At 37.1% G+C, this 44,359-nt stretch carries 49 protein-coding genes (1 of these 49 only partly in view); 9 read left to right on the forward strand and 40 right to left on the reverse strand.

All coding sequences use genetic code 11. From position 1 onward, the window contains the following. The 8 genes from ACTQ5J_RS10775 to ACTQ5J_RS10810 all read right to left on the reverse strand — a co-directional run. A protein-coding gene (locus ACTQ5J_RS10775) for a bifunctional 5,10-methylenetetrahydrofolate dehydrogenase/5,10-methenyltetrahydrofolate cyclohydrolase (protein ID WP_441752875.1) crosses the window boundary here: on the reverse strand, window positions 1–551 show its 5' portion. Its footprint begins 328 nt before the window's first position; 551 of the gene's 879 nt are visible here — the first part of the coding sequence; it begins with the start codon at window positions 549–551; its stop codon lies beyond the left edge, outside the window. A gap of 172 nt (window positions 552–723) precedes the next feature. Next, a complete protein-coding gene (locus ACTQ5J_RS10780; protein WP_441752877.1) occupies window positions 724–2,532 on the reverse strand; it encodes a DUF1002 domain-containing protein in 1,809 nt (602 codons plus the stop codon). A gap of 324 nt (window positions 2,533–2,856) precedes the next feature. After that, the gene (gene nusB, locus ACTQ5J_RS10785) at window positions 2,857–3,297 is read right to left on the reverse strand and encodes a transcription antitermination factor NusB (protein WP_441752879.1); all 441 of its coding nucleotides are present in this window, start codon (window positions 3,295–3,297) and stop codon (window positions 2,857–2,859) included. Then, window positions 3,290–3,715: an Asp23/Gls24 family envelope stress response protein gene (locus tag ACTQ5J_RS10790; protein ID WP_441752880.1), complete on the reverse strand. Its 426-nt coding sequence runs from the start codon at window positions 3,713–3,715 to the stop codon at window positions 3,290–3,292. The genes nusB and ACTQ5J_RS10790 overlap by 8 nt, the downstream gene beginning before the upstream one ends. A 65-nt stretch (window positions 3,716–3,780) precedes the next feature. Then, entirely contained in the window at window positions 3,781–4,842 is a 1,062-nt protein-coding gene (locus ACTQ5J_RS10795; protein ID WP_441752882.1) for a M24 family metallopeptidase, read from the reverse strand. Window positions 4,843–4,971: 129 nt separating this feature from the next. Then, window positions 4,972–5,925, reverse strand: coding sequence for a 2-keto-3-deoxygluconate permease (locus ACTQ5J_RS10800; protein WP_441752884.1), 954 nt, complete (start codon window positions 5,923–5,925; stop codon window positions 4,972–4,974). Window positions 5,926–6,163: 238 nt separating this feature from the next. Continuing rightward, a complete protein-coding gene (gene rnjA, locus ACTQ5J_RS10805) occupies window positions 6,164–7,879 on the reverse strand; it encodes a ribonuclease J1 (protein ID WP_441752885.1) in 1,716 nt (571 codons plus the stop codon). 2 nt (window positions 7,880–7,881) lie between these two features. Next, on the reverse strand, window positions 7,882–8,097 hold the full coding sequence (locus ACTQ5J_RS10810) for a DNA-directed RNA polymerase subunit epsilon (RefSeq protein WP_441752887.1): 216 nt from the start codon (window positions 8,095–8,097) through the stop codon (window positions 7,882–7,884). Between the two features lie 299 nt (window positions 8,098–8,396). On the opposite strand from ACTQ5J_RS10810, the gene comGA reads away from it, so the two are divergent. The 7 genes from comGA to ACTQ5J_RS10845 are packed head-to-tail and all read left to right on the forward strand — an operon-like array spanning window position 8,397 to window position 12,787. Continuing rightward, window positions 8,397–9,383 (forward strand): competence type IV pilus ATPase ComGA, encoded by a 987-nt coding sequence (gene comGA, locus ACTQ5J_RS10815; protein WP_441752889.1) that lies wholly within the window; start codon window positions 8,397–8,399, stop codon window positions 9,381–9,383. Beyond that, window positions 9,337–10,407, forward strand: coding sequence for a competence type IV pilus assembly protein ComGB (gene comGB, locus ACTQ5J_RS10820; RefSeq protein ID WP_441752891.1), 1,071 nt, complete (start codon window positions 9,337–9,339; stop codon window positions 10,405–10,407). The genes comGA and comGB overlap by 47 nt, the downstream gene beginning before the upstream one ends. A 13-nt stretch (window positions 10,408–10,420) precedes the next feature. Continuing rightward, the gene (comGC, locus tag ACTQ5J_RS10825; RefSeq protein ID WP_441752893.1) at window positions 10,421–10,756 is read left to right on the forward strand and encodes a competence type IV pilus major pilin ComGC; all 336 of its coding nucleotides are present in this window, start codon (window positions 10,421–10,423) and stop codon (window positions 10,754–10,756) included. Between the two features lie 10 nt (window positions 10,757–10,766). After that, on the forward strand, window positions 10,767–11,204 hold the full coding sequence (gene comGD, locus ACTQ5J_RS10830; protein WP_441752895.1) for a competence type IV pilus minor pilin ComGD: 438 nt from the start codon (window positions 10,767–10,769) through the stop codon (window positions 11,202–11,204). After that, window positions 11,188–11,541 (forward strand): prepilin-type N-terminal cleavage/methylation domain-containing protein, encoded by a 354-nt coding sequence (locus tag ACTQ5J_RS10835; protein WP_441752897.1) that lies wholly within the window; start codon window positions 11,188–11,190, stop codon window positions 11,539–11,541. Before comGD ends, ACTQ5J_RS10835 begins: the two co-directional genes overlap by 17 nt. Next, complete coding sequence (locus ACTQ5J_RS10840) at window positions 11,501–11,953, forward strand: competence type IV pilus minor pilin ComGF (RefSeq protein WP_441752899.1); 453 nt, start codon at window positions 11,501–11,503, stop codon at window positions 11,951–11,953. Before ACTQ5J_RS10835 ends, ACTQ5J_RS10840 begins: the two co-directional genes overlap by 41 nt. An 18-nt stretch (window positions 11,954–11,971) precedes the next feature. Then, window positions 11,972–12,787, forward strand: coding sequence for a hypothetical protein (locus tag ACTQ5J_RS10845; RefSeq protein ID WP_441752901.1), 816 nt, complete (start codon window positions 11,972–11,974; stop codon window positions 12,785–12,787). A 122-nt stretch (window positions 12,788–12,909) separates the two neighbouring features. On the opposite strand, the gene ACTQ5J_RS10850 is transcribed toward ACTQ5J_RS10845, so the two are convergent. The 29 genes from ACTQ5J_RS10850 to ACTQ5J_RS10990 form a co-directional block, all read right to left on the reverse strand. Continuing rightward, entirely contained in the window at window positions 12,910–13,368 is a 459-nt protein-coding gene (locus tag ACTQ5J_RS10850; protein ID WP_441752958.1) for a carbohydrate ABC transporter permease, read from the reverse strand. A 318-nt stretch (window positions 13,369–13,686) separates the two neighbouring features. After that, on the reverse strand, window positions 13,687–13,851 hold the full coding sequence (locus tag ACTQ5J_RS10855; protein ID WP_441752903.1) for a hypothetical protein: 165 nt from the start codon (window positions 13,849–13,851) through the stop codon (window positions 13,687–13,689). 250 nt (window positions 13,852–14,101) lie between these two features. Further along, complete coding sequence (gene smpB / locus ACTQ5J_RS10860; protein ID WP_441752905.1) at window positions 14,102–14,569, reverse strand: SsrA-binding protein SmpB; 468 nt, start codon at window positions 14,567–14,569, stop codon at window positions 14,102–14,104. 21 nt (window positions 14,570–14,590) lie between these two features. After that, a complete protein-coding gene (rnr, locus tag ACTQ5J_RS10865; RefSeq protein ID WP_441752907.1) occupies window positions 14,591–16,978 on the reverse strand; it encodes a ribonuclease R in 2,388 nt (795 codons plus the stop codon). Window positions 16,979–17,023: 45 nt separating this feature from the next. Continuing rightward, complete coding sequence (locus tag ACTQ5J_RS10870; RefSeq protein ID WP_441752909.1) at window positions 17,024–17,779, reverse strand: alpha/beta hydrolase; 756 nt, start codon at window positions 17,777–17,779, stop codon at window positions 17,024–17,026. Between the two features lie 143 nt (window positions 17,780–17,922). Then, window positions 17,923–18,156: a preprotein translocase subunit SecG gene (gene secG, locus ACTQ5J_RS10875; RefSeq protein WP_441752911.1), complete on the reverse strand. Its 234-nt coding sequence runs from the start codon at window positions 18,154–18,156 to the stop codon at window positions 17,923–17,925. Window positions 18,157–18,523: 367 nt separating this feature from the next. Further along, entirely contained in the window at window positions 18,524–18,793 is a 270-nt protein-coding gene (locus tag ACTQ5J_RS10880; RefSeq protein WP_441752912.1) for a hypothetical protein, read from the reverse strand. A gap of 195 nt (window positions 18,794–18,988) precedes the next feature. After that, on the reverse strand, window positions 18,989–20,290 hold the full coding sequence (eno, locus tag ACTQ5J_RS10885; protein ID WP_441752913.1) for a phosphopyruvate hydratase: 1,302 nt from the start codon (window positions 20,288–20,290) through the stop codon (window positions 18,989–18,991). A gap of 130 nt (window positions 20,291–20,420) precedes the next feature. Then, window positions 20,421–21,950, reverse strand: coding sequence for a 2,3-bisphosphoglycerate-independent phosphoglycerate mutase (gene gpmI, locus ACTQ5J_RS10890; RefSeq protein ID WP_441752915.1), 1,530 nt, complete (start codon window positions 21,948–21,950; stop codon window positions 20,421–20,423). Continuing rightward, window positions 21,950–22,708, reverse strand: a complete 759-nt coding sequence (tpiA, locus tag ACTQ5J_RS10895; protein WP_441752916.1) for a triose-phosphate isomerase — start codon at window positions 22,706–22,708, stop codon at window positions 21,950–21,952. Before tpiA ends, gpmI begins: the two co-directional genes overlap by 1 nt. Before the next feature lie 22 nt (window positions 22,709–22,730). Then, the gene (locus ACTQ5J_RS10900; protein WP_441752917.1) at window positions 22,731–23,921 is read right to left on the reverse strand and encodes a phosphoglycerate kinase; all 1,191 of its coding nucleotides are present in this window, start codon (window positions 23,919–23,921) and stop codon (window positions 22,731–22,733) included. 110 nt (window positions 23,922–24,031) lie between these two features. Further along, window positions 24,032–25,033, reverse strand: coding sequence for a type I glyceraldehyde-3-phosphate dehydrogenase (gene gap / locus ACTQ5J_RS10905; protein ID WP_441752919.1), 1,002 nt, complete (start codon window positions 25,031–25,033; stop codon window positions 24,032–24,034). A gap of 30 nt (window positions 25,034–25,063) precedes the next feature. Continuing rightward, window positions 25,064–26,104 carry a sugar-binding transcriptional regulator gene (locus ACTQ5J_RS10910; protein ID WP_441752920.1) on the reverse strand — a complete coding sequence of 347 codons (1,041 nt, stop codon included), beginning with the start codon at window positions 26,102–26,104 and terminating at the stop codon, window positions 25,064–25,066. A 338-nt stretch (window positions 26,105–26,442) separates the two neighbouring features. Next, entirely contained in the window at window positions 26,443–27,036 is a 594-nt protein-coding gene (gene clpP / locus ACTQ5J_RS10915) for an ATP-dependent Clp endopeptidase proteolytic subunit ClpP (RefSeq protein ID WP_441752922.1), read from the reverse strand. A gap of 360 nt (window positions 27,037–27,396) precedes the next feature. Beyond that, window positions 27,397–27,576: a 50S ribosomal protein L32 gene (gene rpmF / locus ACTQ5J_RS10920; RefSeq protein ID WP_441752924.1), complete on the reverse strand. Its 180-nt coding sequence runs from the start codon at window positions 27,574–27,576 to the stop codon at window positions 27,397–27,399. A 43-nt stretch (window positions 27,577–27,619) separates the two neighbouring features. Further along, complete coding sequence (locus ACTQ5J_RS10925) at window positions 27,620–28,165, reverse strand: YceD family protein (protein ID WP_441752926.1); 546 nt, start codon at window positions 28,163–28,165, stop codon at window positions 27,620–27,622. Between the two features lie 102 nt (window positions 28,166–28,267). Next, window positions 28,268–29,491 carry a tRNA(Met) cytidine acetate ligase gene (locus tag ACTQ5J_RS10930; RefSeq protein WP_441752928.1) on the reverse strand — a complete coding sequence of 408 codons (1,224 nt, stop codon included), beginning with the start codon at window positions 29,489–29,491 and terminating at the stop codon, window positions 28,268–28,270. Window positions 29,492–29,521: 30 nt separating this feature from the next. Beyond that, window positions 29,522–30,271: a class I SAM-dependent DNA methyltransferase gene (locus ACTQ5J_RS10935; RefSeq protein WP_441752929.1), complete on the reverse strand. Its 750-nt coding sequence runs from the start codon at window positions 30,269–30,271 to the stop codon at window positions 29,522–29,524. Beyond that, window positions 30,268–30,633, reverse strand: a complete 366-nt coding sequence (gene rsfS / locus ACTQ5J_RS10940; RefSeq protein WP_441752930.1) for a ribosome silencing factor — start codon at window positions 30,631–30,633, stop codon at window positions 30,268–30,270. The genes ACTQ5J_RS10935 and rsfS overlap by 4 nt, the downstream gene beginning before the upstream one ends. A gap of 11 nt (window positions 30,634–30,644) precedes the next feature. Then, window positions 30,645–31,250 (reverse strand): bis(5'-nucleosyl)-tetraphosphatase (symmetrical) YqeK, encoded by a 606-nt coding sequence (gene yqeK, locus ACTQ5J_RS10945; RefSeq protein ID WP_441752932.1) that lies wholly within the window; start codon window positions 31,248–31,250, stop codon window positions 30,645–30,647. A 15-nt stretch (window positions 31,251–31,265) separates the two neighbouring features. Further along, window positions 31,266–31,940 (reverse strand): nicotinate-nucleotide adenylyltransferase, encoded by a 675-nt coding sequence (locus ACTQ5J_RS10950; protein ID WP_441752934.1) that lies wholly within the window; start codon window positions 31,938–31,940, stop codon window positions 31,266–31,268. Between the two features lie 13 nt (window positions 31,941–31,953). Beyond that, window positions 31,954–32,271, reverse strand: coding sequence for a ribosome assembly RNA-binding protein YhbY (gene yhbY, locus ACTQ5J_RS10955; protein ID WP_441752935.1), 318 nt, complete (start codon window positions 32,269–32,271; stop codon window positions 31,954–31,956). A 17-nt stretch (window positions 32,272–32,288) separates the two neighbouring features. After that, the gene (gene yqeH / locus ACTQ5J_RS10960; protein WP_441752937.1) at window positions 32,289–33,404 is read right to left on the reverse strand and encodes a ribosome biogenesis GTPase YqeH; all 1,116 of its coding nucleotides are present in this window, start codon (window positions 33,402–33,404) and stop codon (window positions 32,289–32,291) included. Further along, window positions 33,397–33,921, reverse strand: coding sequence for a YqeG family HAD IIIA-type phosphatase (locus ACTQ5J_RS10965; RefSeq protein WP_441752939.1), 525 nt, complete (start codon window positions 33,919–33,921; stop codon window positions 33,397–33,399). Before ACTQ5J_RS10965 ends, yqeH begins: the two co-directional genes overlap by 8 nt. A 233-nt stretch (window positions 33,922–34,154) precedes the next feature. Then, on the reverse strand, window positions 34,155–34,382 hold the full coding sequence (locus ACTQ5J_RS10970) for a YkuJ family protein (RefSeq protein WP_441752941.1): 228 nt from the start codon (window positions 34,380–34,382) through the stop codon (window positions 34,155–34,157). Between the two features lie 196 nt (window positions 34,383–34,578). Next, window positions 34,579–35,448 (reverse strand): NAD(P)-dependent oxidoreductase, encoded by an 870-nt coding sequence (locus ACTQ5J_RS10975; protein WP_441752943.1) that lies wholly within the window; start codon window positions 35,446–35,448, stop codon window positions 34,579–34,581. Next, the gene (locus tag ACTQ5J_RS10980) at window positions 35,441–36,661 is read right to left on the reverse strand and encodes a glycosyltransferase (protein ID WP_441752945.1); all 1,221 of its coding nucleotides are present in this window, start codon (window positions 36,659–36,661) and stop codon (window positions 35,441–35,443) included. The genes ACTQ5J_RS10975 and ACTQ5J_RS10980 overlap by 8 nt, the downstream gene beginning before the upstream one ends. Before the next feature lie 213 nt (window positions 36,662–36,874). Then, window positions 36,875–38,614, reverse strand: a complete 1,740-nt coding sequence (gene ptsP / locus ACTQ5J_RS10985) for a phosphoenolpyruvate--protein phosphotransferase (RefSeq protein WP_441752947.1) — start codon at window positions 38,612–38,614, stop codon at window positions 36,875–36,877. Beyond that, window positions 38,614–38,880, reverse strand: coding sequence for a phosphocarrier protein HPr (locus tag ACTQ5J_RS10990; protein ID WP_153833336.1), 267 nt, complete (start codon window positions 38,878–38,880; stop codon window positions 38,614–38,616). The genes ptsP and ACTQ5J_RS10990 overlap by 1 nt, the downstream gene beginning before the upstream one ends. A gap of 289 nt (window positions 38,881–39,169) precedes the next feature. On the opposite strand from ACTQ5J_RS10990, the gene ACTQ5J_RS10995 reads away from it, so the two are divergent. After that, window positions 39,170–39,445 (forward strand): DUF1827 family protein, encoded by a 276-nt coding sequence (locus tag ACTQ5J_RS10995; RefSeq protein ID WP_441752959.1) that lies wholly within the window; start codon window positions 39,170–39,172, stop codon window positions 39,443–39,445. A gap of 134 nt (window positions 39,446–39,579) precedes the next feature. Here ACTQ5J_RS10995 and ACTQ5J_RS11000 read toward each other — a convergent pair whose 3' ends face one another. The 3 genes from ACTQ5J_RS11000 to ACTQ5J_RS11010 all read right to left on the reverse strand — a co-directional run bounded on the left by ACTQ5J_RS11000 (window position 39,580) and on the right by ACTQ5J_RS11010 (window position 43,371). After that, a complete protein-coding gene (locus ACTQ5J_RS11000; RefSeq protein ID WP_441752949.1) occupies window positions 39,580–41,166 on the reverse strand; it encodes a peptide chain release factor 3 in 1,587 nt (528 codons plus the stop codon). Window positions 41,167–41,264: 98 nt separating this feature from the next. Then, a complete protein-coding gene (locus ACTQ5J_RS11005; RefSeq protein WP_441752951.1) occupies window positions 41,265–41,963 on the reverse strand; it encodes a DivIVA domain-containing protein in 699 nt (232 codons plus the stop codon). Window positions 41,964–42,309: 346 nt separating this feature from the next. Continuing rightward, a complete protein-coding gene (locus ACTQ5J_RS11010) occupies window positions 42,310–43,371 on the reverse strand; it encodes a M42 family metallopeptidase (RefSeq protein WP_441752952.1) in 1,062 nt (353 codons plus the stop codon). 92 nt (window positions 43,372–43,463) lie between these two features. Here ACTQ5J_RS11010 and ACTQ5J_RS11015 point away from each other — a divergent pair, with 92 nt between their 5' ends. Next, complete coding sequence (locus ACTQ5J_RS11015) at window positions 43,464–43,916, forward strand: GNAT family N-acetyltransferase (RefSeq protein WP_441752954.1); 453 nt, start codon at window positions 43,464–43,466, stop codon at window positions 43,914–43,916. Window positions 43,917–44,359: the final 443 nt, after the last annotated feature.

The raw sequence follows: 44,359 nt of genomic DNA on the forward strand, positions 1-44,359 counted from the left end.
ACAGTCCCGTTTAAATGGGTTAATAACAAAGATAATGGAAGACCTACAATCTGACTACGCCCTACAATTGTAATGTTCTTTCCTTCTGGATTAATTTGGTAATGCTCTAATAAATTGATAATACCTTTGGGAGTACAAGCCACTACAGTCGCATCGTTGCCAACTAATTTCCCAACATTGTAAGGATGGAAGCCATCGACGTCTTTACTAGGTAAAATTTCTTCTTTAACTTTTTTTTCACTTAGGTGTTTTGGTAATGGAAATTGAACAATCATTCCGGAAACCGCATCATCGTTATTCAACTTTTCTATTTGTTCTGACAGAGTCGCTTGAGTAATATCTTCTGGTAAAGTAATCCAGTCAAATTCCATTCCGATTTGAATCGCTTTACGTTGCTTTTGACCGACATACACTTTGCTTGCTTCATCTTCACCTACGGTTACTACGACAAGTTTAGGCACGACATTAACTTTAGCTAGCTTTGCCACCACTGTTTTATATTCAGTTGTTAACTCTTTTGAACGTAATTTACCATCAATAATTGTTGTCATAAACATCCTCCTTGAAATACACGTTAGTCCTATTTTAACATAGTTTCTATCATGAAACTATTCAACAACTCCCGTATTTATAACTGTTTATTCCATCATTCGCCATCTTATCAAAAGACAAGAAAAAGCCTAGTAATAGACTAGGCTTTTATCAAACATCTAATATAAAGGCTTATTCTGCGCCTTCTTCTGGTGTAGTTTCTTCTAACGTTGTGTTTTCTTCTGGTGTTTCTTCAGAAGGTGTTTCCTCACTTAAACTATCCTCTTCGCTTGATGGTTCTTGTGAAACCTCTGACTCAATCACTTCTTCTAGTGATTCTTCATTTGTTTCTCCAGTCGTTTCTTCGCCTATTTCCTCAGTTACTTCCTCTTCAGGAGCGATATAACCTGGAATCATAAAATCAGCTGGAATCTCTTGTTGGGCGTATTGATTCTCTACTTGAACACCATATACTGATGCAAAGTCAAAAGTAGCAGGTAAAGTTGTTGCTGTACCTAATATTTCATCATATTGAACAATACTGTTGTTTGTTAAATTAAATTCAACATCTGCCATCATTGTCATATGGCTCACAGCATCCCAACGAACAAAGAAGTTAATAAACTCATTCGCTTGAGTCATTTCTGCATAACTAAATACTTCTGGTGCTAAACCAGTTGCGTTTGCAATACGTTGGACAATCTCAGCTAAGATTGGATTTTGAGCACGTAAGCCGTCTGCAGAATTAAGTTGACTTAACCAGTGGTCTTTCAACGTCACATATTCAATACCAGCTGCTGCCGCTGCTGATTCACGTTCGGCATCAGTATTCGCTGCATATTGATAAGCTAAAGTTCTTAACTGGTTTAAGGCATCTAATTCTGTTGGTGTTAAGCTTGGTGTTAAAGCTTCAAAGATAAATGTGTGTGAATACAGAGTATCAATTGTTTCACCCGCTTCAACTAAATCATAGAAATGATTATAAAATGCTTGAATTGCTGGATGGTAGACTGTTTCATCACTAAAGTCTGCTCTTTCAGCTGCTAATAAATCAGTTGCAGCTACAGCTCCTTCTTGATTTGATAAAATTTGAGACCAAGATTGACCGGCAGTGTTCGCTTGTGTGTTTTGAAGTTGTTCAACAACATCCGTATCTTGTGCTTGATCAGTTGTTGCGAACTCTGATGCCCAGTTTGAAATTTGAGCGATTACTTCTGGTGAAACGTTAATTTCTGTATTATTTACAGTTGTAGAATTATCCACATTTGTACTATTATCCACATTGTTTACAGTATTATTGATTGTATTTTGAACAATTTGGATAATTTTTTCTTCAGATAATAGCTCTCCAGAATTTTCAGTGGTTTCAATAATAATCTGTTGTTTAATATCTGAAGAAATTTGATTCGCTTGATCATCCGTTAATTCTGTTTCTTCTTGAACTTGTTGGATGATTTGAATTTCCTTTTCAGCTACTTGAATTGACTGTTGGTTTAGTTTAACACCAGACTGTTCTAGTAATGCATAAACTCCGGCTAAAGCACCTTCACCCGTAACAGGGCTCACGGTACCAATTTTAACAAGTACGTTTTTAGCGCCAGCTGTGATTGCTGCGTTCTGATACGTTGCTGGGGTTACCAAAGTGATATTCTGTGGCGTAACGATTTGGACTTGTACACCATACCCCTCACTTTGAGACTCGATAAAAGCACTTGAATACACAACAGTTCCTGGACCAGATCCATCCTGTAAAAAGCGATTAATGACAGTTCCATCGACATAAACAGTGTTCGTTGGTGTAACATCAGACGCACCTAATAATTGAATCGTTTGTTGTTGTTGTTCGGCTGATAAAGATGCTCCTAAAGATAATAAACGTTGGCTTTCCGTTTGACTAATCGCTTGGACATAATTGCTTGAACCTACTAAACTCGGAACAGTTACGGGAGCAAGGGCTAACGACGCTAGAAGAGCCGCTCCAATCTTAAAACTTTTTTTCATATATTCCACTCCTATTGATAGCTTGATTTGAATTTTACAGTTCTCAAATATCATTATAACAAAATATTGAGAATTATTTATTACGTATTGATTGAAATCGTGTAACTAATTTTTAGATGAGTGCAGTAACACGAACCTCGTCATAGATACGAACTAAGAATTTATTTAGTAGCTTTGGGGTTTATTTAGTCAAACTATGACGACTAAATACATTGTAAGATGTTTACCGAATCTCGACAAGCTACTTTCTAATTCTTCATAATTAAACAAAGAAAAACCCAAAAAAAGAAGAATATTCTTCACATATTTTGGGTTTACTCTTTATTATGCGTGGTTATCTAATACTTTAGCAAGAACACCACTGATGAAATTACGTGATTTATCATCACTAAAGGATTTACTTAATTCAATCGCTTCATTGACCGCCACCGTATTGGGTACACGTGTGTTGTCCACGAATAAAATTTCATAAAATGCAATTCTTAAAATTGTTAAATCAATTTTCGCAATGCGAGAAATTGTCCAATCCGTTAAATAGTTGCTTATTTGTTGATCAAGTGTTTCTTGCTGAGCAAGCACACCTTCCACTATTTCACGTAAATAGGCATCGATTCTTCCTTGATAGCCCTCTTCAGGGTCATTACCTGCCAACAGAGCAAATTCCAACGCACTTTCAGTGGTTGTCTCTTCTTGTGGCTCAATTAATTGGAACAACGTCTGCACAGCTTTTTCACGGACAATATGTCTCGATAATTTATTATTCAAACACTTCACCATCTTCTAATTCAGTTTCTTCATCAAGATGCAAATAGTCGTGATTAGAAGTCGGTTCAGTTTCAATTGAGACTACATGAACGTTAACTTCTTGCACTACTAGATCAGTCATAAATAAGATTTGTTCTTTAACTTTTTCTTGAACTTTAATTGCCACATCTGGCACTGAAAATCCATAATTCAAACGAATCTCAGTATCAATTGCAATGGCATTGTTTTCACGACGTACTTTAACACCGATTCGATCGCGATTGCGCGTCATAAAGCCTCCGATTTCGTTCTGTACACTTGCGTGTAGTTTATGAACACCTTCAACTTCACTTGCAGCTTTAGCAGCAATACTTTCCAATACGCCTGTTGTAATATTGATTTCTCCTAAATTTAAAGAAACACCTGTTTGTTTAGACATGTTCTTCGCCTCCTTTTCATACAATTTAGTATCGTGTATATTTTAGCGGAAAATCCACCCAGTTACTATAGGATAATTAAATGTTTTGGACTTTTGTTCAGACTTTCAACCCCATCCACCTGCACAAGTAAGTCATTTTCGATCCGTACGCCACCTAATCCTGGGATATAAATTCCTGGTTCGTTAGTAATAACATTTCCAACTTGAACAGCTTCTTCGTTTTTAAATGAGATGGCTGGTAATTCATGAACATCTAAGCCAAGACCATGACCAGTACTATGTCCAAAATAGTCACCATAACCTTTTTCTGTAATGTAATCACGTGCTAAGGCATCGATTTCTTTACCCGTCATTCCCGCCTTTGCTCCGCGGTTTACGCGTTCATGTGCTTCTAAAACAATGTGATAAATCTTTTCTAATTCTGGATCCACACTTCCAATCGCAATTGTTCGAGTCATATCTGAACTATAACCCTTGTAATAACAACCCCAGTCTAAAGTAATCATATCACCATCTTCAATGACTTTATCTGACGCCACACCATGAGGCATAGATGAACGAACACCACTGGCAACAATTGTATCGAAAGACATTGCTGAAGCTCCTTTTCCTTTGAGGAAAGCTTCCAATTCATTAGCTACTTCAAGCTCTGTGACACCAGGTTTGATGAATTTAAGGATATGTTCAAAGGATTGATCCGTAATGTCACACGCTTCTTTAATCAATGCAATTTCAGAAGGCTCTTTAATTTCTCGGATTTTTTCTACTAATCCTTTTGTCTCCACAATTTCAGCAGAAAATAATTCTTTAATGTGTAAGTAAGTTGTGACGTTCATTTGATTGGCCTCAATCGCCAGTTTTTTTACATTATTCGCAATCAAAACATCATTCACTTCTGCCATGATTGGCTGCTTATGAATCCTAACGGTATAACCAACTGCTTGCTGCGCTGCTTGTTCGTTATAACGAAAATCAGTGATGAAATAAGCTTCATTTTGAGTGATGACTGCAACGCCTGCACTCCCTGTAAAATTTGCCAAATAACGTAAGTTAACAGTTTCTGTAACTAATAAGGCATCCACATTTAGTTCTGTTAGTTTATTTCTAACTTTATCAATTCTAGACATAATACATCCTTCTTTCTATTCATTCTCGACTAGTATACCAAATTTCAAGCTTTTTACGAAATATTTCAACAGCAAGCTTTGAAATTCATCAAAAAAAACAGCCCTTACTCTCGCTTGGGCTATTATGGATTAAAAGTTAGGTGTTTTTAAATCATGCACATGATTACGAGTGTTCAATTTTTTAGCTAGATAGGGTGTGATAATGCTTGTTAAAACGACACCAAAAGCAATTTGAGCTGTTGCTGATGCAACAAAAGGTTGAATGGATGGATTTGATTGAGCGATTAAAGTTGGTACTGAGACCGACATCCCAGCAATGGAACTAATCGCTAGAGAAGAAATTCCATCTTTTTTTAATAATTTCATTTCAACATAAAGTAGAATAGGTAACATCAATATATAGAAGATAATTGTGATAATGACACCTTGAACCCCAGATTGAACGGCATTAATTAAGTTGATATTTGCACCAAAACTCCAGCCCATGAATGGAGTTAAAACTGAAACACCTGGTGCCAGGAACTTTGCCATATTCTCATCTAAATTCCCAACTAGCATTCCTAGTAAGATTGGAATTAGAGTTGAAAGAATTGGCATCCAATCAATGGCAGTTGCTTGTGATAGTCCAAATATCAGCATCGGATAAGCTGGAACACATAATAAACCAACTAAGCCAAAAGCAGAGACATCATCTGGTGTTCCCATCTCATCCTCTAAAGCTAGATATAAAGATGGGTTGGTACTACAGATAGTTGCGATAAAGGCAACCGCACTGATTCCTAAAAATCCTGATTGACCAAATAATTGGATAAATACAATACTTGCTATCACACAAATAATTATTTTTGTTAATAAGAGAACTCCCTGTTTTTTTAACACTTTACCAATTCGGTGAATGTTTAGCCCGGCTCCTGAACAAAAACACGTCACACCAATAACATAGTTTAAACCATCCGTTGTGAACATCGCTTGAGTCATACCACCGATTCTAAATAAGTTAGGTGCGAAAGTATAAAAAATTGCACTTAACAGCATTGGAACTAGTAATAGTCCACCTGGAAACTTTTTCATAAAATTAAACACGGAACAACCTTCTTTCGTTTTATGGACTCATACTTTCTCATATTTATTTGTCATTGTGTATAGTCATTTCATATTAAATCATTCTTTTGTTTGAGCAATTGAGACAACATACTTTTCAGTCTTTTTGTAAATTAGTTTTGGCTGTATGTCATAAGGTCCCTATTCGGCCTGGAGTGTAACTATCTAGAGGGAAAAAGCACTCATTCTTGTAAGGATACAAAAAGGAGTGCTTCTATAATTAATCTACTTTAGCTGAGCGCTTGCGCACACCTTTGTTTACATCAAGTAAAACTGGTAGAATCATTGGATTTCGTTCTGTTTTTTCATAAATCAATGGTTGAATTTGTTCAAAAATCAAGTCACGAATGAGTCGCTCAGTGACATTATTTCCATTTTCGTTCAAGCCACGGTTAATGATCGAACGTAAATTGTTTTGTAAGTCGTGAATTAAATCACCGGACTCACGCATATAAATGAAGCCACGTGACATTATGTCTGGACCACTGACCAGTTGCTTGTTCTCGTAATCGATTGTCGCTGTTACAATTACTAAGCCTTCTTCTGAAAGACTTTTACGGTCACGTAATACAATGCTACCGATGTCGCCAATTCCGCTTCCGTCAACATAGATATCATTTGCAGGGAATCGTCCGGCTAATCGAGCAGTTTCAGCTGTTAAAGCTAATACTTGACCATTCTCCATGATATAACAGTTATCTCGTGGAATCCCTGTTCTTTGAGCTAATTCGGTATGAATACTTAACATACGGTATTCACCGTGGACTGGAATAAAGAATTTAGGTTTCATTAATCTTAACATTAATAATTGTTCTTGTTGACCACCGTGTCCTGACGTATGGATGTTATTAAATTTACCATGAATAACATTTGCTCCAGCTTCAGTTAATTGATTGATAACACGGTTGACACTAATCGTGTTACCAGGGATTGGTGAACTCGAAAAGATGACAGTATCTTCTGGTTGTAATTGGATTTGACGGTGTGAACCTGCTGCAATTCGGCTAAGGGCGGCCATAGGTTCACCTTGCGATCCAGTACACAGAATAATCATTTGATCTGCAGGATGTTGATTCAGATCGCGATTGTCGATAATAACTTCGTTATTTTCATCTTGAATATAACCTAATTCACGACCAGTTTTTATAGCATTCTCCATACTTCTACCGAATACAGCAACTTTACGCCCAGTATCTTTAGCAGTTTGAATCACTTGTTGGAGACGTGACACGTTTGATGCGAATGTAGCAAAAATTACACGGCCAGAGACCCGTTGGATAATGTTCTTAATTGATTGTCCAACGATTTGTTCTGACTTAGTAAAGGTTGGAATTTCTGAGTTTGTACTATCACTAAGTAAAGCGAGTACGCCCTCTTCACCAATACGAGCCATTCGGTGTAAGTCCGCTGGTTCACCTACTGGTGTAAAATCAAACTTAAAGTCACCTGTGAAGACAATGTTGCCTGGAGGAGTTTTTACAACCACCCCATATGCTTCTGGAATACTGTGAGTGGTACGATAGAAACTCACACTAGTTTTTCTAAAACGAATAACTGAATTTTCATCGATTTCAGTAATGTTCGCATCTCTCAACAAACCACGTTCATGTAATTTATTTCGAATTAAAGCACTAGCTAACTTGCCAGCATAAATCGGAACGTTAAATTGTTGAAGTAAGAATGGGATTCCCCCAATGTGGTCTTCGTGTCCGTGACTAATTATCAAAGCTTTCACTTTATGACGATTTTGTAAGATGTATTGATAATCAGGAATCACATAGTCGATTCCTAACAATTCATCTTCCGGAAACATAACACCACTATCTAATAAGATTATCTCATCTTGAAATTGAACGCCATACATGTTCTTTCCAATTTCATTTAAACCTCCAACAGCGAAGACTCCAGCCTCGTTGTTTTTTATATTAACAGACATGGTTAATACTCCACAACGTTAAAATCCGGATTATTTTCGCGCTCATATTCTAGGTGAGCACCTGAAACTTCTTGGACTAATTCAATATTGTATGGTGTATTGTTAGCCAATTTCTCTCTTGCTTCTATCAGACTATCCGCCTCTAAAAACATCGATTTTGTTTTCTCGCGATTTGGAATTTGTAATTTGCTTTCTTGGTATATAACTTTAAATATCATTTGTATATTTAACTCCTTTTATTTATTTTCAACTGAGTGTTGAGCGTTAGCCACTCTTAGCCTCTTTCATTTTAGCATACTTTATTTTTCAAGTATACCAACTGACACTTTTGAAAAGGTATTCATTAATTTAACGAAAACTTAAACAATTAAAAAGCATAAATTGACTTAAAATACGTATTTATATATGACGAGTCTTTTGTCAATATATTTTTGAAAGGGTGATGTACTAATGATTGAACAAGACGCTCAAGAGTTAATCAAAAGCTGCCGTTAATATTGGGGTTTCAGATATCCATTTGTTGCCCATCAACACTGATGTCTACTGTATCTATTTTCGAATTAATGGAAAGTTAGAAAAGTATCAAACACAGCCAATTGAGTGGGGAAAGCGTTTAATTAGCTATTTTAAATTTCTCGCCAATATGGATGTGGGTGAAAAACGAAAACCACAATCTGGTGCGAGTCATCTACAAGTGGATAGTAGTCCAGTCGAATTAAGATTTTCAACTATTACAAATGTTCTGCTTTTGGAATCGCTTGTTATTCGTGTCATTCGACAACAATTGAAAAGTAGTCATGCAATTCAAACTTACTTTCCACAAGATATCACACTCCTGCGCTCCTTATTAAAAAGAAAAAGTGGTCTCGTTTTATTTTCAGGGCCTGTCGGGTCTGGAAAAACTACTACCATTTATCAATTACTCAGAGAAAGAATGTCTCAAGAAACCGTCCAAATCATTACGATGGAAGATCCGGTTGAAATTTATGAAGCAAACTTCCTTCAAACGGAAGTCAATGAATTAGCGGGAATTTCCTATGATGTCTTAATTAAATCATCTTTACGTCACCACCCCGATATCTTAATGATTGGTGAGATTCGTGATGAAGAGACGGCTCGAATGGCAATTCGCGGTGCTTTAACAGGTCATTTGATGATTGCGACGATTCATGCTAAAGATACTTTAGGAGTCATTGCCCGTTTACAGGAATTACAAGTGACATCTGAACAACTCAAGCAAACTTTAATTGGTGTCGTTTCCCAACGACTTGTCCCGCGCTATTGTTACCAATGCCAAGGTGATTGTCGTCCACAATGTAGCCTGTCGCCCTTAGGTACAAAAAGAGCCGCTCTGTTAGAGATTATGTCTGGTCAAGTATTAAAGGAAGTCTTGACTTTCAACGAGGCGCCTCAACACTTGGTCAATTTAAATCAAAAACTTAGAAAGGCGTGGGCATGTGGCTACATCAACGAAAAAACCTATACTCAGTTCGAAGTTATTTAACCATAAACTCAAACGTCTAAACGCTAAACAACGCGCCTATTTGTTAATCACTTTAGCGGATATGCTTGAGGAAGGTTTTTCAATCAACCAAAGTTTGGTCTTCATGAAATTGTTAATGAAACCTCAAGCAGGCCAGATTGAGTCTATCATTATCCAGCTTCAGCAAGGCCAATCCTTCGAGAGGAGTATTCAAGAACTTGGTTATTCAGTCTCTACTGTTGCTCAATTATTCTACGCACAAAGGCAAGGGCGTTTCATAGAAGCCCTACGGGCCACAGCCATGCAGATGCAACAAGTACAGAATTACCAACAAAAGATTATCAAAGTCATCACATATCCCCTAATAATGGGTAGTTTTTTAATCGCCATGATGTTTGGCATGCGAATTTTATTGCTTCCTCACATCATGAGTTTTATCTCCCAAGAAACGTATGATAGCAATGTTCTAGTGCGTTTATTGGTAATGTTCTTTAATTATCTGCCACAGATTAGTTTGTTTTTACTTTCTAGTAATTTGATTATATATTTATGTATCGATTTCTATTTACTGCGTTTAGATTACTTAGATCGTTACCGATTACTACTCCGTTTTCCCTTTTTAAGTTACTGGGTAAGAAGTTACTGTTCCTATAAATTATCTAAAGAACTCGGATATTTTTTTGAAGGCGGTTATTCCTTATTACAAACAGTTGAAGTCTTAACTTTATATCCAATTGACCCTTTTCTTACAGAAATTGCTGAACGATTAAAATATGGTTTAGTACAAGGGGAGCCATTAGTTGAGATTATCAAAGACATGAATCTCTTTTCTATAGAATTGCCAATGGTTATTTATCAAGGAGAACTGACCAGTCAAACTGCTCAAAAATGTAAAGTTTATTCTGATAAACTCTTTCACGATTTAATGGAAGATGTTGCAAAGAAAATAGGTTACATCCAACCGTTCCTGTTTCTCGTCATTGCGATACTTATTCTAGGCATGTACTTAACGATTATGCTCCCTATGTTAACAATGGAATTTTAATACGGAGGTTCTTATGAAGAAAAATAATGTTCCAAAAAGAAAAAAAGGTTTTACATTAATTGAAATGCTGATTGTGTTAGTCGTGGTAGCATTATTAATGGCGATCATCATACCTAATGTCGCGGGCCAAAGAACAAGGATTGACAAACAAGCTACCCAAAACATCGCAGAGATCCTTGAAACTCAAGCCAACACTTACCTACTTGTTGAAGATGATGCAGAGGTCACTTTAGGTGAATTAATCAGTGAAGGCTACATTACAAGTAAGCAAGCCACAGAAGCTGGAAATTTACTAAATTTTACAGAAGATTCGGTGATCACATTGCCTATCGAAATTCCTAGCGAGTAATTAACTGCTTATGCGTACGCAAGCTAAGATGGGCTTTACTTTAGCAGAAGCTTTAGTAGTCTTGCTTGTTATTTCTTTCTGCATGAGTGTTTTAGCCTACATTCCGTCAAATGAAATGCTTGAAAAAATTGAATCTCGACTCTTTTTTAATCAAGTATTAGCTGGCTTAAACCTCGCACAGGAAGTAAGTATCTTGCAAGAAACCCAAGTCTATGTTCGTTTTTGGCAAACTTTACCTTTCGTTCAATTTCAAATTGTTGGTCATGATACTCCCATTCAAGAAGTCAGTATTCCAGATTGTTGGCGTATTGAACAATCTTTACAATTCACACATTTTCCAGATGGTCGCACCAATCAATTTGGTACCGTCGTTTTCGTCCACCGCGATGGCCACCGTGCCGAGTTGGTCTTTCAGTTAGGAAGTGGAAAGTATGAGTTACGTCAATAAAAAAGGCTTTACTTTTATAGAATCACTCGTTGGTTTGAGCCTCTTTAGCTTAATTCTAATGTTATATTTACCTGCTTTTTATCTAGAATTATCGAGAGTTTCAACTTTACAAAGAGAAACACAACACTGGCAAATATTCCATGAATTAGTCAGTTTAAGATTGGATCCAAAGGTTACTGACGAACAATTTGAACTCGCTAAACATTCCATAGCAACCAAACGTTCTTACATAGTCAACGCTTTCGATTGCCAAGCTCATCAATGCTTTATTCAATTTTCAGATGGAGAAGTCTATGATGTTATTCTCGAAGAAATTAGCCCGTCAGCCGCCTCTTAAGCCAATTTACACCCATAAGAATGCTTTTACTCTTCTCGAGGCATTACTCGCTCTGTTAGTCTTTGCCATCATCATGCATAGTCTATCGATGGCAGTTACTCATTATTATCAGATTGAAGAAACGTTTAGAACAGATAAAGGACTGGAGTTTCAGCTATTCACTAAAATTATTTCTTTAGAAATAGATAATTATCAATTTATTAGTGCATCACCAGAAACCATCATTTTGACTGATAAGACTAAGCAATTCACCATCATCCATTCTAATCAAAAAATATACAAAACACCCGGTCATCAACCTTATCTCTATGATGTGCAGCAATGGCATTTAAATTGGTCTGACCCGATATTAACCATAACAGTTGCTTTCACAAATCAACAACAATATACCACTCAATTAATAATTGACTAAAACTTAAGGGAGCTTCAAATGAGCAAAAGAGCCTTTATCGTCCGAAATTTATCCTCTTTATTTCCGAATCAAAAAGGCATTGTATTGCCCGTAGTTATGGTTTTTATGGTACTCAGTCAAACTGTCTATTGGGGTGTGTTACATTTGAATCAAATAAATAGTCAACAATATAAACAATTTCAGGCTTACTACCAAGCTGAAATTCAAAATAGTATGGTTGATCATTTGTTAATTGATGATGACTCAGTATTTGCTTTGACTTTAGAAAATCAATTGTTTGATCACTTACTAAAGCAACACGACTTAATGGTTAAAAATCTTGCTATCGAAAGCTGGTTGCTTGAAAAGCCGCAAGTTGGCCTTGCTCGCTTATCATCTGCTGTCGATAGAGAACGCCTTTTTCTCTATCGACAGCTAGTATATCTAGATCAAGAACAATTAGATTATTGCTTACTCTTTCAGGATATTGAATGCTTTGGCCAATTGAATTCCAATGGTACGTATGACCCGAAAAGTTTTAACCTGGCCTTTGTGAACACCGATACTTTTGATAGCTTACAGGCCCAATTAGTAGACGATGGCTTTGTTTTAAACCACACCTTAAAACGTAACTTTCTCGACGCTTTGGCCAATAGTGATTTTTCTGAGATAAATTTTAAATTTAATTTAGGGTATGTGTCAATTTTCCAACTAAGTGACTTGACCTATCAATATACAACACAACTTAAACACATTGATTATTCTGTTACTAAAAGAAAACCAATTCGTACCACTCAATACTTACTAATCTGGCAAGGATACATTTATGAGCGCGCCTCCCCCGTGAATAAATAAAAGCTTGTTCAAATAGTAGGGTCAATTTCTATTCTTTATGTTAAATATATTTTTTCATAAAAAAGGTGCGACTGGCTCCTAAGTCGCACCTTCATATTTTTTGATTTTTAATCCTAGTTTTTTTACCCTTTCGTACTGGCTGAAGTATTCATCCCTTCGATAAAATAGCGTTGCAAGTCGAAAAATAGAACTACCACAGGTATTAAGACGATTAAAGAACCAGCCATCATATAATTCCACTGTGTAGCAACTTGATCTTTAAACACTTTCAAACCAATCTGTAACGTGTAGAGTGATTCATCATTTAAGTATAATAGCCGCCCCATAAAATCATTCCATGCGCCATTAAAACTGAATACCGCAATCGTTGCTAATGCTGGTGTTGAAAGAGGCAAAATAATAGTAAACCAGATATAAAGATGTCCGGCACCATCTATTTTAGCAGCTTCATATAAGTCAGGTGAAATCCCTTGAAGACTAGCAAGATAAAGTAACATTGAGCCACCAACTCTCCATATGTTGATAAAGATTAGAGCTGACTTAGTCCAATCAGGATCAAATAGCCAGGCTGGACCAGTGATGCCAGACTAAGAAAGCGCAATATTTATTAACCCCGTTTGCGGACTCAACAATTGCATCCATAAGAAATAGACTCCTACTCCGGAAAGAATCGAAGGAAGGTAATATATCGTTCTAAAAATCGAATGCCTAGTATTTTTTGATTCATTAGTAAAGCTATGCCAACAGCACCAACTATTGTCAATGGAACAGAGATTGCCACATAAAAGAGTGTATTACCTAAGGAAATCCAAAAAAAGTGGCTCATTATTAAACATCCTACGATAATTATCAAAACCAATAAAGTCTATCTGTGATGTCATATCATAATTAGAAAAACTTCAAACAATGAAAATAATAAAGGTCTCAAAGTGAATACAACTAAACCAATTAACAATGGAGCAATAAAAAAGATAACCCTGCAGCCCTTCTCTTCTATAAGCCTTAGACAATTTTTTTCGTTCAGTATTTTTATTTCTTTTTCTAAAGGGTTTCTCATTAGCCATCTCAAAGCCTCCTTTATTTTAATTGAATCGAGTAAATGGTGGTCTCAATTGGATATCATATGGACTGATCAAGCGAAATACTCACCAAATTTAAAACAATTAAGTTTTAAATTAATATTGTGTTAAGAATAGTTACGATGATGTTCTACACTTACGTGTAAATTATTAAAAATTTATTTATAGTATATTTTGACAATTCATAAAGAAGCAGAGACATTGATTGTCTCTGCTTCTTTATTGGTTATTGTATTTAATATCTTCCTCTATCACGCATCGCACGATCAATGTCACGCTTTGCTTGTTGATCTTTGAGTGCATGACGTTTATCATGCTTGTCTTTACCTTTTGCTAAACCAAGTAAAACCTTAGCGCGTCCACGAACTAAATAAACTTTTAACGGAACGATTGTCATTCGGTTCAACTTGACCTGCGATTGAAGGTCTGAGATTTGCTTTTTATGCATCAGTAGCTTGCGGTCTCTCAATGGATCATGATTAAATATATTTCCAAAATCGTATGGACTGATGTGAACATTCTTCAACCAGGCTTCTCCCCTATAAATAGTGATATAACCATCTTGAATGTTAATTTTACCATCTCGAATTGCTTTAATTTCAGTACCTCTAAGCACTAAGCCAGCTTCATAAGTGTCAATGATATGATAGTCGTGTCGAGCTTTACGGTTTTGTGCCAAAGGCTTATCGTGGGTCTTAGCCATCGTTTTCACCTCGTCTACTCTCTATTTACTACGCTTGCGAATGGTGAATTTATTTTTCCCCTTCGACTGATTGCTTTTGGATTTTCCTCTTGAATTCTTACTATTAGAACGCCCTTTACCATCCGCCACATTTTTCAGACCTTGACGGTTAGTGTTTGATTGACGTTTGTTTTTATCTTGAGTTCTAGCATTTTTGGCTTGACGTTTTTGACGATTTAATGCATCAATGTCAAGGCCTTCAACAGGCTCTGCTTCTAGAATATCAAAATCAATTTGACGTTCTTCGATATTCACAGATGTTACTTGTATCTTAACCTTCTGGCCAATTCGGTAAACTTTACCTGTTCTTTCACCAATCAGTAATAAATGTTGTTGGTTAAAGTTATAATAATCATCTGTTAGATTAGATAAGCGAACCAAGCCTTCCACTGTATTGGGTAATTGAATAAAGATACCAAATGATGTAATTGAACTAATCATTCCTTCAAATTCTTCTCCAACTTTATCCAACATGAATTCAGCTTTCTTCAGCGCATCTGTTGCTCTTTCAGCATCAACTGCTCGTCTTTCCATTTGAGAACTATGAATAGCGATTTCAGGCAGTTTTGCTTCTAAACGTTCTGACTCTTTTGGTGTTGGACGGCCTTTTATGTATTGATGAATTAGACGATGAACAATCAAGTCTGGGTATCGACGAATCGGTGACGTAAAGTGTGTATAGTCTTCTGCAGCTAAACCATAATGCCCACGTGGCTCTTCACTATACTTCGCTTGTTGCATACTTCTTAACATCATCGTCGAAACAACTTGTTCAAAGGGCTCTCCTTCAACACTTGATAAAGCTTCTTGTAATTGTTTCGGACTAATTGAAGCAGTGTCGCCTCTTAAAACAATCCCAAATGAAGTCACAAATTCAGCGAACCGATCCATTTTCTCTAAGTTCGGTTGTTCATGAATACGGTAGATAAACGGATAAGCTTTATTTGTAAATTCTTTTGCTACTGTTTCATTAGCGGCTAACATAAAGGATTCAATTAATCGCTCACCAATAAATCGTTCACGTAATTCAATGTCGATTGGGTTTCCATCTGAATCTACAATAATTTTAGCTTCTGGCGCATCAAAGTTTAAAGCCCCTCGTTCAGAACGCATGTCTTCAAGGATATGGTGTAACTCAGACATATCTTCTAACATAGGTACAATTTGCTGGTACTCTTCGCGTAAGTCGCTATTACCATCTAAAATATCATTTACATCAGAGTAAGTCATTCTGTAAGAAGAATTAATCACACTTGGATAAATAGAATGTTTCGTTACTTGTCCAGATGGATCTATCGTCATTACACAACTTAATGTCAAACGATCTTCATTTGGATGTAGGGAACAAATTCCATTTGATAATCTTTGCGGTAACATTGGTACAACACGGTCTGTTAGATAGACTGACGTCGCTCTTTCTAAAGCTTCTACGTCGATTGGGCTTCCTTGTGTAACATAATGAGAGACATCTGCAATATGTACACCAAGTTCGAAGCTACCATCCTCGTTTTTCTTTAAAGAAATCGCATCATCCAAGTCTTTCGCATCAGCGCCGTCAATTGTCATAATTAACTCATTTCGTAAGTCTTTACGCCCTTCAATAGCCGCTTCATCTATGACTTGTGGTACTGATTCTGCTGCTTCCTTTACCTCTTCTGGGAATTCACTTGGAATACCAAATTGATAAAGAATCGCGAGAATATCGACACCTGGAGCGTCTTTATGGCCGATTTCTTTAGCGACTAAACCTGTCATAACGTTTGGTCGCTCGCTTGTTGGGTAATCTTTAATTTTAACAATACAAATTGTATGATCCGCTGGATGGAGTCCATCTCCTAAAACATAAATACGAACTTCATCCGCATAGTCCCCGTTGGGTTTAACATACCCTAAGTAACCTGTTTCTTCTCTTTGAGTTTGATTATAAGCGAAAAACTCCCCTACTAATTGCGTTGCTGCACGTTCAGTTACTTTCTCTACTCTCGCTTCAGAACCTTTACCAGTTAATGGATCGACATGTTTAATAATACTTACTTCAACAGTATCTCCATCCATCGCTTCACCTACGTGTGAAGGTGGGACAAAAAAATCAGGTTGTTCATCATCATAATGAATAAAACCATAACCTTTACCATTCGATCTGAATGTTCCAGTCACTGTGTCCTCTCGAGAAATCACACGAAACTTTCCATTAGGCAATAATTGAATTTCGCTGACACGCTCTAAAAAAGCGAGCGCTTTAACTAATTTTTTATAATTCTTGGTGCCTTCGTAGTTTAATACTGATGATAAATCATTCACACTAAAACTTCGTTCTTCATTTTCTTTTAAAAAGGCTAATATTTTTTGTTCAAATTTAGATAAACTCATATTCAGCCTCCTCTCTATTTTTATTAATATTTTTTTGTAAAGTCATTAAGTATTATCAGCTAAGAAACTGATCACACTGTTTTCAAAATCGACACGATCACGATTAACCGTAATAACGTGTGTATTCTCTGGGAACCAATGAAAATCGATTTTAGCATTAATTAATTCGTCTTGTAATTCGTAGACATCATCCGTGTCAATCAGCTCATCTTTGGCAGACTGAGCGATATAGAAAGGTTGGTCAATAGTTGCTAGCTTCTTTTTAACTGCTTGTTTTACTTGTTCCAACTCATCCATTTGTTCCCAATGGGCTTTATGAATTTTTTCTTCATCCAATTCATATTGTTCCATGGTTTGAGTCGTACGTGCTAAATATTTGGCATACCCCATAAAAGCTTTAGAGACATCGGTTCTTTCTACTGTAACAACCGGTGAGTTAAAGATTCCGCCTCCATCAATCGAGTTTGATGGATTAGCAATTAAAGCTGTCGCCATAATACCACCCATTGATAAACCGAAAACAAAAACTTTTTCAAAGCCTTGTTTTTTCAACCAAGTATAGGATGCTTGAGCCTCTTCTAACCAAATAAAGGCAGATGCATTAAGAATATCAAAAATATCGTCAGACCAATGACCACTAAAATTAGGACATAAAACAGAATACCCTAATTTATGTAAGCGGCGTCCTAACAAATTCATATCTTTAGCTGATCCAGTATATGCGTGTAATAAAAGAACCCCAACTTTGGCTCCTTCACTCGGCAAATAAATAGCTTTCTCAAATGGAATATTAATTGTCAATTTCAACATCCTCTCTACATCATCCATTTTAACGCAATGAAAGATACATTCAAGTATAAGCCCTTTGTGTATTAGGATTTAAACAGTCAATAAGAATTAAAAAATCCCTGATAAAAGAATCAGAGATTGTACAAGTTTAGTTTTTATTTAGTTGATAGAATCGCTAAAACAATGGCAATCCCAAAAAATAAAATCCCTAACACAGTAGTAGCTCTAATTAGAAAAGCTTCAAAACCACGTGCTTTTGTTTTTACAGTACCATCATCGCCACCACCAGTTAAAGAACTTGCAGCATTACTTTTAGATGGTTGCATTACCACTGATATAACTAATAAAATCGAAACTACGATTAACGCAATCATAAGTGCATTGTACAAAGGACATCCTCCTTAAAAAATCTCTACAATTAATCGTAACATAAAAAGCTTACTAATGCTATGCTTTCAGCAAAATATTTACATGCTTTAATTGTAATGGACCTTCTTTTCGTGAAATATTAAAGCCTCATCCCACCGTTCACTCCAAGGACTTGACCATTAATGCAATCAAAATAAGCCAAAATGCCTGCATTAAACGGCGCCTCTACTGGTGAATAAGTCCCTAAAATAGCAGCAGAGTTACCAACTAAAATCGATTCATCTGTAACCCCTTGGTCTGCGAAAGCTGTTAGCGCAACTAAAGCAACGTTAAAGTAGCTGATGCTGCAACTAGAACAAATTTATATTTTTTCATTTAAATTTCCTCCTATTGGATATTAGTTTTTCCTAAATATGAATCAACTAATGACGCGTCTTGCAATAGTTCATTGGCTTTGCCTTCATTACTGATATTACCAACTTCTAAAACATAGGCATAATCCGCAATTTTTAGTGTTTGAACCGCGTTTTGTTCTACAATTAACACTGTTGTACCGTCTTGGCAACTGTGATGGATAATCTCCAGAATATTTTTAATGATAATTGGTGCTAGACCTAACGATGGTTCATCTAGTAACAATAATCTAGGATAACTCATTAACGCACGTCCAATAGCTAAGAACCGAGGAAAACCAGTTAAATTATATAAGATTATATCATCATTTAAAATGAAAAATCTAATCAGACTATCTATTATCAACAAAAAACGCCCCCTTATCTTATTTTTCTCAAAATAAAATAAAGAGAGCGTTTGGTTAAACTACAGCCTGTTTCTATTGAATCATACTGTCAATTATTTATTTTCTAAGTTGTAGAAAGCTTCTAAGCCTTGGTATACTGCTAAGTCGCCTAATTCGTCTTCGATACGTAATAATTGGTTGTATTTCGCCACACGGTCTGTACGTGATAACGAACCAGTCTTAATTTGACCAGCGTTTGTTGCCACGGCAATGTCAGCAATTGTTGAATCTTCTGTTTCACCAGAACGGTGAGAGATTACTGCTGTATAACCAGCACGTTGAGCCATTTCAATTGCATCAAAAGTTTCAGTTAAAGTACCGATTTGGTTAACTTTAATTAAGATTGAGTTACCAATATGGTTTTTGATACCTTTAGATAAAATTTCAGTATTCGTTACGAATAAATCATCACCAACTAATTGAACTTTCTCGCCTAAACGTTCAGTTAATAATTTCCAACCGTCCCAGTCGTTCTCATCCATACCATCTTCAATAGAGATAATTGGGTACTTTTCTACTAATTCAGCTAAGTAATCTACTTGGCCAGCAGCGTCTAATTTAGCGCCGTTTTCGCCTTCGAATTTAGCGTAGTTGTAAATACCATCTTCGTAGAATTCTGAAGCTGCACAGTCAAATCCTAGGTAAACATCTTTACCAGGCTCTAAACCAGCTGCTTTGATAGCTTCTAAGATTGTTTCAACACCGTCTTCAGTGTTTTCGAAACGAGGTGCGAATCCACCTTCGTCACCAACTGATGTTTCTAAACCGCGTCCTTTTAGAATATCTTTAAGAGCGTGGAATACTTCAGTTCCCCAACGAATTGATTCTTTAAATGTTGGTGCACCAACTGGTAAGATCATGAACTCTTGGAATGCGATTGGTGCATCAGAGTGAGATCCACCGTTAATGATGTTCATCATTGGTGTTGGTAATACTTTAGTGTTGAAACCGCCCAAGTATTGGTATAAAGGAATGTTTAAGTAATCAGCTGCTGCACGTGCTGCTGCAATTGAAACGCCAAGAATTGCGTTTGCACCTAATTTACCTTTGTTAGGAGTACCATCTAATTCGATTAATAAAGTATCGATCGCTGCTTGTTGTAATACATCATAACCTAATAATGCTTCTGCAATGATGTTGTTTACGTTATCTACAGCTTTAGTAACACCTTTACCTAAATAACGGTCTTTGTCACCATCACGTAATTCAACAGCTTCGTGCTCACCTGTTGAAGCTCCTGAAGGAACCATTCCGCGACCAAACGCACCGCTTTCTGTATAAACATCAACTTCAATTGTAGGGTTACCACGTGAATCTAGGACTTCTCTTGCATAAACATCTGTAATAAATGGCATATTATTTCTCTCCTTTGAAATAAGTATAATCAGCAGTAAAGCTATGCTTTCTGTGACTATCTATAAGTAATTGTATTCATTCTGACTAATAAAAGCAAAGTATTTCGTGTGTGTAATAAAAATTTCAAGCTTAAGCTTTAATTAAGCTTTCACCTGTCATTTCTTCAGGCTGTTCAACATTTAATAAATCTAATAATGTTGGTGCTAGGTCAGCTAATTTACCACCATCGCGTACTTCAATACCGTGTTTAGTCACAATAACTGGCACAGGATTTGTCGTATGAGCTGTCATTGGTTCACCTTCAGGCGTTGTTACTTCATCTGAGTTACCATGGTCTGCTGTAATAATTGCTTGACCACCTTTAGATAAAATTAGATCAACAATTTCTCCTAAACATTCATCAACCGCTTCAATTGCTTTAATTGTTGGTTCAAGCATTCCACTATGGCCAACCATATCAGGGTTAGCAAAGTTTAAAATAATCGCATCTAATGTGTCTTCGTTAATCGCGTCGATTAATGCATCTTTCACTTCGTATGCTGACATTTCTGGTTTTAAATCATAAGTTGCAACTTTTGGTGATGGGATCAAAATACGGCTTTCTCCTGAGAACTCCTGATGACGTCCACCACTCATAAAGAATGTTACGTGAGGGTATTTTTCAGTTTCAGCAATTCTCAATTGAGTTTTACCAGCTTTGGATAACACTTCACCTACAGTATTTACTAAATCTACTTTTTTGAAAACAACTTTTGCTAACACATCATCACTATAGTGAGTAAAGGTCGTAAAGTTTAAGTTTTTAGGTGTTTTAGTTGAACTAAAGCCATCAAAAAGCGGATTGGTTAATGCTGTTGATAATTGAATCGCACGGTCTGGACGGAAGTTGAATAAAACAACAGAGTCACCATCTTCGATAGTTGCTACAGGATGTCCATCTTCTTCTACAACGAAAGGAAGTACGAACTCATCAAATACTTTTTCATCATAAGATGCTTGCACACCTTCTAATGCAGATGAAAAGGCTGGACCATCTCCTTTAACAAGTACATCATACGCCTTTTCAACCCGTTCCCAACGCTTATCACGGTCCATTGCATAGTAACGTCCAGAAATTGACGCGAATTTTCCAAGTCCAATTTCGGTCAATTCTTCTTCTGTTCGGCGGATATAGCCTAAAGCTGAATCCGGCGCAACATCACGTCCATCTAAGAAGCCATGGATATAGACTTTTGTTAAACCATGTCTTTTAGCTAAACGTACTAGTGCAAATAAATGCTCATAGTGAGAATGAACGCCACCATCTGAAAGTAAGCCCATTAAGTGAAGTGATTTGCCACTTTCTTTCGCGGTTTCAACTGCTTCAATTAACTCTGGAATCTCGTAAAAAGATTCGTCACGAACTGCGATGTTGATACGTGTAAGTGATTGATATACCACACGACCTGCACCAATGTTCATGTGTCCAACTTCTGAATTCCCCATTTGCCCTTCTGGCAAACCAACGAATTCACCATCAGCTCTCAATTGATTATGAGGAAACTCATTCCAATAGCGATCGAAATTAGGTTTCTTAGCTGCTTTAACAGCATTGCCTTTAACTTCATCACGACAAGCGAATCCATCAAGGATAATTAATGCTACTGGTGCTTTACTCATTATTTAACGGCCTCCAATAATGCTAAGAATGAATCCACTTCTAAACTTGCTCCACCAACTAAAGCTCCATCGATGTGCTCTTGAGCCATATATTCAGCTATGTTTTCAGGTTTAACTGAACCACCATATTGAATACGTACTTTTTGAGCGACTTCGTCAGAAGTTACTTCTGCAACAGCTTGACGAACAACACCACAAGTTTCGTTAGCAAGTTCTGCTGAAGAGGATTTACCAGTTCCAATAGCCCAGATTGGCTCGTAAGCAATAACTGATTGAGCAACTTGCTCTTCAGTTAAGCCTTCTAAAGCTGCTTTGACTTGACCAGAAACAAAATCATTAGTCTCGCCTGCTTCACGTTGCTCAAGTGTTTCCCCACAACAGATAATTGGTGTCATACCATTACGGAAGATAGCTTTCGCTTTTTTGTTAATCTCTTCGTCTGTTTCGTGGAAGTACTCGCGACGTTCTGAGTGTCCGATAATTACGTATTCTACACCTAAAGCTGCTAAAGCTTTTGGACTAGTTTCGCCAGTATAGGCACCTTCGTCTTCGAAGTAACTGTTTTGAGCAGCTACTTTTAATTCTGAACCTTCAGAACCTTTTTTGATTGATTCTAAGAATAAAGCTGGAGCACCAACTACTGAATCAACAAGTTCTGCTGAAGGGATTTGATCTTTAACTGCAGCCACAAAATCGCTAGCTTCAGTATGAGTTTTATTCATTTTCCAGTTACCGGCAATGATAGGTTTGCGTGTCATAAAGCCATCTCCTCTAATAAGTTTATTTTTCGTCAATTGCGTCTACACCTGGTAGAACAACACCTTCTAGGTAGTTTAACGAAGCTCCACCACCTGTTGAAATGTGCGTGAATTTATCTTCGTAACCTAATTGTGTAACAGCAGCTGCAGAATCACCACCACCAACAATTGTGATAGCGTCTTTTAAGTTACTTAGAGATTCTGCAACACCGTTTGTACCATGTGCAAATTTCTCCATTTCGAATACGCCCATTGGTCCGTTCCAAATAACTGTTTTAGCATCTTTCAATACTTCGTTAAACAGTTTGATAGATTCTGGTCCACAGTCTAAACCTTCCCAGTCGGCAGGAATGTCATCAACTGATACAGTTTGAGTGTTCGCATCGTTAGAAAAATCATCCGCTACAACTACATCAACTGGTAAGACTAACTTATCGCCAGCTTCTTCTAGTAATCTTTTCGCTAGATCGACTTTATCTAATTCTAGTAACGATTCACCAACTTCTTTACCTTGTGCTTTCAAGAATGTGTACGCCATACCGCCACCGATAATTACTTTATCCGCTTTAGATAATAAGTTTTCAATCACTTTAATCTTATCTGAAACTTTTGCTCCCCCTAAAATCGCCACAAATGGACGTTCTGGTTTATCAACAGCTTCACCTAAGAATTTCAATTCTTTCTCTACTAAGAACCCTACGGCAGATTCTAAGTTAGCAGAAATCCCAACGTTAGATGCGTGAGCACGGTGTGTTGTCCCGAAAGCATCGTTAACGAACACATCACCAAGTGATGCCCAGTATTTACCTAATTCTGGATCGTTACCTGACTCTTTCTTACCATCTAAGTCTTCATAACGAGTATTCTGAACTAATAATACTTCGCCCTCTTCTAAATCTGCGATTGCAGCTTCTAAAGCTTCACCGCGAGTTTCAGTTGAGAATGCAACCTCTTGTTTTAATAAAGCTGCTAAATGCTCAGCAACTGGTGCTAAATCATTTTTCACTTTATCTTCTTCACTTTTAATTTTTCCTAAGTGAGAGAATAAAACTACTTTTGCATTGTTTTGAATTAAATGGGTCACAGTGTCTAATGCTGCCCTAATACGTTTGTCGTCCGTAATCTTGCCATCTTGCATTGGCACGTTAAAGTCAACACGAACAAGAACAACCTTGCCCTTAACATCTAAATCTCTAACTGTTTTTTTAGCCATATTTTTTCCTCCTAATGAGTTAAATTTACACGCAAAATGGCAGGGAAGCGTCTTGCCTCCCCGCCAATAATTGGATAGACGCTTGTTTAAACGCTATGCTCTTCTTTTTATTATAGTTTAGCGAAGTGCTCTAAAGTACGTACTAATTGAGCAGTATATGACATTTCGTTGTCATACCATGCAACAGTTTTAACTAATTGGTGGTCGCCAACTGTCATAACTTTTGTTTGAGTTGCATCGTATAATGAACCGTAAGTGATACCGACGATATCAGAAGAAACGATCGGGTCTTCTGTATAACCATAAGATTCGTTAGCTGCTGCTTTCATAGCTGCATTAACTTCGTCAACAGTAACTTTTTTATCTAAAACAGTTACTAGTTCAGTTAATGAACCTGTTGCAACTGGAACACGTTGAGCTGCTCCGTCTAATTTACCTTTTAATTCAGGAATTACTAAACCAATTGCTTTAGCAGCACCTGTAGTGTTAGGAATAATGTTTTCTGCAGCAGCACGAGCACGACGGAAGTCGCCACCTTTATGCGGTGCATCTAAAGTATTTTGGTCACCTGTATAAGCATGAATAGTTGTCATTAAACCTTCAACAACACCAAATTCTTTATTTAAAGCATCTGCCATTGGAGCTAAACAGTTTGTAGTACATGAAGCACCAGAAATAACTGTTTCGTCACCTGTTAAGATTTCGTGGTTAGTGTTATAAACTACAGTTGGAACATCGTCTCCACCTGGTGCAGTAATAACAACACGTTTTGCTCCACCTTGTAAGTGTAATTCAGCTTTTTCTTTTGAAGTAAAGAATCCAGTAGCTTCTAAAACGATATCTACTCCTAAGTCTCCCCAAGGAATTTCATTAGGGTTTGGATTGCTTAATACTTTAACTTCTGAACCGTTAACTTTGAAAGCACCTTCTAGTACTTCAACTTCACCGTTGAAACGTCCTTGAGTTGTATCATATTTTAATAAGTGAGCTAACATGTTTGCATCTGTTAAGTCATTAATTGCTACAACTTCTAAACCTTCTACCTCTTGAATACGGCGGAATGCTAAACGACCAATACGTCCAAAACCATTAATACCAACTTTTACTGTCATAATCTGACTTCCTCCTTAAGGAATTTTATTTTATAGGGTTTCCCCTTTTAAAACCTGATTAGCTATGCCTTCATCACAAATTAACCATCCGTGAGTTGGGGCAAGTTTGAAAAAGGCACTTGTAGCTTCTGCTTTCGAGGCACCACCGACGACAGTGATTATCAAGGGGATGTGATCGAGATGCTCTAATTGGATGCCCATACGTGGTAGTCGAATGACTGCTTTACCATCGCGATTATAGAACACGCCAAATGCTTCTCCCACAGCTTGACCATCAATGATTTCTTGATGCTGTTGCGGTGTTATGTCTCGTCTGTCTGCCATAACTTCAGCAGCGCCGACGCTAAGCAACAAACAATCTGCTTGCTGACTCATTTCAATTGCCTTTTTGATGGAAGGATCCATCAAGAGTATCTTTGATGTATCTTGAGTAATTTTTTCTGGAATAAACAATGGAATAAAAGTAGAATTCGTACGTTGTGCCATCAAGCCACCTACATTATTAGATTGAATATGAATCGAACCACCTACGCCACCTCTTGTCGGTACGAAGACTAATTCACGTTCTGATGAAAGACTCTCATCGAAGTAACCTCCTATATTTGCAAGAGTCGAACCACCGGTAACTGCGATCACATTACGACCTAATGATAAATGCGTACTTAAGACTTCTTGAACTGCTTGACTCATCACTTCATAAACAAACTCATCTAAATCAGCATCACCTGGAATTACCCAACAGTGTTCTAGATTCAAATGTTTTTTTAACGCTATTTCTAAGCCATATAAACGATTGGCTTTTCTAGCTAACACATCATAGCTTTCAATCTTTTGTCGACCAAATGCAGTTAACTTAATTCCTGCATTATTGACATCGACTAGTGACTGTTCACGTAATACATCGATTGCTGTCCTTAAGACTCGCTCGGTTACTTGAACTTTTTGTGCCAAAGATTTTCTGCCAATCCGATGCGATGTTTGTTCTAATTCATGAAGAATCGAAATTCTAAGCGAAAGTACTTCTTGAATATCTGGCACTATAGCTTGTATAACCGAAAACACGTCTTCCATAGTGTCCCTCCTCGTATGGGCAACTTCCGTCCAATAGTCTAGTGTAACACTAACTATTAATTAACGTAATAATCCCCCACAAACTATATAATAGCATGAATCCTACGCTATGGCAATCAAAATGATTGAATTAGCTTAGTTTTCTATCAAAAATGACAAGCGCTTACGATGGTCTTTTTTTGTCCAATCATGTATATTTTTCACAATACTCCTTGTCATTATTTATGCGCTTTCACTTGTTTTCATCCTCTTCTTGTATCTGATTAGTCAAAATATGTAAACTTGTGCGCAAACAAAAAAACTACGGTGCTTTTAAAAGCACCGTAGTTTCTTTGATTTTATTTTAATTTCTTACTGGATTCCATAATTTCGTCAATCAGACCGTAGGCTTTTGCTTCTTCAGCTGACATATAATTGTCGCGATCTGTATCTTTTTCAACCACTTCGATCGGTTGACCTGTATTATCACTGATAATTTTATTTAAGCGGTCACGCGTTTTTAAGATGTGACGAGCCGCAATTTCAATTTCAGTTGCTTGCCCTTGTGCTCCACCTAAAGGTTGGTGAATCATTACTTCAGCGTTAGGTAAAGCATAACGTTTACCTTTTGTACCAGCTGCTAATAGGAATGACCCCATTGAAGCTGCCATGCCAATCACAATTGTTTGGACATCAGATTTGATAAAGTTCATCGTGTCATAAATCGCCATTCCTGATGTGACGCTTCCTCCTGGAGAGTTTATATATAGGTAGATATCTTTTTCTGGATCTTGTGCATCCAAGAATAATAATTGTGCAATCACACTATTCGAAACGTTATCGTCGATTGGTCCACTTAACATAATAATACGATCTTTTAATAATCGTGAATAAATATCATAAGCACGTTCGCCACGAGACGATTGCTCTATTACCGTAGGTACTAAATTCATTCGATTTCCTCCTTAATTACTAACCTTTAATTAGTTTACTGTTTTAGTATAAACCATAGGTCAAAAAAGGTCAACTTTATTCTTCCATCAAGAAGGTCAAATAAAGTGCCTGTTAGTTCTTCATAAACTTTACACTAAATCTAATCAAAGCGACATGATTTTGATCGGTTTACTCAACTGATTTGATCCATGTTCACTTAATACTTAGTCTTAATGTTCGCATATCTTCAAACTGCTTAGTTACTATTTGGAACGTGAATATGGCATTATTTTCACAGTAGTTTTAGTGGTTGGATGTTTTGGTTTTCTAAAAAAGAGTAAAAAAAAAACCGTGCACTAGGCACCGGTTTATTCTGTAAATTATTTTGCTGTTTCAACAACTTGTTTGCCATCGTAGAAACCACATGATGAACATACACGGTGGCTTAATTTTAATTCACCACATTCAGGACAATTGTTCATGCCTGGTACTTCTAATTTAAAATGCGTACGACGTTTTCTTTTAGTTGCTTTTGATGTTTTTCTTTTTGGAACTGCCATTTTCTTACACCTCCTGGTTTAATTTGGGTTCAAGATAATGCGTTTATTCATCATCTTTAAGTTTTAGCGTTTTTAAGGCTTCAAAGCGTGGATCTACCGATTCAACTTGTTCTTCAACTTTTTGAGCATTGTATGCTTCCTCTGTTACGACTGTCCAATTATTACCTGACGGCATTGCGCCTTCTTCTTCATCAGGAGCAATGACACGCACGGGTATATTTAATAATACCACGTCTACGACAGCCGCGTCGAGGTCGATATAATCGAATTCAAGTTCGATTGCGGTTTCCTCGTAATCTTCAGCATTATACGCTTGACCGGGAAGAATGTAACGTTCACTTATAGGAACGGATAGTTCTACTCGGACTGGTTTCAGACTGCGGCTTGATGGTAAAGTTATCACTGTTGTAAGTTCACAGTGCAAGACAATATCCTGATCATAGGGTACGAAATATCCTACCACACGAACGGGGTCCAAATGAATAACCGAATCATCTCTCAGTTTAACCTGATCAAAGACCGATAATTGAACATCAAAATTGAGTAAATCGCCTTTATGTTCTTGAATCTGTCTAATCGTCCATTTCATAATATCACCTCTAAAACGACAAACTAAATTATACTTAACTTCACTAGTGTTGTCAATCTTTCACTTTAATTTATTTAAACTTTTATATCACTATTAAAATGGCTAGTTTTCACCTTGTATTGGATAGCGACTATAGTTTTGTTCAGCTACCTTTACGCGAGGATTTATCGCGACTATCCGGTCTGCTCTTAGCATCAAATCATACCGTTTTTGATACTTTTGGACATAGTTACTAAATAACTCTATTTTACTATGTTTCTTTAAACGTTTCAGCAAGATTCTGCCTGCTGGTCGATAAGCAAGAATACGTAATAAAGGTCGCTTTTCAATGTTTGAGCGGTAGTTTTCCCACTCTTCAGTTTGAATATCTAAAAGTACGGCTAGCAAGACTCTTTGAATAGATGATTGCGTCCAGCGTTTCGAAATTAATGATTGGCGATAGTCTGAAAAACTAAGCGCGGTATCGATGTTTTTTAACAATAAATGTTCGAGGCCTTCTTTGACGCCAAAAACCTGCCTTAAAGTCTCTGGACGATGACAAGTTAGTTGGTACTTCAATGGCAGCCAGTAGTCTTCCCAGCCTACAGAATGGCCCTTATTTAATTCTTTATAAGTTTCTTCCGGAAGACTATCTGTCGTTAATGCCTTTTGTCGCCAAAGTTGACGAATGTGACTGCCACTGTGTATTTTAGCTTGTTCGCTATCAAATTGAATAAATACTTCTGCCTGCTGGGCTGAAAGGAGTCGTGGAATTGCTAAGATATCCATCGGTTGTTTTAGGGCTTGATTCGCTTTTACATATTGAATCCCTAACATATGATTGGGGCTCGTCGGATTAAAAGTCGTTTCTAATGGAACGCCTTCTGTTTCTTGTGTCTTTAATTCATCTATGCCCATTTGCATTGCAGCAGCATAAGAAAAACCTTGTGCTAAGTATGTCTGAATCGCTGCTTGTAAAGCCACCTCATTCTCCTCTAGCCAAGCGACATGAGCCTTAAGTTCACATTCCGTTGCCGTTTCCGTTCCGAACACCACCGTATCACAGCCAAGCCTCGCCAGGAGTTCAACACCCGTCTTAGCAAAATAGTCCGCTGATTGAAGACTAGCTAATAGAGGTAGTTCCAGAACTAAATCTGCTCCGTAATGAACGGCTAATTGAGCCCTTTGCCATTTATCCAAGACGGCAAATTCACCTCGCTGAACGACATTGCCGCTCATCAAAACGATGAGAACGTCCGCTTGGCTTGTTTGTTTAGCCGCTTGAAGCTGGTAATGGTGCCCATGATGGAAGGGATTATATTCAGTTATAATTCCAACAACTTTCAATACATCACCTCAAAAATAAGAATGTCTACACTATTTAACGCAACGGAAGAACCAACGATCTGTTTGACGATCACGTTTTTTATGCAAATGACTAGTTCCAAAATTAACTAAAACCTCGATGTTTTTATCGCCAAAACCTGCCGCTTTTATAGCACTTAGATAAGTCTCTAATGGATAGGTTCGCTCTGTTAATTCGACGTCTACACGTTTGTATAAAGAAGACTCTGTTTGTTCAAACACGCTTAAATAATGACTCACTTGGTTTCTACTCGGTTCAGATTCACTATCCCAAATAATCGCAGCAGTGTCATCACTATCAAAATAATTAAATCCGTCAAAAACTTGATTGATTTGATAAGGTGTCCACACATCAAACAATAGAGTACCTCCGTCAGATAGTCTTTGATACATTTGACTAATAGCTTGAGCAACCTGTTGTTGGTCTGCTAAGAAGCACAGTGAATCCGCATAACAAGTGACTAAGTCAAAGTTAGTAGGTAAGTTATCTAAGGCCAACATATCAGCCATTTGAAACTCAATGTTTCCTCCGGGCTGTTGTTCTTTCCTAGCGATATCCAGCATCGCTTCATCAATATCAATTGCAGTAATATGATCGACGAATGGCGCTAACAACTGCGGAAACCAGCCGGTCCCGCAAGCTACATCGAGCACTTGCTTTGGCTGTTGAGCAAGCGAATTTAACGTAAAGTCTAACCACGCTTCATAAGCATCAAGTTCATTAAAACGATCATAAACATGTGCTATTTCGGAAAAACTCATTCTCCAGCAATCCAATCTGAAATATCAACGAGTGGTGCATCTCTCCAAACTTTTTCCACATTGTAATGTGTACGTTCTGAATAGTAGAACACATGAACAATAATGTCATATAAATCGATTAGGATCCATTTGCCACCCTCTTTACCTTCGACACTTTTTACTGGAATACTTGCCTTTTCAGCTGCTTCAACAATGGCATCAACAATTGCGCCTAATTGTTTTTCATTTTTAGCATGCATTACCATGAAATAATCTGCTAATGGTGTTAATTGAGCAACATCCATTACCATAATTTCTTGAGCTAAACGGTCATCTGCGGCTTTTACAATTACTTCTAAATTTTCATAATTTTTATTTGTCATAATGTCTCCCTTTAAATTGAACTCTCTTGTGTACTCACCCAAGCATTATAAATATCGATGGTTCCAGTGAAAATGGCTACTCGTTGCTTCAGTAAATAGTTTATTGTACGAATCATTTTATACTCACAGGCTTCTGTGAGGTTCTCACCAGTCAGTCGACGAGCTTTCTTAACGCCTTTAAAATCTCGCCCTGGCTCGATGTAATCAGCCATATAGATAATTTTTGCAAGTTGGTCCATTTCAAACCAACCAGTCGTATGTCCAGCAATAGCCTTTAAAATCGATTCATCCTGACAGTTGAAGTCAGTTCGACAAATTTGCGCTGCTGCAGGACCATGCCAGATATCACCCGTTGCTGTTTTTAACGCTTCATTGGGCCAATAAGCAAAGGCCAAATGAAACATCGCTTGATCATCCATTTCTTTTGCAAAATCATGCATCAAGGCAGCAATACTGACTTTTTCTAGATTTACACCCAAAGGCTCAGCAATTTTTAAAGCTGTCTCTTCAACACGTAAAACGTGAGCAAAACGACTTGGCTTAATTTGTTTGCGTAACTCTCCAAGTAAGTCATCGCGTGAACAATTGATGAATTCATTAGAATACATGATACTCATATTATTGCCCTCTTTCTATTTGCTCGAATAGAGTCTGTGTTTCTCGATATACTCTTCCACTTCACGCGGAACTTGATAACGAATTGATTGCTCTAAATAAACACGTAAACGAATTTCAGTCGAACTTATATCAACAGATGGTGAATCTACCCATAACACTGGATAAGCGCTATTGTAAGGTAATTCTCCAGGACGCCTAACGCCTACTAACTGAACGAGTTGAACGAGCTCATCAATATTGCGCCAAGTATATAAATCACGTGCACTATCTTGGCCAATGATAAAATAAAAATCAGACTCCGGAAATTCAGAAACGAAATGACGCATCGTGTCGACAGTATAATTTTTCCCACCACGATTGACTTCATAAGGCTGTAATCTAAATAATGGATTACCGGCAATCGCTTTTTGCACCATTTGTAAACGATGCTGTGAAGCGATCGTTTCTTTTCCTGGTGCATGAGGCGGCTTCGCTGTTGGCATAAACCAAACTTCATCAAGTTCTAGCTGATTGCCTACTTGTTCTGCCATCAACAAATGACCAAGGTGAGGTGGATTAAATGTCCCCCCTAATATCCCTATTCGATAACGTCCTGATGGCGTCGGTTGAACGGCTTCTTGTGTAAAGCTAAAGCTATCTAAGGCTTCATCTAACGAAAGAAAACTTCTGCCCACTGTTTCGACTGTCATTTACATCGGCTCCTTATGCAATATTCGATACGTCTAAACTAATCTTTTGAAATTTCTCTTTACTTGATTCACGATATAAAATCGCTGTGTTTCCAACTGTCTGAATAACATACGCATCGATTGCTTCAGCGATTTGTGCTGCAGCTTCCTCAATTGTTTCAGAACTATTCTGCAAAATATTAAATTTAATTAATTCACGTTTTTCAATTGCTTCATCTACTTGTTTAATGAATACATCTGTTAAGCCTAATTTCCCTAATTGGAAAATTGGTTTATGTGAATGTGAAATTTTACGTAAGTATTTTACTTGTGTTTTAGATAATTTTTCCATAAATAACTCCTTTAAATTTAAATAATTGCGTCGCGAATCGATAGTCCCACACCTTTAGGGGTCCAGACCACCACTTCTGCTGGTTCATTTACTGTAAACCAACCTAAACCAGAAATCGCAACATCTTGATCTGGTTTTAATTGAATGGTTCTTGAAACTAACTCTGGAAAGTTTTCTAGAGATTCTTTATAGGGTGGGCTTAATAGTTCACCACGATGTTTTTCATAAAACTCCGCTGCGCCGCTTGTTTTTGTGCGGTGTAATTTAGCATCTTGTGACACATAATAGGTAAAGGCTGCTCTTTTTCCACGTGTAAAATCAACTCGTGCGGCTGCGCCAATAAAAATTGTTTGATCTGAGTTCAATTGGAAAGTCATCGGTTTTAAAGGCTTCGATGGTAACAATTGTTTGATTTCTTCACGATTTAAATAGTGAGCCAACTGAGTGCGGTGAACTATCCCAGGTGTATCAACAATCGAATGCTTATCAGTTAAAGGAATTTGGATCATATCCAATGTTGTCCCTGGATGATTCGACGTTGTAATAATTTCTTTTTCACCACCAAAATAGGCTATCAATTGATTAATCAAAGTAGATTTACCTACGTTGGTCACACCTACAATGTAAATGTTTTGGGTTTGAACTTCTTTTTTGATTAACTCAATCAACGGTTCTAACGTATTCTTTTTAGTGGCACTAATTAGAAAAACCTCTTCTGTTCTTAAACCATTCTGATGAAGTACTTGTTTCAACCAGTGTTTCACACGGTTTTCTTTCGTTACTTTGGGTAGTAAATCGGATTTATTCGCCACAACCACAATTGGTTGATTACCTACGAAACGTGTTAAACCATTAATTAAACTTCCTTCAACATCGAAAATATCGACAACATTAACCACTAAGGCTTCATCATCGTTTGATATTTCGCTTAATTTTTCAAGAAAAACATCATCGTTAATTGTTAAGTCTTGTAATTCATTATAGTGACGTAATCTAAAGCATCGTTGACAATAGAAATTATCACGCTCTAAGCCTTTCGCTAATGCTGATTCTGGTAAATAACCCGCTTCATTTGCTTCTTCAGTTTGTATGACTGCACCACAGCCAATACATTGGTATTCTTCTTTAGTCAAGTTGGTCCCCCCAATTTCCTTTGCGATCAATTCCCACTATTTTTAACGCTATTTTTTCTAAATTTCTGTTAATCCAAGTATAAATATTATCATTTTGTGCAATTGGTTTAACAAGAATCACATCTAAACCGAAACGATTCGCTCCAATGACATCTGTCATCACTTGATCTCCAATCACGACAATTTTATCGTTGGGTGTCACTAGATTGTCGACTGCCAGTTTGAAGTTCTTTTTGAATGGCTTCAAAGCACCCGCTGTGAAAGGTACTTCTAAGGGTTCAGCGACTTTCGCTACTCGATTGTGATTATTATTAGACAGTAAGTAAACTTTAACCCCTGCTTCTCGCAAGTCTTTAATCCACTCTGCCATGTCATGTGTATGTTCCCATTCGTTCCAGGCAATTAATGTATTATCTAAATCAACAATCACTGCATGGTATCCTCGTGTCAATAAATCTAGACCTTTAATCGAATATATTGAATTAATGGTCCAGGTAGGTGTAATAAAACGCTTCATTATATCTCCTTTAATTACTGCATCATTCTTTAACTAGATTTTCACTCAATTCTTGCGCATTGCTATTATACCATATTCCATCCTGCCTTGACGCGTTTGTTGCTGAGCAAAAAAGCATCTTAGACTAATTTTAATAAAACAATGAAAAGCTTCGGGTAAATCAAAGGCTACTGATAAAACCCCAATAAAAAAGACTTCCTCAGATGAAGAAGTCCAACGTGATATTCTGACTATTAACCTAGTAAATCAAAGATTTCAATTGCTACCAAATCAATATCATCAAATCTAAAGACAGTGCCTGTTGCACTCTCCGTCATTTCAAATGCGTCGCTTTCAGTAATATAAGCAACCTGACATTTTTCAACGCCTTCTAATTCGAAACGTCTTACTTCCGTTTCATTATCAGTGTTTGTCATTGCTTCTAGTCTTTGGATAATTCCAGTTAAAACAGATGGTTTCATCTAATTTCCCTCTCTATATTCAAGTATACAGCCCTTAGCGTCTCATGAATCAACAAGCTGTTTGATGCTTTGTCGAAAAAAATATGACAGCCAAACAGTCATTGGACTATAGTATTAACAAGCTCATTTCAAAAATTAATAAGCATACTTTTAATATAGTCTTATCCTATCAAATTCATTTGAAATTGCAAGAAAACTAAGCAAATTTCTCCCATAATTTTATTAATGCTTGAGTTCCCTCATCACCATAGCCTTCATCGCACAGTTTTTGATATAATTTAGCAGCTAATTCGGCACCTGGTAAAGAAATTTCCATCTTTTCTGCTTCATCTAAAGCAATTTTTAAATCTTTTAAAAAGTGTTTCGCAAAAAATCCAGGCGTATAATCACCTTTCAAAATTCTAGGCGCATAGTTGGCAAGTGACCAATTGGCAGCAGCCCCACCACCAACAGTATCTAAAACAGTTTCAAGATCTAAACCAGCCGTTTTGGCATAAACTAACAATTCAATCATACCCGTCATTGTGCCCGCAATCATGATTTGATTAGCCATTTTTGTATGTTGGCCTGCTCCTGCACTTCCTTGTAATGTCACTTTAGCTGAAAAAACATCTAATAAAGGTTTCACTTCATCAAATGTCGCTTTATCTCCTCCAACCATCGTTGTTAGACGCGCTTCACGTGCCCCCAAATCCCCACCAGAAACTGGAGCATCTAGACTTTTTATGCCGTGTCGAGAGGCAGTTTCAGCAATTTTTATTGCTAAGGAAGGCGTACTCGTTGTCAAATCAATAAATAAACTATTGGAATGAACGCCTGCAAATAACCCCTCTTGAGAGAAGTAGACTTCTTCTACATCTTGTGGATAGCCAACTATTGTCATCACAACATCAGCTGCATGGGCGACTTCTTTAGGTGTTGAACACCGTTTAGCGCCTAAGCTAACTAACTCGTCTGCCTTAGCTTGAGTCCTGTTGTAAACAAATAATTCATGTCCAGCAGCTAATAAATGTTTAGCCATACTATTTCCCATTACACCTAAACCAACAAAACCTACTTTAGTCATTAATGATTCCTCCTACCATTATTTCTCGAATTGTGTCTTTCACTTTAGTATATAGTTTATCAAATTTCTTTGAATCAGTTGATGATGTAAATTCATCAATCACCTCTTGATAGTACTTTGACACACGTTCACCGAAATATTCTGATGATAATTCGATCAACTGACTTTGATCAATTTGTTGAATCTCATCTGATACTTTTTTAGATAGGAACTCTAAGGTGACTTCAGATAAATCTTGTTCATCGTCAAAGAGCGCACCAAAATTTTGATTAGGCATTATTGATTCTAAATATGAATTACGACGAGCGATGATCGGCAATCGGTTTGCGAAGGCTTCTAGGTATGTTAAGCCTTGTGATTCAGAATCACTCGCATTAATATACAAATCAGCCATTTGATAATAGCGATCAACTTGATCGTGATCAACGCCACCAACAAAGACGATATCCAGTTGTTTTTCTTGATTCAATTCTTTTAAATCTTCTAGAATCGGACCATCACCTGCAATAACCAAACGAGCATTCGGAATTTTTTCTTTTATCTTTGGATAAGCAGCAACCACTTCATCAATTTTCTTTTCTTTTGAAACACGCGAAAGTGACAATAACACCACATCAGATTCTTGCAGATTCAACTCATTACGTACATCCACCCTGTTTTGTGCTAAATAACGTGGCATTTTAACGCCTGTTGGAATAATTTCAATTTTTTCAGAAATACCATAATCACGTAATTTATCGTGAGTAATCTTACTTGGCGTCACAATGCCGTTTGTCTGATTACAATATAACTTCGATAAGTAACGGACATGACTTGCATGAATCAAATTCCCTTGTAAAATATAATGCGTATAATTTTCGTACATAGTATGGTAAGTATGGACATTTGGAATTTTCATTCGACTCGCCACATATTTGCCTGCCATACCTAAACTGAACTCTGTATGAGTATGTACTATTTCAATATCGTTTTGTCTAGCTATTTTTAAGCAACGATCAAACCCACTGTAGGCAATGCGGCGATCATCGTAATTTACAAAAGGGATACTAGGCAGTCTAACGACCCCAATTTCTGGTTTCGCAGCTGGATCGGTCGTTGTAAATATAATTACATTATGTCCTTGCCTGACAAGTTCATCACGCAATAATTTTACCGAAGTTGATACACCGCTCACTTGTGGAAAGTATGTATCAGTAAAAAATCCTATATTCATTTCTTCACCATCTCATTCTAATCCGTATAATCATCTTTTATATGGCTTACATCATTCTTAAAACTTTAACACACTGCTTATATTATAGGCAATTTTTCTTTAAAATAAAAGTCTTTCCCCTCATCCTAAAGTACTCTTTTTCTCTATATAATGCAAAAACTCCAGGTACGAGACCTGGAGTTTGATGTTAAATATTAATGATGACTGAATAAATTACGCTTCTTCAGTTGCTTTGCGTACTGCTTCTTCAACTAAAGCCACCACTTCTTCAGCTGTTCCACATTCATTGATTGCTTTATCAGCTAAAGCTTCCATTGCTTGTGAATCAAGTTTGCTAATCAAGCTTCTCGTTTGTAGAATACTTGTTGCACTCATCGAGAACTCATCTAAGCCCATACCTAATAATAATGGAACAGCCATTTGATCGCCTGCCATTTCACCACACATACCAGTCCATTTACCTTCTGCATGAGATGCATCAATAACATTTTTTATCAATGTTAAGATTGAAGGGTTGTAAGGTTGGTATAAGTATGAAACGCGTTCGTTCATTCTGTCTGCAGCCATTGTATATTGGATAAGGTCATTTGTTCCGATACTAAAGAAATCAACTTCTTTAGCGAATTGTTTAGCTAAAACTGCTGCTGCAGGAATCTCTACCATGATACCGACTTGAATTGTTTCAGAAACTACAACACCTTCGGAAATTAATTCTGCTTTCATCTCATCGTAAATCTTCTTAGCTGAACGGAATTCTTGCAAAGTAGCAATCATTGGGAACATGATACGTAAATCACCATGAACAGAAGCACGTAATAAAGCGCGTAATTGCGTTTTAAACATATCTGTTTGATCTAATGAAACACGAATCGCACGGTATCCTAAGAATGGGTTCATTTCTTCTGGTAAATCTAAGTAAGGTAATTCTTTATCCCCACCTATGTCCATCGTACGAACGACAACACCTTTACCATCCATTGACTCAAGAACTGTTTTATAAGCTTCGTATTGTTCGTCTTCAGTTGGGAAATCAGCTGAATCCATGTATAAGAATTCTGTACGGTATAGACCAACGCCATCCGCACCGTTTTCTAACACACCTACAACATCTTTTGGCGTACCAATGTTTGCTGCTAATTCAATATGTTTTCCGTCTTTTGTTACTGATTCAGACTCCACAAGTTTAGCCCACTCCGCTTTTTGACCATCATAAGCTGCAAGTTTTTCTTCATATTGCTTGATTTCATCTTCAGTCGGGTTAAGAATAACCTCTCCTTCTAATGCATCAACAATAATCACATCGCCATCTTTTACAGTAGTTGTAATTGATTGCGAACCAACAATTGCAGGAATTTCTAATGAACGAGCCATAATTGCCGAATGTGACGTTCTACCACCAATATTTGTTACAAAAGCCTTTACATACTTTTTGTTTAATTGTGCAGTATCACTTGGAGTTAAATCGTGTGCAATCACGATTACTTCTTCGTTGATTGTTGCTGGACTCGGTAACTTCACACCTAATAAGGCTGCAAGCATACGTTCTGAAACATCTTTAATATCCGCTGCACGTTCTTGCATATATGGATTATCTTCCATTGATGCAAAAATTTGGATAAACATATCAGAGACATTTTTTAATGCAGTTTCGGCATTTACCTTGTCTGATTCAATCTGACCTTTAACCTGATCTGTAAATTCTGGATCAGCCACAACTAATAAATGAGCTTCAAAAACTTGAGCTTCTTCTTCGCCTAATGATTCTTTGGCGATATCTCGAATAGCTGTAATTTCTGTAATCGTTTGAGCAATCGCTTGCTCAAAACGTGTAATTTCCGCTTCTGAATCATCAATCGTAACTGTTTCAAAACTCAAATCTGGTTCAGTAAGTAAGTAAACGGGTGCAATAGCTACACCATCACTTGCTGCAATACCAGTTAATCGTTTGACCATTATTCTGATAATCCTTCGTTCTTCATTGTTTCAGCTACAGCTTCAATTGCTGCTGCTTCATCTGCACCTTCTGCTGTAATAGTAACATCTGCACCTTGACCAACGCCTAATGACATTACACCCATAATAGATTTTAAGTTAACTGACTTACCTTTGTACTCTAAGTTTAAATCTGACGAGAATTTGCTCGCTGTTTGAACTAATAAAGTAGCTGGGCGTGCGTGAATCCCTGTCTCTGCAATTACGTGAAAGTCTTTTTTCTCCATATTAAAAACTCCTTTAGATAATTTTTTTTGAGGGGTTCTTCACTTGGTTTTACACATGAGTGAAACCCTTTCAATGACTAGAATACCATTTTTTTAGGCATCTAACAACAATAAACATCATTTATGATCATTACATTGTTGACTCAAACAGTATAAGACAATTTTACAAGAAATAAAAGGGCTAAATGACAATTAATTTCATTTTCGAAGTAAATTCATCGCTTTAACCTGTTATTTTTCTTGCAAAAGAGTATAATATAGTTACATTAAGGGGGCGTTGCAATTGAAAATGATCGATGTAACGAATAATCATTTCGAACTTGTATCAAAACAGTTAGAAAACACAGACGCATTTAACGTCAAAGTTTATTCATTAGGCTCAACAACTGTCATTTATACTGAAGCAAATACTCACAAGAATGTCATTGTTCTAAACAGGTCACGAACAGTCCGAGACCAAGAGGTTAATTTTGCTATTGCAAAATTATTAGATCAAGAAAATCGTCATAATTTAGAAGTCTTAAAAGGACACAACTTTGTTCAAATCGAAAAAATTATTCGATAATCAATAGCCTGAGTCAGGCTCTAGTTATTTCTTTACAACTTAATTTTTTTGCTTCTTATCACGCTATAAAAATACCAGCCAGACTTGATCAATAGATCGAGCCTGGCTGGTATTTTATTATCTTTGGTTAATGATTATAATAGTTGTTTTAATTCAATCTCTGGATACTTATCTTTGAACCAATTTTCAGCAAAAGTATTCTCGAATAAGAAGACGGGATTGCCAAAACGGTCACGCGTTAATAGGTTACGACTTGAAGACATCTTTGGATTTAAATCTTTAGGATCAATCCAACGTGCTATTTTTGAACCCATTGGCGTCATGACAATCTCTGCATTATATTCATGCAGTAGACGATATTGGAACACTTCAAACTGTAATTGTCCAACCGCTCCAGCAATATACTCTTCCGTATGATAAGTTTTATAAAGCTGAATGGCACCTTCTTGAACCAATTGTTCTATCCCTTTATGGAATGATTTCTGTTTCATAACATTCTTAGGTGTCACACGCATAAATAGCTCTGGCGTAAATTGTGGTAAAGGTTTAAATTGAACGGCTTGATTGCCTGAATAAATAGTATCGCCAATTTGTAAGTTACCCGTATCATAAAGTCCAATAATATCACCAGCAATTGCCGATTGAACTTCTTCACGTGAATCCGCCATAAATTGAGTCGTATGAGCCATACGAATGGATTTCCCTGTACGTTTCAATGTTACGTTCATCCCTTTTTCAAACACACCTGAACAAATACGAACGAAAGCAATTCGATCACGGTGAGCCGGGTTCATATTCGCTTGAATTTTAAAGACGAAGCCAGTGAAACGTTTTTCATCCGGTTCAACCACAACGTCATCCATCGCTTCTGTTTCAGCAGGTGCAGGCGCTAGATCAACGAAAGCATCGAAAAATGTTTGAACACCAAAGCCTGTTAGAGCCGAACCAAAGAAAACAGGTGTTAATTTACCAGCAGCAATCGCTTCACGGTCAAACTCATTTCCAGCTTCATGTAGTAAAGTAGCATCTTCCAAACCTTGTGTATAAATAGAAGATTCTTTAAAAGAATGTTCCCCCACTGCTTCACCATTTTCATCTAGAGGTACGAAAACTTCTGTTTCATCCTCTTCATCCGTATGGCGTAATTCAACCCGTTTATTATATAAATCATATAAACCAAGTAAACTTTTCCCCATTCCCATTGGCCAGTTCATTGGATAAGCCTGGATGCCTAAGACATCTTCCAATTCCGATACCAACTCTAACGGCTCGCGACCATCACGGTCTAACTTGTTAATAAATGTGAAGATTGGAATTCCACGCATACTACATACTTCAAACAATTTCTTTGTTTGTGGCTCGATCCCTTTACCAGAATCGATCACCATAACAGCAGCATCAACCGCCATTAATGTACGATATGTATCTTCTGAGAAATCCTCATGCCCTGGCGTATCTAGAATGTTTACTTGGTAACCATCATAGTCTACTTGCATGACTGAACTTGTTACAGAAATCCCACGTTGTTTTTCAATTTCCATCCAGTCTGATTTAGCAAATTTATTGGATTTCTTGCCTTTTGCCTTTACTGTCCCTGCTTCACGAATCGCCCCACTGAATAGTAATAACTGTTCAGTAATCGTCGTTTTACCCGCATCCGGGTGAGAGATAATCGCAAAAGTACGGCGTTTTTTTACCGCTTTGTCTAGTTGTATACTCATTTTAGTTCACCTAACTCACTCTCTATAAAATCTTCTCTACTCAAAAAAGTCGAACAACACCTTAACTGGTATTGTTCGCTCTCACTTACCTTCACCGTTTAATTGCCGCCTTTAACGCGTTTAAAATTTACTAATTTATTATTTAAATCTAAATCATCTAAATCAAATTCAACTTCTGTTTGTTTTTCATTGGCGATAACGTCTTGAATTAATTTTTCTAATTCACGTTTTTCTCGCTCACTTAAATTATTCTCTTGTGTCGCTTGACGTTTTTCAGTATCAATTGTCACTTCACTGAAATAACCATCTTCTTCGTAAGCATCTACTTGTAAAAGCAAACGTTCAATTTGGCTTTCAGGATAAATGGCATCAAAGTCAGTTTTCTTAAGCATCTCTTGATAGCTTGAAAGAATATCTAGCATTTCACCCTTCATCTGTTTCAATTGATCTTTTAAGTTACTTCCGTTACCAACTAACTCACGACTATTATACGCAAATTCTTCTTTAAATTGTAGTATTTGTTCTGTCGTACGTTCTTTTACTTTATTTGCTTCATTGCTTGCCGTCTCAATGATGCTATTGCCTGTCAAACGAGCGTCTACAACGCCATCTTTCAAGGCTTGTTCAATCTCTTCATAGTAAGTAATCTTCTTTTCAAAGCTTTCCATTTTGCTTTGGAATTCACTTACTTGGCTTTCAAGTGCTTTGATACGAGCTTCTTTTTCCTCTACCAAATTCAACACTTGTCCCCTATTGTAGCCAAGAAGACTTAATGATATTTCTCCGATTTCAGCCATAAATCCACCTTCTCTAATCACGCTATTCTTTGTATATACAACCACAACGCTAGTCTTATTCTTTAATCATATCAAATAATGTCAGATATAGCATTATTTTTTTTCAAATATCTAATTGTTTCTCTAATCTTTAAACAGACTAGTCGCCTATTCGAGACATAATAAACACACTATCCTTCATCTTCAGATAATTTAAAAACTACGACACCCGCTTTCAACAAAAGATGGTCTTAAAAAAACTGGCGACCTCCCATTTAATCTAATAAGAATAACCCCCGCAAAGTTAGAATTTCAACTCTAACTTACGGGGGTCACATCACTTAGAAATCTTTTATATTGTGATTAGTTAAACCATTGGTGACTCTAAATAGACGAGAATTAAGTTGTAAGTCGCGTCCACTGATTTAGCATGAGTTCTCTCATAAGCATGGCTTGCATCAATCCCAGCACCAATTAAACCATGACGTACATCCACTCCAGCTTTCATCGCTGCTGAAGCATCACTACTATAGTACGGATAAATATCTACTTGGTGAGCAATTGCATGTTTCTCACATAAATCAACCAAATGGTTTCTTAACTGTAAGTTATAAGGACCTGAACCATCTTTGGCACAAATAGATACTGTGTATTCATCTGATGTTTGATCGTCTCCTATCGCACCCATATCGACGGCTAAGTACTCGATCACCTCATCAGCAATGTTAGAGTTGCCACCATAACCAATCTCTTCATTGTTCGAAATGTAAAAATGAGTCGTGTGTGCCAATGTCACTTCGCCAGCTTTAACTTTTTCAATCAGTTCTAATAACAATGCTACACTCACTTTATCATCCAAATGACGAGACTTAATATAACCTGTTTCAGTAATTTCAATATTGGGGTTAAAGCTTATGAAATCTCCCACTGCAATCCCTAAGGCTGCAACCTCTTCTGGACTATTCACTTCATGATCTAAGCGAATTTCCATATTGTCTTGGTTACGTTCGCCGTTACGAGCTTCCTTGTAAACATGGACACTTGTCTGATGCATTAAAATCGTTCCATCGAAAGTCTTATTCGTACGACTTGCGTGTACCTGACAGTAATTGCCATCGATTGAGTTGTAGCTAAAGCCACCAATTAAATCAATCTTCAAACGACCATCTGCTTTAACTGCGCGAACCATTGCTCCTAGAGTATCCACGTGAGCCGTTATGAATCTATGTGCTTGATTATTAGTTCCATCTAAGCTGACTAACAGTCCACCCTTAGGTGTTATTGAGTGCTCAACTGAATGTTGAGCAAGTTGGGAGGATATTTTCTCCATAATGGCCTGTGTAAAGCCAGTTGGTGAGGGAGTACCTGTTAAATCAGCGATACGTTCTAAGCGCGCTTTAGATTCTTTTGTAAGTTGATAAGTAGTCATTAATTAAATTCCTTCTTTCAGATAAATATTTACATTAAACATTAGAAAATGTAAGATAGTTTCATCATACTGATTTACGAGAGGAGTTTCAAATGTTAAATTTTGAATGGTTTGAGGGAACTCAATCTCCCATGTTTCGAGACGCTTTATCAATCCGTCAACAAGTATTTGTGATTGAACAAGGGGTTGACGTTTCCTTAGAGATTGATGGTGAAGATGATCAACGCTGGCATATTGTAGCTTACATGGACGAGCAACCCGTCGCAACAGCACGTGTTTATTTCCCTTACGATGATCAGCGTTTAAAAGTACAAAGAGTCGCCGTAAAACAATCTGTTCGAGGGCAACATATTGGTCATTACTTAATGAAAGCAATCGAAGAATGGGCCCGAACTCGGTCTGCTGAAGGATTAATTCTCTCAGCTCAAGATCAAGTCATCCCTTTTTACGAAAAAAATGGCTATGAAGTGACAAATGAAGAAGGCTACCTAGATGCCAACATACCGCATCATGATATGGAAAAACAATTAGCCAAAGAAATTTAAACTTTCGCTTAATTAGAAGCTTGCTTCTAATTAAGGCACTTATTTGTAACCAATTTATAGAAAAGGTTTATAAGTAGACAGCGCGTTTAGATGCTGTCTACTTTTTTGTGCTTTTACGTCTTTGTAAAAAGATTCCACCAAGCTGCCATTACTTCGACAACTTAGACAGACAGCCAATGGCGCCTTGAAACTCAAACAATCGATTGGCAGCCCCAGTCATTTTCACTAAAGTTTTATAAGCAACACTCGATAGATTCAAGCTATTCCCTTTTAATTGTCCCACTCATTTTCTGAGTGGGCACGTTAGATTTTTAATGTGACCACTCAAATCACGAGTGGAACAATTAGAGTCGAAAGTTAACCTAGAGCGTGTATTATTAAATGGAAAGTTTAATTTTCGGGGCTAATTTAAGCCAATTTCCATTAAATTACCTTTTAATTGT

Origin of the sequence: Fundicoccus sp. Sow4_F4, assembly GCF_052116145.1 — a bacterium.
In the GTDB taxonomy this organism is placed as follows: Bacteria; Bacillota; Bacilli; order Lactobacillales; family Aerococcaceae; genus Fundicoccus.

Excerpts from the sequence above, each read along its gene's own strand:
- ACTQ5J_RS10780 (WP_441752877.1), bottom strand. The coding sequence starts at position 2,532 with ATGAAAAAAAGTTTTAAGATTGGAGCGGCTCTTCTAGCGTCGTTAGCC.
- ACTQ5J_RS10790 (WP_441752880.1), bottom strand. The coding sequence starts at position 3,715 with ATGTCTAAACAAACAGGTGTTTCTTTAAATTTAGGAGAAATCAATATT.
- ACTQ5J_RS10795 (WP_441752882.1), bottom strand. The coding sequence starts at position 4,842 with ATGTCTAGAATTGATAAAGTTAGAAATAAACTAACAGAACTAAATGTG.
- rnjA (WP_441752885.1), bottom strand. The coding sequence starts at position 7,879 with ATGTCTGTTAATATAAAAAACAACGAGGCTGGAGTCTTCGCTGTTGGA.
- ACTQ5J_RS10810 (WP_441752887.1), bottom strand. The coding sequence starts at position 8,097 with ATGATATTTAAAGTTATATACCAAGAAAGCAAATTACAAATTCCAAAT.
- comGC (WP_441752893.1), top strand. The coding sequence starts at position 10,421 with ATGAAGAAAAATAATGTTCCAAAAAGAAAAAAAGGTTTTACATTAATT.
- comGD (WP_441752895.1), top strand. The coding sequence starts at position 10,767 with ATGCGTACGCAAGCTAAGATGGGCTTTACTTTAGCAGAAGCTTTAGTA.
- ACTQ5J_RS10835 (WP_441752897.1), top strand. The coding sequence starts at position 11,188 with ATGAGTTACGTCAATAAAAAAGGCTTTACTTTTATAGAATCACTCGTT.
- ACTQ5J_RS10840 (WP_441752899.1), top strand. The coding sequence starts at position 11,501 with ATGTTATTCTCGAAGAAATTAGCCCGTCAGCCGCCTCTTAAGCCAATT.
- ACTQ5J_RS10845 (WP_441752901.1), top strand. The coding sequence starts at position 11,972 with ATGAGCAAAAGAGCCTTTATCGTCCGAAATTTATCCTCTTTATTTCCG.
- ACTQ5J_RS10855 (WP_441752903.1), bottom strand. The coding sequence starts at position 13,851 with ATGGCTAATGAGAAACCCTTTAGAAAAAGAAATAAAAATACTGAACGA.
- smpB (WP_441752905.1), bottom strand. The coding sequence starts at position 14,569 with ATGGCTAAGACCCACGATAAGCCTTTGGCACAAAACCGTAAAGCTCGA.
- rnr (WP_441752907.1), bottom strand. The coding sequence starts at position 16,978 with ATGAGTTTATCTAAATTTGAACAAAAAATATTAGCCTTTTTAAAAGAA.
- ACTQ5J_RS10880 (WP_441752912.1), bottom strand. The coding sequence starts at position 18,793 with ATGAGTTATCCTAGATTATTGTTACTAGATGAACCATCGTTAGGTCTA.
- eno (WP_441752913.1), bottom strand. The coding sequence starts at position 20,290 with ATGCCATTTATTACAGATGTTTATGCAAGAGAAGTCCTAGATTCACGT.
- gpmI (WP_441752915.1), bottom strand. The coding sequence starts at position 21,950 with ATGAGTAAAGCACCAGTAGCATTAATTATCCTTGATGGATTCGCTTGT.
- tpiA (WP_441752916.1), bottom strand. The coding sequence starts at position 22,708 with ATGACACGCAAACCTATCATTGCCGGTAACTGGAAAATGAATAAAACT.
- ACTQ5J_RS10900 (WP_441752917.1), bottom strand. The coding sequence starts at position 23,921 with ATGGCTAAAAAAACAGTTAGAGATTTAGATGTTAAGGGCAAGGTTGTT.
- gap (WP_441752919.1), bottom strand. The coding sequence starts at position 25,033 with ATGACAGTAAAAGTTGGTATTAATGGTTTTGGACGTATTGGTCGTTTA.
- ACTQ5J_RS10910 (WP_441752920.1), bottom strand. The coding sequence starts at position 26,104 with ATGGAAGACGTGTTTTCGGTTATACAAGCTATAGTGCCAGATATTCAA.
- clpP (WP_441752922.1), bottom strand. The coding sequence starts at position 27,036 with ATGAATTTAGTACCTACGGTAATAGAGCAATCGTCTCGTGGCGAACGT.
- rpmF (WP_441752924.1), bottom strand. The coding sequence starts at position 27,576 with ATGGCAGTTCCAAAAAGAAAAACATCAAAAGCAACTAAAAGAAAACGT.
- ACTQ5J_RS10925 (WP_441752926.1), bottom strand. The coding sequence starts at position 28,165 with ATGAAATGGACGATTAGACAGATTCAAGAACATAAAGGCGATTTACTC.
- ACTQ5J_RS10935 (WP_441752929.1), bottom strand. The coding sequence starts at position 30,271 with ATGAGTTTTTCCGAAATAGCACATGTTTATGATCGTTTTAATGAACTT.
- rsfS (WP_441752930.1), bottom strand. The coding sequence starts at position 30,633 with ATGACAAATAAAAATTATGAAAATTTAGAAGTAATTGTAAAAGCCGCA.
- yqeK (WP_441752932.1), bottom strand. The coding sequence starts at position 31,250 with ATGAGTATCATGTATTCTAATGAATTCATCAATTGTTCACGCGATGAC.
- ACTQ5J_RS10950 (WP_441752934.1), bottom strand. The coding sequence starts at position 31,940 with ATGACAGTCGAAACAGTGGGCAGAAGTTTTCTTTCGTTAGATGAAGCC.
- yhbY (WP_441752935.1), bottom strand. The coding sequence starts at position 32,271 with ATGGAAAAATTATCTAAAACACAAGTAAAATACTTACGTAAAATTTCA.
- ACTQ5J_RS10965 (WP_441752939.1), bottom strand. The coding sequence starts at position 33,921 with ATGAAGCGTTTTATTACACCTACCTGGACCATTAATTCAATATATTCG.
- ACTQ5J_RS10970 (WP_441752941.1), bottom strand. The coding sequence starts at position 34,382 with ATGAAACCATCTGTTTTAACTGGAATTATCCAAAGACTAGAAGCAATG.
- ACTQ5J_RS10975 (WP_441752943.1), bottom strand. The coding sequence starts at position 35,448 with ATGACTAAAGTAGGTTTTGTTGGTTTAGGTGTAATGGGAAATAGTATG.
- ACTQ5J_RS10980 (WP_441752945.1), bottom strand. The coding sequence starts at position 36,661 with ATGAATATAGGATTTTTTACTGATACATACTTTCCACAAGTGAGCGGT.
- ptsP (WP_441752947.1), bottom strand. The coding sequence starts at position 38,614 with ATGGTCAAACGATTAACTGGTATTGCAGCAAGTGATGGTGTAGCTATT.
- ACTQ5J_RS10990 (WP_153833336.1), bottom strand. The coding sequence starts at position 38,880 with ATGGAGAAAAAAGACTTTCACGTAATTGCAGAGACAGGGATTCACGCA.
- ACTQ5J_RS10995 (WP_441752959.1), top strand. The coding sequence starts at position 39,170 with ATGATCGATGTAACGAATAATCATTTCGAACTTGTATCAAAACAGTTA.
- ACTQ5J_RS11000 (WP_441752949.1), bottom strand. The coding sequence starts at position 41,166 with ATGAGTATACAACTAGACAAAGCGGTAAAAAAACGCCGTACTTTTGCG.
- ACTQ5J_RS11005 (WP_441752951.1), bottom strand. The coding sequence starts at position 41,963 with ATGGCTGAAATCGGAGAAATATCATTAAGTCTTCTTGGCTACAATAGG.
- ACTQ5J_RS11010 (WP_441752952.1), bottom strand. The coding sequence starts at position 43,371 with ATGACTACTTATCAACTTACAAAAGAATCTAAAGCGCGCTTAGAACGT.
- ACTQ5J_RS11015 (WP_441752954.1), top strand. The coding sequence starts at position 43,464 with ATGTTAAATTTTGAATGGTTTGAGGGAACTCAATCTCCCATGTTTCGA.